This is a genomic window from Candidatus Tectomicrobia bacterium (assembly GCA_016192135.1).
In the GTDB taxonomy this organism is placed as follows: domain Bacteria; phylum UBA8248; class UBA8248; order UBA8248; family UBA8248; genus 2-12-FULL-69-37.
Window position 1 is genome coordinate 168621 of record JACPUR010000017.1, and the last position, 55368, is coordinate 223988.

General features: G+C 68.4%; 55 protein-coding genes and 1 pseudogene (1 of these 56 cut by a window edge). 25 read left to right on the forward strand and 31 right to left on the reverse strand.

Features of this window, described 5'->3' with window-relative positions; genetic code table 11:
* Together HYZ11_07235 and HYZ11_07240 are read left to right on the forward strand one after the other, a co-directional pair.
* Positions 1-850, forward strand: partial view of a hypothetical protein gene (locus HYZ11_07235; GenBank protein ID MBI3127381.1) — the 3' portion only. Its footprint begins 86 nt before the window's first position; 850 of the gene's 936 nt are visible here — the last part of the coding sequence; the start codon falls outside the window, past its left edge; its stop codon occupies positions 848-850.
* 46 nt (positions 851-896) lie between these two features.
* Positions 897-1739, forward strand: a complete 843-nt coding sequence (locus tag HYZ11_07240) for an LLM class F420-dependent oxidoreductase (protein MBI3127382.1) — start codon at positions 897-899, stop codon at positions 1737-1739.
* A gap of 267 nt (positions 1740-2006) precedes the next feature.
* Here the strand turns inward: HYZ11_07240 and HYZ11_07245 are convergent, their stop codons facing one another.
* Positions 2007-2432: a DUF4079 family protein gene (locus HYZ11_07245; GenBank protein MBI3127383.1), complete on the reverse strand. Its 426-nt coding sequence runs from the start codon at positions 2430-2432 to the stop codon at positions 2007-2009.
* Between the two features lie 299 nt (positions 2433-2731).
* On the opposite strand from HYZ11_07245, the gene HYZ11_07250 reads away from it, so the two are divergent.
* Positions 2732-3526 carry a cyclase family protein gene (locus tag HYZ11_07250; protein MBI3127384.1) on the forward strand — a complete coding sequence of 265 codons (795 nt, stop codon included), beginning with the start codon at positions 2732-2734 and terminating at the stop codon, positions 3524-3526.
* A 228-nt stretch (positions 3527-3754) separates the two neighbouring features.
* Complete coding sequence (locus HYZ11_07255) at positions 3755-4192, forward strand: RidA family protein (protein ID MBI3127385.1); 438 nt, start codon at positions 3755-3757, stop codon at positions 4190-4192.
* Positions 4193-4220: 28 nt separating this feature from the next.
* Here the strand turns inward: HYZ11_07255 and HYZ11_07260 are convergent, their stop codons facing one another.
* The 13 genes from HYZ11_07260 to HYZ11_07320 all read right to left on the reverse strand — a co-directional run bounded on the left by HYZ11_07260 (position 4221) and on the right by HYZ11_07320 (position 16767).
* Complete coding sequence (locus HYZ11_07260; protein MBI3127386.1) at positions 4221-5165, reverse strand: hypothetical protein; 945 nt, start codon at positions 5163-5165, stop codon at positions 4221-4223.
* A gap of 14 nt (positions 5166-5179) precedes the next feature.
* Positions 5180-6247, reverse strand: coding sequence for a bifunctional DNA-binding transcriptional regulator/O6-methylguanine-DNA methyltransferase Ada (gene ada / locus HYZ11_07265; GenBank protein ID MBI3127387.1), 1068 nt, complete (start codon positions 6245-6247; stop codon positions 5180-5182).
* Between the two features lie 373 nt (positions 6248-6620).
* The gene (locus tag HYZ11_07270; GenBank protein ID MBI3127388.1) at positions 6621-7769 is read right to left on the reverse strand and encodes a GGDEF domain-containing protein; all 1149 of its coding nucleotides are present in this window, start codon (positions 7767-7769) and stop codon (positions 6621-6623) included.
* A 65-nt stretch (positions 7770-7834) separates the two neighbouring features.
* Complete coding sequence (locus HYZ11_07275; protein MBI3127389.1) at positions 7835-8671, reverse strand: alpha/beta hydrolase; 837 nt, start codon at positions 8669-8671, stop codon at positions 7835-7837.
* 194 nt (positions 8672-8865) lie between these two features.
* Positions 8866-9432: a cyclic nucleotide-binding domain-containing protein gene (locus HYZ11_07280; protein MBI3127390.1), complete on the reverse strand. Its 567-nt coding sequence runs from the start codon at positions 9430-9432 to the stop codon at positions 8866-8868.
* A 178-nt stretch (positions 9433-9610) separates the two neighbouring features.
* On the reverse strand, positions 9611-10993 hold the full coding sequence (locus tag HYZ11_07285) for a sigma-54-dependent Fis family transcriptional regulator (GenBank protein ID MBI3127391.1): 1383 nt from the start codon (positions 10991-10993) through the stop codon (positions 9611-9613).
* Positions 10994-11072: 79 nt separating this feature from the next.
* The gene (locus tag HYZ11_07290; protein MBI3127392.1) at positions 11073-11399 is read right to left on the reverse strand and encodes a monovalent cation/H(+) antiporter subunit G; all 327 of its coding nucleotides are present in this window, start codon (positions 11397-11399) and stop codon (positions 11073-11075) included.
* A 40-nt stretch (positions 11400-11439) separates the two neighbouring features.
* Complete coding sequence (locus tag HYZ11_07295; GenBank protein MBI3127393.1) at positions 11440-11709, reverse strand: K+/H+ antiporter subunit F; 270 nt, start codon at positions 11707-11709, stop codon at positions 11440-11442.
* Entirely contained in the window at positions 11706-12179 is a 474-nt protein-coding gene (locus HYZ11_07300; GenBank protein MBI3127394.1) for a Na+/H+ antiporter subunit E, read from the reverse strand. Before HYZ11_07300 ends, HYZ11_07295 begins: the two co-directional genes overlap by 4 nt.
* Before the next feature lie 10 nt (positions 12180-12189).
* A complete protein-coding gene (locus HYZ11_07305) occupies positions 12190-13665 on the reverse strand; it encodes a hypothetical protein (protein MBI3127395.1) in 1476 nt (491 codons plus the stop codon).
* Positions 13662-14009, reverse strand: coding sequence for a Na+/H+ antiporter subunit C (locus HYZ11_07310; GenBank protein ID MBI3127396.1), 348 nt, complete (start codon positions 14007-14009; stop codon positions 13662-13664). Before HYZ11_07310 ends, HYZ11_07305 begins: the two co-directional genes overlap by 4 nt.
* Positions 14006-14440 (reverse strand): MnhB domain-containing protein, encoded by a 435-nt coding sequence (locus tag HYZ11_07315; GenBank protein MBI3127397.1) that lies wholly within the window; start codon positions 14438-14440, stop codon positions 14006-14008. Before HYZ11_07315 ends, HYZ11_07310 begins: the two co-directional genes overlap by 4 nt.
* A complete protein-coding gene (locus HYZ11_07320; protein MBI3127398.1) occupies positions 14437-16767 on the reverse strand; it encodes a DUF4040 domain-containing protein in 2331 nt (776 codons plus the stop codon). The genes HYZ11_07315 and HYZ11_07320 overlap by 4 nt, the downstream gene beginning before the upstream one ends.
* 127 nt (positions 16768-16894) lie before the next feature.
* Between HYZ11_07320 and HYZ11_07325 the strand changes: the two genes are divergently transcribed.
* The 3 genes from HYZ11_07325 to HYZ11_07335 all read left to right on the forward strand — a co-directional run bounded on the left by HYZ11_07325 (position 16895) and on the right by HYZ11_07335 (position 19494).
* On the forward strand, positions 16895-17671 hold the full coding sequence (locus HYZ11_07325) for an N-acyl homoserine lactonase family protein (GenBank protein ID MBI3127399.1): 777 nt from the start codon (positions 16895-16897) through the stop codon (positions 17669-17671).
* A gap of 231 nt (positions 17672-17902) precedes the next feature.
* On the forward strand, positions 17903-19078 hold the full coding sequence (locus HYZ11_07330) for a cation:proton antiporter (GenBank protein MBI3127400.1): 1176 nt from the start codon (positions 17903-17905) through the stop codon (positions 19076-19078).
* Positions 19079-19080: 2 nt separating this feature from the next.
* Positions 19081-19494 carry a CBS domain-containing protein gene (locus HYZ11_07335; GenBank protein ID MBI3127401.1) on the forward strand — a complete coding sequence of 138 codons (414 nt, stop codon included), beginning with the start codon at positions 19081-19083 and terminating at the stop codon, positions 19492-19494.
* A 485-nt stretch (positions 19495-19979) separates the two neighbouring features.
* Here HYZ11_07335 and HYZ11_07340 read toward each other — a convergent pair whose 3' ends face one another.
* The 4 genes from HYZ11_07340 to HYZ11_07355 form a co-directional block, all read right to left on the reverse strand.
* The gene (locus HYZ11_07340; protein MBI3127402.1) at positions 19980-20513 is read right to left on the reverse strand and encodes a VOC family protein; all 534 of its coding nucleotides are present in this window, start codon (positions 20511-20513) and stop codon (positions 19980-19982) included.
* Positions 20514-20575: 62 nt separating this feature from the next.
* A complete protein-coding gene (locus tag HYZ11_07345; GenBank protein ID MBI3127403.1) occupies positions 20576-21346 on the reverse strand; it encodes an ABC transporter ATP-binding protein in 771 nt (256 codons plus the stop codon).
* Positions 21347-22366: an ABC transporter substrate-binding protein gene (locus HYZ11_07350; protein ID MBI3127404.1), complete on the reverse strand. Its 1020-nt coding sequence runs from the start codon at positions 22364-22366 to the stop codon at positions 21347-21349. It abuts the gene before it with no gap.
* Between the two features lie 68 nt (positions 22367-22434).
* Positions 22435-23286: an ABC transporter permease gene (locus HYZ11_07355; GenBank protein MBI3127405.1), complete on the reverse strand. Its 852-nt coding sequence runs from the start codon at positions 23284-23286 to the stop codon at positions 22435-22437.
* A 387-nt stretch (positions 23287-23673) separates the two neighbouring features.
* On the opposite strand from HYZ11_07355, the gene HYZ11_07360 reads away from it, so the two are divergent.
* From HYZ11_07360 to HYZ11_07380, 5 genes are all read left to right on the forward strand, one after another.
* Positions 23674-24144, forward strand: a complete 471-nt coding sequence (locus HYZ11_07360) for a MarR family transcriptional regulator (protein ID MBI3127406.1) — start codon at positions 23674-23676, stop codon at positions 24142-24144.
* Positions 24145-24229: 85 nt separating this feature from the next.
* A complete protein-coding gene (locus HYZ11_07365; GenBank protein MBI3127407.1) occupies positions 24230-24685 on the forward strand; it encodes a DoxX family protein in 456 nt (151 codons plus the stop codon).
* A gap of 25 nt (positions 24686-24710) precedes the next feature.
* A complete protein-coding gene (locus HYZ11_07370; GenBank protein MBI3127408.1) occupies positions 24711-25058 on the forward strand; it encodes a DUF5519 family protein in 348 nt (115 codons plus the stop codon).
* Between the two features lie 61 nt (positions 25059-25119).
* Entirely contained in the window at positions 25120-25698 is a 579-nt protein-coding gene (locus HYZ11_07375) for an NAD(P)H-dependent oxidoreductase (GenBank protein MBI3127409.1), read from the forward strand.
* A 50-nt stretch (positions 25699-25748) separates the two neighbouring features.
* Positions 25749-26678, forward strand: coding sequence for an adenylate/guanylate cyclase domain-containing protein (locus tag HYZ11_07380; protein MBI3127410.1), 930 nt, complete (start codon positions 25749-25751; stop codon positions 26676-26678).
* A 1-nt stretch (position 26679) separates the two neighbouring features.
* On the opposite strand, the gene HYZ11_07385 is transcribed toward HYZ11_07380, so the two are convergent.
* Both HYZ11_07385 and HYZ11_07390 read right to left on the reverse strand, forming a co-directional pair.
* Entirely contained in the window at positions 26680-27693 is a 1014-nt protein-coding gene (locus HYZ11_07385) for an LLM class flavin-dependent oxidoreductase (GenBank protein MBI3127411.1), read from the reverse strand.
* A 95-nt stretch (positions 27694-27788) separates the two neighbouring features.
* Positions 27789-28370 carry a hypothetical protein gene (locus tag HYZ11_07390; protein MBI3127412.1) on the reverse strand — a complete coding sequence of 194 codons (582 nt, stop codon included), beginning with the start codon at positions 28368-28370 and terminating at the stop codon, positions 27789-27791.
* Positions 28371-28515: 145 nt separating this feature from the next.
* Between HYZ11_07390 and HYZ11_07395 the strand changes: the two genes are divergently transcribed.
* Both HYZ11_07395 and HYZ11_07400 read left to right on the forward strand, forming a co-directional pair.
* Positions 28516-29571, forward strand: coding sequence for a MoxR family ATPase (locus tag HYZ11_07395; GenBank protein MBI3127413.1), 1056 nt, complete (start codon positions 28516-28518; stop codon positions 29569-29571).
* Positions 29572-29574: 3 nt separating this feature from the next.
* Entirely contained in the window at positions 29575-30972 is a 1398-nt protein-coding gene (locus HYZ11_07400) for a VWA domain-containing protein (GenBank protein MBI3127414.1), read from the forward strand.
* A gap of 4 nt (positions 30973-30976) precedes the next feature.
* Here the strand turns inward: HYZ11_07400 and msrB are convergent, their stop codons facing one another.
* Positions 30977-31384, reverse strand: coding sequence for a peptide-methionine (R)-S-oxide reductase MsrB (gene msrB / locus HYZ11_07405; GenBank protein ID MBI3127415.1), 408 nt, complete (start codon positions 31382-31384; stop codon positions 30977-30979).
* A 16-nt stretch (positions 31385-31400) separates the two neighbouring features.
* Complete coding sequence (locus tag HYZ11_07410; GenBank protein MBI3127416.1) at positions 31401-31760, reverse strand: PilZ domain-containing protein; 360 nt, start codon at positions 31758-31760, stop codon at positions 31401-31403.
* A 645-nt stretch (positions 31761-32405) separates the two neighbouring features.
* On the opposite strand from HYZ11_07410, the gene HYZ11_07415 reads away from it, so the two are divergent.
* Both HYZ11_07415 and HYZ11_07420 read left to right on the forward strand, forming a co-directional pair.
* The gene (locus HYZ11_07415; GenBank protein ID MBI3127417.1) at positions 32406-32792 is read left to right on the forward strand and encodes a type II toxin-antitoxin system RelE/ParE family toxin; all 387 of its coding nucleotides are present in this window, start codon (positions 32406-32408) and stop codon (positions 32790-32792) included.
* Entirely contained in the window at positions 32789-33097 is a 309-nt protein-coding gene (locus HYZ11_07420; GenBank protein ID MBI3127418.1) for an XRE family transcriptional regulator, read from the forward strand. The genes HYZ11_07415 and HYZ11_07420 overlap by 4 nt, the downstream gene beginning before the upstream one ends.
* An 18-nt stretch (positions 33098-33115) precedes the next feature.
* Here HYZ11_07420 and HYZ11_07425 read toward each other — a convergent pair.
* Positions 33116-33874, reverse strand: a pseudogene (locus tag HYZ11_07425) (DUF427 domain-containing protein).
* 218 nt (positions 33875-34092) lie between these two features.
* Between HYZ11_07425 and HYZ11_07430 the strand changes: the two are divergent.
* Both HYZ11_07430 and HYZ11_07435 read left to right on the forward strand, forming a co-directional pair.
* Positions 34093-34569: a universal stress protein gene (locus HYZ11_07430; GenBank protein ID MBI3127419.1), complete on the forward strand. Its 477-nt coding sequence runs from the start codon at positions 34093-34095 to the stop codon at positions 34567-34569.
* A gap of 7 nt (positions 34570-34576) precedes the next feature.
* Entirely contained in the window at positions 34577-35131 is a 555-nt protein-coding gene (locus HYZ11_07435; GenBank protein ID MBI3127420.1) for a 4Fe-4S binding protein, read from the forward strand.
* Positions 35132-35138: 7 nt separating this feature from the next.
* Here the strand turns inward: HYZ11_07435 and HYZ11_07440 are convergent, their stop codons facing one another.
* Positions 35139-36284 carry a site-2 protease family protein gene (locus HYZ11_07440; GenBank protein ID MBI3127421.1) on the reverse strand — a complete coding sequence of 382 codons (1146 nt, stop codon included), beginning with the start codon at positions 36282-36284 and terminating at the stop codon, positions 35139-35141.
* Between the two features lie 247 nt (positions 36285-36531).
* On the opposite strand from HYZ11_07440, the gene HYZ11_07445 reads away from it, so the two are divergent.
* The 6 genes from HYZ11_07445 (at position 36532) to HYZ11_07470 (ending at position 44277) form a co-directional block, all read left to right on the forward strand.
* Positions 36532-36966 (forward strand): RidA family protein, encoded by a 435-nt coding sequence (locus HYZ11_07445; GenBank protein ID MBI3127422.1) that lies wholly within the window; start codon positions 36532-36534, stop codon positions 36964-36966.
* Between the two features lie 116 nt (positions 36967-37082).
* Positions 37083-37247, forward strand: a complete 165-nt coding sequence (locus tag HYZ11_07450) for a zinc ribbon domain-containing protein (protein MBI3127423.1) — start codon at positions 37083-37085, stop codon at positions 37245-37247.
* 97 nt (positions 37248-37344) lie between these two features.
* Positions 37345-38697, forward strand: a complete 1353-nt coding sequence (locus tag HYZ11_07455) for a phenylacetate--CoA ligase family protein (protein MBI3127424.1) — start codon at positions 37345-37347, stop codon at positions 38695-38697.
* Positions 38698-38815: 118 nt separating this feature from the next.
* Positions 38816-39457, forward strand: a complete 642-nt coding sequence (locus tag HYZ11_07460) for a flagellar brake protein (protein ID MBI3127425.1) — start codon at positions 38816-38818, stop codon at positions 39455-39457.
* Between the two features lie 92 nt (positions 39458-39549).
* Entirely contained in the window at positions 39550-43026 is a 3477-nt protein-coding gene (locus HYZ11_07465) for an AAA family ATPase (GenBank protein MBI3127426.1), read from the forward strand.
* Positions 43027-43353: 327 nt separating this feature from the next.
* Positions 43354-44277, forward strand: a complete 924-nt coding sequence (locus HYZ11_07470; protein ID MBI3127427.1) for a GGDEF domain-containing protein — start codon at positions 43354-43356, stop codon at positions 44275-44277.
* Here HYZ11_07470 and HYZ11_07475 read toward each other — a convergent pair.
* Both HYZ11_07475 and HYZ11_07480 read right to left on the reverse strand, forming a co-directional pair.
* Complete coding sequence (locus HYZ11_07475) at positions 44274-45545, reverse strand: M20 family metallo-hydrolase (GenBank protein ID MBI3127428.1); 1272 nt, start codon at positions 45543-45545, stop codon at positions 44274-44276. The two genes, HYZ11_07470 and HYZ11_07475, sit on opposite strands and share 4 nt — an antisense overlap.
* A gap of 216 nt (positions 45546-45761) precedes the next feature.
* Complete coding sequence (locus tag HYZ11_07480; protein ID MBI3127429.1) at positions 45762-46427, reverse strand: DinB family protein; 666 nt, start codon at positions 46425-46427, stop codon at positions 45762-45764.
* A 522-nt stretch (positions 46428-46949) separates the two neighbouring features.
* On the opposite strand from HYZ11_07480, the gene HYZ11_07485 reads away from it, so the two are divergent.
* The gene (locus HYZ11_07485; protein ID MBI3127430.1) at positions 46950-48419 is read left to right on the forward strand and encodes an NCS2 family permease; all 1470 of its coding nucleotides are present in this window, start codon (positions 46950-46952) and stop codon (positions 48417-48419) included.
* A gap of 574 nt (positions 48420-48993) precedes the next feature.
* Here HYZ11_07485 and HYZ11_07490 read toward each other — a convergent pair.
* The 5 genes from HYZ11_07490 to HYZ11_07510 form a co-directional block, all read right to left on the reverse strand.
* The gene (locus HYZ11_07490) at positions 48994-49344 is read right to left on the reverse strand and encodes a retropepsin-like domain-containing protein (protein ID MBI3127431.1); all 351 of its coding nucleotides are present in this window, start codon (positions 49342-49344) and stop codon (positions 48994-48996) included.
* 94 nt (positions 49345-49438) lie between these two features.
* Positions 49439-49714, reverse strand: coding sequence for a hypothetical protein (locus HYZ11_07495; protein MBI3127432.1), 276 nt, complete (start codon positions 49712-49714; stop codon positions 49439-49441).
* 175 nt (positions 49715-49889) lie between these two features.
* Positions 49890-51374: a 2-oxo acid dehydrogenase subunit E2 gene (locus tag HYZ11_07500; GenBank protein MBI3127433.1), complete on the reverse strand. Its 1485-nt coding sequence runs from the start codon at positions 51372-51374 to the stop codon at positions 49890-49892.
* Positions 51375-51393: 19 nt separating this feature from the next.
* Complete coding sequence (gene aceE, locus HYZ11_07505; protein ID MBI3127434.1) at positions 51394-54231, reverse strand: pyruvate dehydrogenase (acetyl-transferring), homodimeric type; 2838 nt, start codon at positions 54229-54231, stop codon at positions 51394-51396.
* Between the two features lie 170 nt (positions 54232-54401).
* Positions 54402-55316, reverse strand: coding sequence for an NAD(P)-dependent oxidoreductase (locus HYZ11_07510; protein ID MBI3127435.1), 915 nt, complete (start codon positions 55314-55316; stop codon positions 54402-54404).
* Positions 55317-55368: the final 52 nt, after the last annotated feature.

The following is a 55368-nucleotide window of genomic DNA, read 5'->3' on the forward strand; positions in this document are numbered from 1 at the left end:
GGAGGAATATGCACTTTATGTGAACTCAACTTATCACGGGTATAGAGTGTTCGCGGAGAGTTTTTTTGATTTCTATTTGGAGACATTACAGAAAGTGGGTCAGTATATGCAGGAACATGGTATCCCGCGCGAATTCCCCATGTATCAGTCAATCGCATTACTCTATGCCATTAATTATAGAAGTTTGAGGGCCGCAGAAAATCTCTTGCTATGCGGATATCCACTCGGTGGGTACTCGTTATTTAGAGACATCAAGGACCGCGCTATTTTTCTAGCAGCAATTGTGAATGGCTATACATCTTTGTGGTCTCTTTTTGGTTTTCTTGATATTGCAGCGGCGGCTGACCGCTCTCCTTTGTCACTCGAAGAATATCGGAGGATCCGGAATAGAAGAAAAAAGGAGGAGCGAAAAGTTTTTGAACTAATGACAGGAGAAAAATCTGGACTTGCAGAACCGGATGTGAACGAATTGAAATCTTGGGAAGAGTTATTCCATGAGGAGGTGCATTCGTCTCGATTGACGTTTTTTGGGGAGGGTGGCCGTTGGCTTATGGGCAAGGGGCCATTTCCGATCGGACCGGTTCCAGACGATTCATCAATAGCTATGTATATGAATAGGTCGTACGAAATTAGATGGATGCTTTTGCGGATGCTTCCTTACCTTCAGGTTGCCGAAGATGAATTTGGAGGAGAATGGACTAAGAAATGGCAGATTTTGGATGAATCCTTTCGCTTTGTACATTCTAATTCTAAGGAACCCGGCAAAGCGTTAGCCGATGCAATTGTGGCGTTGATTGAACATAAGTTCTCCTTTTCACCATCTTTGAAATATACGGAATGCGATGGCTGAGCAGAAAAAGCAAGAGATGGTCTCTCGGTGACATAGGAGCCCCCCAATGCAATACGGCCTGTGCATCTTCCCGACGGACTACGCGATGATGCCCGCGGACCTCGCGCGGGCGGCGGAGGAGCGGGGCTTCGAGTCGCTGCTCTTCCCGGAGCACACCCACATCCCCTCCTCGCGCAAGACCCCCTGGCCGGGGGGAGCCGAGATTCCGAAGGAGTACCTCCACAGCCTGGACCCCTTCGTGTCCATGGGGGCCGCGGCGGCGGTGACCCGGACGCTCAAGGTGGGGACGGGCATCTGCCTCGTCATCCAGCGCGACCCGATCGTCACGGCCAAGGAGGTGGCGAGCGTGGACTTCATGTCGGGGGGGCGCGTCCTCTTCGGGGTGGGCGGGGGCTGGAACCGGGAGGAGATGGAGAACCACGGCACCCGCTTCGAGAGCCGCTGGGCGGTGATGCGCGAGCGCATCGAGGCCATGAAGGAGATCTGGACGAAGGACGCGGCCACCTACCACGGCCAGCACGTGAACTTCGAGGCCATCTGGTCCTGGCCCAAGCCGGCCAAGAAGCCCCACCCGCCCGTCCTGGTGGGCGGGGACGGCCCCCGGACGCTGGAGCGCGTCGTCCGCTACGGGGACGAGTGGATGCCCATCCCCCGCGGGAAGGACGTCTCCTTCAAGGAGAAGATGGACCGGCTGAACGAGATGGCGGCCAAGGCGGGGCGGGGGAAAATCCCCGTCTCGCTCTTCTTCGCGCCCCCCGAGGCGGGAGCGCTCGAGCGCCACAAGAAGGACGGCGTCCACCGCTGCCTCTTCTACCTCCCCTCGGCCGGGAAGGACATTCTTCTCCCCAAGCTGGACGAGCTGGCGGCGCTGGCGCGGAAGGTGGGGTAGGCCTTGTTGTCATTCCGAGCGCAGCGAGGAATCTAGGAGGATGGCCGCTGACGAAGATTCCTCGCTCCCGTTGGTCGCTCGGAATGACATCTTTTGGTTGGTTGGCTTTTTTCTGTAGGGGCGGGTTTCAAACCCGCCCCTACGGGTAGCCGGATGATGGATGTCGTAGGTGCAGGCACAGGGATCTGCCCCTAGGATGCGCGGATACGGATTTGTAGGGGCGGCCTCTGTGTCCCCTCTGCGAAGGGCCTGACAATCCTTGGTGTTTCAGGGCAGAAGGTGCATCCCCAGGAAGGCCACGGCCAGGGCGAGGAAGATCGTCACGAAGGCGGCGTAGGCGTGGACCTGGCGCAGGTCCTCCCGCCCGATGGCTAGGCGCAGGCGGCGGCCCAGCCAGGCTGTCAGGAAGAGGAGGGCGAGCGCCAGGGTGGCGAAGAAGGCGTGGGCGGTCTGGAGGACGGTTTCCCGCAGGGCGAGGCCCATCCCCGCCACCCCCAGGAGATAGCCCACCGGGAGGAGGGCGGCGAACCAGCGGCCCAGGCGCATGTGCCGGGCCGCGAGGTGGGCCCGCGCCGGCCCCGCCCCCGCGCGGCGCGCCCGGCGCAGCCTGAGCCCATAGGTCAGGACCGCCAGCCCTAGCCCCAGGACCAGCACCTGGAAGGCAGGGTGGAGGTAGGGGGAGAGGCCGGTCACGGGGGGATTCCTCTCTGGCGCATAAAAGAAGATGTCATTCTGAACGGAGCGAAGCGGAGTGAAGAATCTTCGCGTATCGCCGCCCGCGAAGATTCCTCGCTGCGCTCGGAATGACACCCTCTTTGGCCGGGTCGACCCTACAAAATCCCATACGACGTCCACCCGTAGCGGCCTATTGCAATATGCCCCTACGGGACCAACGAAATTCCGCCCCCCATTGTCGCCCCTTGGGCGCGGGGCTACAATGCCCGCGTCCCAAGAAGCGCGGCGCGCACTCTCTCTCATCCGGCGAGGTCCGCATGAACATCGAGGAGATCCGCGCCATCGCGCGCGGCAGCAAGGTGTACGACCTGGGCGTGGAGCTCTTCCCGGGGATGCCCCACATCCCCCTGCACGGCCCCTTCGGCTACTCCATGATCCGCGAGCACGGGGACCTCATGTACCCCGAGGGCGCCTGCGCGGCGGTGGACATGTTCTTCTGCACCGGCCACACCGGCACCCACGTGGACGCCTTCGGCCACGTCTCGAAGGACATGAAGCTCCACGGCGGCGTGGACGCGGCCTCCCACCAGACCAAGACCGGGGGCATCGTGGGGCTCGGCATCGAGACCGTGGCCCCCATCGTGCGGCGGGGGGTGCTCCTCGACGCGGCCGCCCACTTGAAGAAGGACGTGCTCGAGCCCGCCCGGCCCGTCACCCGGGAGGAGCTCCAGGCCGTGGCCTCCGCCCAGGGCACCCGGATCGAGGCGGGGGACGTGGTGCTCGTCCGCACCGGGCACATCCGCCACTGGCCCAAGAAGGACTTCTACCACCAGAAGGGAGGGGTCCCCGGCGTCCACATCGAGGCCGCCCGCTGGCTCGCGGACCAGGGCATCTTCATGCTCGGGGGGGACAACTTCGCCGTCGAGGTCGTCCCCGCCCCGAGCCTCCCCGTCCACTGCCACATGCTGGTCGAGAAGGGCATCCACCTGCTGGAGGTGGGCTTCTTCGAGGAGCTGAGCCGCGACCGCGCCTACGAGTTCCTCCTCGTCGCGCTCCCCCTCAAGATCCGGGGCGGCACCGGCTCCCCGACAAGGCCGGTGGCGATCGTGTGAAATCGAGAATCCAAAGAAAGATGGACGAGGGTGATGAAGGTGTAGGGACGTATTGCGATGCGCCCCTACGTGTCCGATAGGAGCAAGGTTTAGCCCCCTCTCCCCTTGGGAGAGGGTTGGGGTGAGGGGGATTCACCTCATGGGTTTTCCCTCACCCTGCCCTCTCCCGGAGGGAGAGGGAAACCCTGCAAAGCCGTCAGTGCGGAAAGCTCTCCTGGAGACTCACCCATGATCCAGCGCTTCAACGTCTTCCCCTCGGACATGTACCGCGTGGCGGGGAACAACCAGGTGCTCTACACCCCGGTCGTGGCGGTTCGGACGGGGGACCACGTGCACATCTACGTCTCCGGGCGCACCTCGCGCCTCCTGGACGGCTCCCTGGCCGGGGAGGGGGACATGCGCGCCCAGATACGGCTCACCTGCGAGAACGTGGGCAAGGCCCTCGCGGGGGTGGGGGCGGGCTTCGCGGACGTGGTGCGCACCAACACCTACGCCACCGACCTCGAGGCCTACTACCGCTGCGTGGACGAGCGGGCCCGGTTCTTCACCGCGCCGCTGCCCACGAGCACTGTGGTGGGGGTCACCCGCCTCGCCATGCCCGGGATGCTCGTCGAGATCGAGGTGGAGGCCATCATCGAGCCGGAGCGGCTGAGGGTGGAGGGGTAGGAGGGCGGCTTGGCCTTTTCGCCCTTTCTCAGGATGCGGGGAGGCTTGTCGCTTCCCGCCAGCTCCGGCTCAGGTTGCTGAGCACGACGAACGCCGAATACAGAGCGATGCAGACCAGGGTGTATCCCGAATACAAGACGCGGCCCTCGAACATCTGGATGATGAAAACGAGCATCGGCCCGGCGGCCCGGATGACGTTGGTGGTGATGGACGGCGTATGGGAGATGCCGATCTGGAACAGGTAGTTGGGCGCGATGATCAGGAGCACCAGGGCCACGGAGACGGACGCGAGGGCGCCATAGGAATGTTGGCCCGCCGCTCCCGCGCCTCCGGCCAGAATCGCGGCGAATGAGACGAGGGCGATCGCGACGAAGCGGACGGACACGATCGCCTCCGGGGACACGCCGTTCTCGTTCATGCGCTTGCTGATGAGATTGTAAAGAGCCAGCGATACGCCCCCCAGGAAGGCCAGCGCGAGGCTGTGGATGCTCGCCGCCGCGCCGGGGGTCCTCAGCCCTGACAGCCCCGCAATCTCCACCCCCGCCAGCAGGAGCAGCGAAGCCAGGATTCCGCCGTTGAGCCATTTCTCAATGGTGCGGATGGGGGTGGGAAGCGCGATATGGACCCCCAGGATTCGCAGGAAAACAACGGTGAACGGGCCGATCCCGACATAGAGGGTGTTGGCGATGGAGGGCTCGATGTTCTTCAGCGCGTGGAAATATGAAAGCCACGCCGCCGCCGTGACGAGGTTGACCCAGACGGCGTCGCGCCAGTGGCGGCGGAGCCTCGCCCACTGGTCCGGCTGCCTGAGGCCGACCGCGGCGGCGAAATAGAGCGTACAGAGAATGGAAACCAGGGCGACAACTTCGAAATAGCTGAACGTCTGGAACACGCCGCCCAGATAGACGTCCCTGACCGCCGAGAAGAGGACGAACAGCACGATGGTGAGGGGCCACCAATTGATTCTGCCCATTGGCGCGCCTCCCTTCACCTTTTCGCGGCGGTTTTTTTCTTCCTCCCCTTGTGTTCCGCGGCCAGCAGCCTCTCCTTCCGATCCAGCCCCCAGCGGTAGCCGGCGAGGGCGCCGTCCGAGCGCACGGCCCGGTGGCAGGGGACGAGGAGGCAGACGGGGTTCCGGGCGCAGGCGCTCCCCACGGCGCGGGCGCCGTTCTTCATCCCCAGCGCCCGGGCGATCCCGGCATAGCTCCGGGTTTCACCGGGCGGAATTTCCTGCAGGTGCTCCCACACCCGCCGCTGGAAGGCCGTCGCCCGCACGTCGAGGGGCAGCGCCGCAGCGGGCGCCTTCCCGTCCATGAGGCCCAGGACGGCCCGGAGCGCCCCGCCCAGGCCCCGGTCGTCGCGCGAGAGCCCGGCGCGGGGGAACTCCCGGCGGATCTCCTCTTCGAGAAAAGCCTCGGTGTCCCCGAGCTGGACGGCGCAAACGCCCCGCTCCGTCGCCGCCACCAGGACGCGCCCCAGGGGGCAGGGCGCCGTGGCGTAGCGGATGGCGAGCCCCGTCCCGCCCCGGCGGTAGCGGCCCGGCGTCATGCCGAGGAGCGCCCCCGCCTTCTCATAGAGGCGGCTCGCGGAGCCGTAGCCGGCCTCGTAGAGGGAGGGGGCGATGGCGGCGCCCGCGCGGAGCGAGCCCTTCAGGCGGCCGAGGCGCAGGGCGTCGGCGTACTGGCGGGGGGTGACGCCCACCGCCCGCTTGAACTCGCGCTGGAGGTGGAAGGGGCTCGCGCCCGCCCGGGCGGCCAGGGCGGCCAGCGGAAGAGCCTCCCCGTCATTCTCCTCGATGAGCCGGACCGCTCGCCGCACCCGGTCGAGCCCAGGGGCCCAGCCGGCCTCGCGGGGCCGGCAGCGGCGGCAGGGCCGGAAGCCCTCGGCCTCGGCCAGCTCGGGGAGGGGGAAGAAGCGCACCTGCTCCCGGCCCGGCCTTCGGCTCGGGCAGGAGGGGCGGCAGTAGACGCCGGTCGAGCGCACGGCGTACACGAAGCGGCCGTCGAAGCGGGCGTCCCGCCCCGCGACGGCTTTCCACAGCTCCTTATCGTTCATGACATTCCCCTCCGAGGCCGTCTTCATCATGTGTCCACCCTGGGGGGAAGGCTAGCGGAGGGGAGGCGGGGGAATCTATCCGATCCTTGCGGCCAAAGTGGGGGACAATGGAGCCCCGGCCAATCTCGCGGGATCACCGTAGGGGCGAACCTCGTGTTCGCCCCTCGTTCCGCTTCGCGAAGGGCGATGACGGACATCGCCCCTACGGGCAGGAACGCGGCGGTTTCGTAGGGGCGGCCCCCCGTGGCCGCCCTTGCCGGGGCAGGCACTGGGGCCTGCCCCTACGGGTGGGCATGGGCGGATGGGTTTGCCGAGGGGGCGAACACAAGGTTTGCCCCTACAAATGCGGTCGTCAGCGGCCTCCCCCCATGCCCTACTCGAACTTCCCCGGCACCACCCGGTTCCGGCCGCCCTGCTTGGCCTGGTAGAGCAGCTCGTCGCACATCTTGTACATCTCGGCCATGCTCGCCCGGCGGTTCGCGTAGATGCAGAGCGCCCCCATGCTGATGGTGACGGCCCCGGCCCCGGGCATGGCCTCGAAATGGGTCTTCTCCACCTCGGCCCGGATGCGCTCGGCCACGAGGAGCATCTCGGGGAAGTCGGTGTGGGGGAGGAGGAGGCCGAACTCCTCCCCCCCGAAGCGGATGGCGTGGTCGAGGGCCCGGATCTCGCGGCGGAGGACGCGCGCCAGCTCGCGCAGCACGCTGTCCCCGGCGGGGTGGCCGTGGGTGTCGTTGATCTTCTTGAAGTGGTCGATGTCCAGGATGACGAGCCCCAAGGAGCCCTTGGTGCGGCTGACGCGGCTCAGCTCCCGGGCGGACATCTCGTTGAAGCCCGCGCGGTTGGTGAGGCCGGTCAGGGGGTCGGTGAAGGTGACGCGGTGGAGCTGCTCGCGGCCCACGCGGTGGGCGAGGAAGATCATCTCCAGGTCGCGCCGGGCGAGGGAGAGCCGGAGCAGGGGCTCGAGGCCGCGCGAGAGGGCGGCGTCCGGCAGGGAGAGCGGGAGCACGGCATGGGCCCACGCGGGGGGCGCCGCCAGGAGGGGCGAGCGCTCGTCCGGCACCAGGAGGACGGTCATCGGCCGGGGGACATCCCCCTTCTCGAACGCCATCTGGAGGAAGACCTCGGCGATGGCGGGGTTGTCCCTCACGTGGACCAGGAGGAGCTGGGGCGGGCTCTCGCGCAGGGCGCGGACGGTGTCGTGCGCGGGCTCGGGGTGGTTGCGGAGCTGGGCGGCATCGAGCAGGGCGGCCGCGCGCCGCGCCGCCTCCGGCGGGAGCCACAGGGCCGTCACCCAGGGCTTGGCCGGGCCCCCCGAGAGGAAGGCCTGGATCAGGGCGTCCCCCTCGAGCTCGGCGAGCGGGGAGAGGGCCTCCCGCGAGGGCGCCGAGAGGAGGTTCATCAGGAAGGCGCTCTCCCCATAGCTCGGGGCGGTCCTGGCCTCCTCCGGGCCGGGGGGGATAGCCTCCTCCTCGGGTTCCGGGACCGGCCATCCTTCTTCGTCGAGCGGATCGGGCGCCATCTTCGCCATCCCAGGGGCAGTCTCGGGGGAGCCGGTTGGCCCCACACTGCCACAGACGGCCGGAGTCAGGAAACCCGCTCCAGGAAGCCCCGGAGGGCGCGCAGGAAGGCCTCGGGCTCGTCCATGAAGACGTGGTGATGGGCCCCCGGCACGACCTCCACCTTCACGTGGGCGAGGTCCCGCCGGAACCACTCCTTGTCCTCGGGGGTGAGGCGGTCGGAGAGCTCCCCGGCGAGGTACATGGCCGGGGCCTTCACCCGCAGCCAGGAGCCCCGGTTGTCAAACCCCTTGCGGTCGCGGTGGAAGCCGCGGTCGGCCTTGAGGAGCCAGGTGCCGTCCTCCAGTTGGCGCACGCTGTGGCGGGCGATGTAGGCGATGCGCTCCGGGTCGGCCTTGCCCGCGGTGGGGATCATGCGGAACTTGGCCACGAACTCCTCCAGCGAGGCCCAGGGGCGGCTCGGCCGGCTGCCGACCTGGCGCACCTCCTGGAGGATCTCCTCCCGAAGGCGGAGGGCGGTGTCCACCACCACGAGGGCCGAGATCTCGGGCTCGCGGAAATCGTGCAGGTGAAGGGCGATCATCCCGCCCATGGAGTGGCCCACGACGGCGGGGGGGCGGCCCGTCTCGCGCCGCGCCCAGTCGATCCAGGCCTGGAGGTCGCCGGTGAAGGCCTCGGCGCCGTAGTCGTCGGCCCAATCGCTGTCGCCGTGCCCGCGCACGTCCAGCGCCACGGGCCGGAAGAGGTCGCACAGCGCGGGGGCGGTCCAGTCCCACCAATGCGCGTGGGCCGCCGTGCCGTGCAGGAGGAGGAGGATGGGCTTGCTCTTTTCGCCGGGGGCGTGGTCGAGGGCGTGGAGGCGCACGCCCCCGCGCTCCAGGAAGACGCTGGCCGGATCACTCATGTGCATGGGGTCTCCCCTCGGGCTCGGATGAGGCGGGGAGGATCGCCCATCGGCCGCGCGGGTGCAAGCCGCAGGGGCGTATGGCAATGCGCCCCCATAACGGACGATGGGCCTCTTCCGTAGGGGCGAGGCATGCCTCGCCCCTACGGAATCAATCCATGGGAATTGCTTGGAAGCCGCTTTGCGGCGGGCCGTCAGGCCGAGGGGTCCCCGCCGAGCTTCTCGATGAAGCGCTCCTCGCGTTCCTGCCAGCTCTCGCTCCGGGGCCGGAGAGCGTGGAGCTCCTCGTAGAGGTGGTCGATGACCTTGTTCGCCATCTTGAGCTTCTCGCTGCCCGTCATGGCGATGTTGCGGATGAGCTTGAGGGAGAGGCCGGTGGGCAGCAGGTGGAGGAGCGAGGGCTGCATCGTGAGGAGGAGGGTCGGCCGCCGGGCCCGCGCGGTGGCCGTCCGCGCGCTCTCCCCGAGGAGGCCGATCTCGCCGAAGCAGGAGCCCTTCCCGAGGAGGCCCAGGAACTCCTCCTCCTCGCCGATCAGGCGGGTAAGGTACACCTCGCCATCGAGGATGTAGTAGAGGGCCTCGCCCGGCTCGTTCTCGGCGCAGATGATATCGAAGGTGCCGGCCTGCATCCGGCCGCACCGGCGGAGGAGGAGCTTCACCTCCTCGCCCGCCAGGCCGCGGAACAGGGTGGTGGACTGGAGCCAGCGCACCAGTTGGGCGACGGGCCCGTCGGAAGAGTGCGAGACCGAAGGCGGCTTCATCGTGCGGCATCCGACCGGTTTGGGATTGGTTCCAGTGCGGTAACTTACTTCACCTGCGGCCCCGGGCGCAATATCGCCTCTCCGGGTGCCGCGGGGCGCCGCGAGATCGCCCCTCCCCGGGGGGAGAAGGGAGGCGCGCCCGCGCCGTCCCGCCCCGGGGGCGGAATCCCGGCCCGGGCTAGAGGTTCTCGCGGGAGATCTGGAGGGCCTTCAGCCGCCGGTAGAGGGTGGCCCGGCTGATGCCGAGGAGAGAGGCCGAGCGGTTCACGTCCCAGCCGGTCTGGGCCAGGGACTGCCGGATGAGCCGCTCCTCCACCTCCTTGATGGGACTGATGGGCTCGGCCTCGGGGGCCGGCTCGGCCTCGGCCCGCTTGGCCGCGGCCTCGCGGATGGAGGGAGGCAGATCCTCCGCCCGGAGGACGGGCGCGCTGGACAGGCTGCACACTTGCCGCAGGACGTTCTTCAGCTCCCGGATGTTTCCCGGCCAGGGGTAGTTCTCCAGGGTCTCCATCGCCTCGGGCGAGAGCACGCGCTCGGGGCGGTGCTCCTGGAGCGCGATCTCGTTGAGGATCCGCTGGGCGAGCAGGGGGATGTCCTCCAGGCGCTCCCGCAGGGGCGGCATCACCACCCGGAAGGGGGCCAGGCGGTTGACCAGCTCGGGGCTGAAACGGCCCGCCTCGACCTCCTGGGCGAGATCCTTGCGGGCGGCGCAGATGATGCGGATGTCCATGGCCGTGGCGCCCGGCTCCTTCTCCCGCTCGAGCTGGCGCAGCAGGGCATCCTGGAGGGGGGCGGGCAGCTCGCTCACGTCGTCGAGGAAAAGGGTGCCGCCGTTGGCGCGGTCCCACTTGCCGGGGCGCCGCACGCCCGAGGGGGAGCTGCCGCCGAAGAGCTCCGCCGAGACGAGGTCGGGCCGCAGGTCGCCGCAGTTGAGGTAGACGAAGGGTCCCTCGCCCCGGCGGCTGTTGTAGTGGATGGTGCGCCCGACGAGCTCCTTGCCCGTCCCCGCCTCGCCCTGGATGAGGACGGGCAGATCGCTCCCGGCGAGGCGCTCGATGCTGGCCAGCACCCGGGTGATGGCCGGGCTCACGCCGATGAGGTTGCGGAAGTCGAACTGGATGCGCAACTCGTCCTGGAGCTTGCGGACCTCGCGCGTGAGGTCCTTGGTCCGCAGGGCGTTGTGGATGGAGACGCTCAGGCGCCCGGCCTCGAAGGGCTTGGGGATGAAATCGTAGGCGCCGAGCCGCATGGCCTGGAAGGCGTTCTCGGCCGTCCCCTGACCGGTGAGGAGGATGACTGGCGCCTCGAGCTGGAGCTGGTTGAGGCGGGAGAGGGTCTCCAGGCCGCCGATGCCGGGCAGCAGCAGGTCCAGGAGGATCACGTCCGGGGACTGCTTGGCGGCGTGGGCCAGGAAGGATTCGGCGTCCGAGAAGCCGAGGACGGTGAATCCCTCCCGCCGCAGGAGGAGCTCGACGAGGGACAGGTCGCGGGGGTCGTCCTCCACCACGTGGATGACGGCGGGCCGGGCCTTCCCCGCCGGGGCCGTCTCGGGCGTGTTCATGGCGTCTTCCCCCGGGCCGGAAGCCCGATGGCTTCCGGAAGCAGCGCGCATCGATTCGAGACTCCCGGTTTCCCAGGCTTCAAATATGCTCACTTATATCATTTTTCGGCTGTGATGTTGATCTCTCTCGCTGTAAATACGGCCCATATTCGTCCAGGCGGGTGACCTCGGCCAGCGCCGGGCCCCGCCGGTAGGCCGCCCGGGCGATGAGGTGGGCGGCCACCGGAACCGTCAGGAAAATGAAGAAAATGGCCAGGATGGCGTGAGTGGACACGGCCGCCTCCTGGAAATAGAGGATGACGGCCAGGAGGATGCCGAGCATCCCGAAGGTCGCCGCCTTGGTGGCGGCGTGCATCCGGGAGTAGACGTCGGGAAGCCGGATGAGGCCGATGCTCGCCACCAGCATGAAGAAGGCGCCGATGAGGAGCGCCGCGGCGGCCAGGAAGTCACTCAATGATGGCGCCCCTTTCCAGGAACTTGGCGTACACCACCGTCCCCACGAAGCTGAGGATTGCCAGGGCCAGCAGGGCGAGGATGAAGTAGGGCTCTTCCGACCGGATGGCGAAGAGGGCGATGAGGCCGAGGATGTTGATGGAGAGGGTGTCGGCGGCCACCACGCGGTCGGCGGTGGTGGGGCCCACCACCAGGCGCAGGAAGCACAGGAGCAGCGAGAGGCCCGTCATCCCCATCCCGATCTCGACCGCGATCTGGATCATTCCACGGCCCCCAGCACCGGCTCCTCCAGCCCCCGCCGGATGCTCTCGCGCACCTCGTCGGGGTGCGAGATGTCCAGCGTGTGGACGAAGATGGTCCGGTTGTCCTCCGAGATGTCCACGCTCAGGGTGCCCGGCGTGAGCGTGATGGAGTTCGCGAGCATGGTGACGCCGAAGGGCGACCGGCAGCGGGTCTGGTAGGCGAGGATGCCCGGCTGGATCCGGATGCGCGGGGAGAGCACGATCCGCAGCACCTGGAGATTGGCGACGACGAGTTCCCGGCTGAAGCTCAGGAGGTAGCGCCCGATGTTGCGGACGCGGATGAAGGATGTCTCCTGGCGGTAGCTCTTCCGGAGGAAGCGGACGATCAGCACCGCCAGGATGATGCCCACGAAGAAGTCGCCCGCGGAGCCCGTCCCCTTCATCAGGATCCAAATGGCCGCCAGGAGAAAGGCGATATCGGCCAGGTTCACGGCGCTCCTCCTAACCGGCGAGCCGCATCGCCGCGATATAGGGCGCGGGCGAGGCGAGCTGAGAGGCCACGAGCTGCGACCAGCCGTACAGCCACGGCACCCCCAGCCCGAAGATGACGGCGAAGGAGGCCAGGAAGGCCACCGCCGCGTACATCGCCGCGGGGGCCGAGCCCGTCTCCCCCTTGGGCGCCCCCCAGGCCAGCCGCTGGTAAGTCGAGAAATTGTAATACAAAGAGAATATCCCCGCCGCCAGGGCGATTCCGGTCGAGAGGTACGCCCCCTGCGCGAAGCCCGCCTGGATCACGAAAAGCTTGGAGAAAAAGCCGGCGAGCGGGGGGATCCCCGCCAGGGAGAGGAGCCCCGTCAGCAGGAGCAGGGTGGAGAAGGGAGCCCGCTCCATGAGCCCCCCCATGTCGTCGAGGTCCACCGTGCCCGTGAGTTTCTGGCTGAGGCCCGCTCCCAGGAGGAGGGAGCTCTTCAGGAAGGCGTGCCCCACCGCGTAGAAGACGGCCGCCGCCCAGCCCGCCGGGGTGAGCAGCGCGATGGCGAAGACGATGTAGCCGAGCTGGTTGATGGTGCTGTAGGCCAGGATGCGCTTGAGGTTCCGCTGGGGGAGCGTCCCCAGCGCCCCGTAGAGGATGGTGGCCACCGCCAGCCCGATGAGGATGGCCTGGATGCGCTGGAAGGGCTCGGGGAAGATGAGGGTGGAGCACCGCAGGATGGCGTAGACGCCCACCTTCACCAGCACCCCGGCCAGGATGGCGCTCACCGGGGTGGGCGATATGGAGTGCGCCGAGGGGAGCCAGAGCTGCATGGGGAAGATCGCGGCCTTCACGCTGAAGACGAAGACGAAGGTGAGGGCCGTCAGCACCATCAGGGGGGTGGGGCCCACCTCGCGGACCTTCACGGAGAGGTCGGCCATGTTCACCGTCCCCACCTGGGCGTAGAGCATGGCCACGCCCAGCAGGAAGAAGGCCGAGGCGATGAGGTTGAGGCAGGTGTACTTCAGGGCCATCTCGAGCTGGTCGAGGCCGTAGTAGAAGCCCAGCAGGGCGTAGGTCGAGATGAGCATGACCTCGAAGAAGACGAAGAGATTGAAGATGTCGCCCGTGGCGAAGGCGCCCTGCATCCCCATCAGCAGGAAGTGGAGGAGGGGGTGGAAGACCTCGCGCCGCTGCTCCTCCGAGAGGTACTGGCAGGCGAACGCGCCCGAGGCCCCCACCACCGCGGCCGAGAGGCAGAGCATGGTGGCCGTCAGGCGGTCGGCCACGAGCAGGATGCCGTAGGGGAAGGGCCAGAAGCCCATCCGGTGGACGAAGATGTCGCCCCCGGCCGTCTCCCGCAGGAGCCACAGCGCGAGCGCCAGGTTGGCCGCCAGGGCGGCGAGGCTCAGGCTTTCCTGGAGCCTCGCGTTGCGCCTCACGAAGAAGAGCACCACCCCCGCCAGGAGAGGCCCCGCGGCGAAGAGGGGGAGCAGATCGCTCATCCCATGAGCCTCCGCAGCCGGTCGATGTCGTCCGTCTTGAAGCGCTGGTAGATGTTCATGGCGAGGACGAGGAGGAAGGCGGTCACCGCGAAGCTGATCACGATGGCCGTCAGGATCATGGCCTGGGGAAGGGGGTCCACGTATCCCGCCGGATCCACGGGGCCGTTCTCCGGCACGATGGGCACCTTCCCGTCCCCCACCCAACCCGAGGCGATGAGCATGAGGTTGGTGGCGTGGCTCAGCAGCGAGAGGCCCAGCACGAGCTGGATGAGCCGCCGCTGCATGATGAGATAGGCCGCCGCGGCGACCGTGGCCCCGATCGTGAAGCAGATGAGCCAGGTCATCCCCGCCTCCGGCCGGACGCCCGGCGGTCGCTCAGGTTGGTGAGGATCATCATCATCACGCCCACGACCACCATGTAGACGCCCACGTCGAAGAGGAAGGCCGAGAAGAGCTCCACCTGGCCCACGAAGGGGAGGCCGAACTCGTAGACCGAGCTCTTCAGGAAGGCCCCCTTGAGCATGCCGAAGAAGCCCACCCCCGTCGCGAGGGCGAGGCCGCTCGCGAGAATCTTGTCCCAAGGCCATTGGAAGCGGCGCCATCCCTCGGTCGCGCCGAAGGCCACCCACTGGAGCACCAGCCCCACCCCCGTCATCAGCCCCGCGATGAAGCCGCCGCCCGGCTGGTTGTGCCCGTAGAGCAGGAGGAAGATCGAGAAGATGAGCGTCAGGTGGAGCACGATCGGGGCGACCGTCCACAGGATCAGCGATCTCATTTCATCTCCCCCGCCAGCCGGATCATGGCGTAGATGGCGATGCCGGCGATGGCCAGCACGGTGATCTCCCCCAGGGTGTCGTAGCCGCGGTAGTCCACGATGATGGCGTTGACGACGTTCTTGAAGCCCGCGACGGGCTTGCTGGTCCGCATGAAGTAGTCGGCGATGGTCCGCACCTGATGGCCGTTCATGGCGAGCGCCATGACGGCCGCGGCCGCCGTCCCCAGGCCCAGCGCGATGGCCCAGTCGCGGGCCTTCCGCCCCGCCCCGCGGGCGCCGGGCGCAAGCTCGGGGAGCGACCGGAAGACGATGAGGAAGAGGATGACCGAGGCCGACTCGATCATGATCTGGGTCAGGGCGAGGTCGGGGGCCTTGAGGAGCAGGTAGAGGGCCGAGATGGCGTAGCCCGCCCCCCCCAGCGCCAGGATGGCCGGGATGCGCTGCGTGAAGAGCGCCGTCGCGAAGGCGAGCGCCGCGATGAGCGGGCAGAGCAGCCAGGGGAGGAACCCCGCCGGCTCGTAGGCCGGAAAGAGGCCCTCCCCCCAAGGAAGCTGGGGGGCGAGGAGCAGGAGGATGGCGGCGGGCGCCACCATCGTCCAGCGGAGGTAGCGGCGCAGGTTGCCGTCCTGGAGGAGGGTGAGGAGGCCCCAGGTGCGCTCCCGCGCCCACCGGAGAGAGCCGTCGTAGGCCTTGTCCGGCCCGGGCCCCCGGCGCCACAGGGCCGCGGCGGCGTCGAGGGCGGGCGCCACCTTCGCGAACCCCGCGTAGAGTCCCGCCCCCGCGATCAAGGTCACCATGGACATGAGGAGCGGCAGGTTCACCCCGTGCCAGAGGGCGAGGCGGAGCGGGAGGGGCTCCGTCCCGCCCAGGGTGGCCGCGGCGGCCGGGGCGGCGATCGGCTCCACCAGGCCCGGGGCCACTCCCAGGAGGAACGCCCCGGCCGCCAGCAGGGCCGGGGCGAGGAGCATCCCTCTCGGGGGGTCGTGCGGGTGCTTGGGCGGGCGGCCCCCCCCTTGCTGCCAGAAGGTCCCTCCCAGGAAGCGAAGGTGGTAGAGCGCCGTCACGATCCCCGCCCCGAGCGTGAGCCAGGGCCAGAAGGTCCCCCACGCCCCCGGCCCGCCCGGGTGGAGGCTCGCCTCGTAGAGCATCTCCTTGGTGAGGAAGCCTCCGAGGGGAGGGACGCCGATCAGGCTCAGGGCCGCAAGGAGCGTGAGGATGTGGGTGAGGGGCATGGCCCTGGCCAGCCCGCTCAGCAGGCGGATGTCGCGCGTGCCGGATTCATGGTCGATGATCCCCACCGCCATGAACATGGCCGCCTTGGCGGCCGCGTGGTTGTAGAGGTGAAGGGTCGCGCCGATGACGCCCGTCTCCCCGCCGTAGCCCAGGAAGGTCACGATGAGGCCCAGCTGGCTGATGGTGCCGTAGGCGAGGATGGCCTTGAGGTCGTTGGCCCGGAGCGAGAGGAGGCCCCCCGCGATCATGGTCGTCATGCCCAGGGCCGTCACCGCGTAGCCCCAGAGGGGGTGGCCTCCCAGCAGGGGGTAGAGCCGCATGAGGAGGAAGATGCCCGCCTTCACCATGGTGGCCGAGTGCAGGAAGGCGCTGATGGGGGTGGGCGCCTCCATGGCGTTGGGGAGCCAGACGTGGAAGGGCCACTGGGCGCTCTTCGAGGCCGCCCCGATCAGGATGAGGACGAAGGCCGCCGACGAGACGGCCCCGGCCGCCCCCGGGCCGGCCAGCAGCGCCGAGATGCGCCACTCCCCCGTGGCCTGGCCGACGAGGAGGAAGCCGCCCAGCATGGCGAGCCCCCCGCCCCCGGTGATGAGCATGGCCTTCTGCGCCCCGTAGACCGAGGCTTCCCGGTCGTGCCAGTAGCCGATGAGGAAGTAGGAGGTGATGCTGGTCAGCTCCCAGAAGACGAAGAGCCCGATCAGGTGGTCCGAGAAGACCACCCCCAGCATGGAACCCATGAAGGCGATGAGGAAGGCGTAGTAGCGGCCCAGGGCCTCATCGTGGCGCATGTACCAGTGGGAATAGAGGACGATGAGGGCCCCCATCCCCGCCACGAGGAAGCCCCACATCAGGCTCAGCCCGTCCACCCGGAAGGCCAGCTCCACGTTCGCGTCCCGAAGCCAGGGGAGGACGAAGTGCAGGGGCTTCATCCCCCCCGCCCGCCAGGCGGCGTGGAGGCCGAAGACGGCGTAGAGGCTCGCCAGGGGGGCGGCCATGGCGATCCAGGCCGCCCCGCGGCGGAGGCGCCTCACGAAGAGGGGCACGGCCAGGGCCGCGAGGAAGGGAAAGAAGACGGCGATCAGGATGGCAGTCAAAAGCTCGCCTCTTGGGCCGGGCCAAGGTCCAGTCGTGCGCGGGACATTTGCAGAATTTTTACATATAAAGGGCGCTCCGGCAAGGTTTTGGCCCGGCGCAGGCCCGGAATGACATCGGGAGGTTGCGATGGCCGACACGACCTACGCCATCCACGCCCTCTGCCAGGGCTGGCGGGAGTGCGACGCCTCGCTCCTCCTCTACCTGGCCGACGCGGGCCGCAAGGCCCGGCTCCCCTACTTCTTCTGGCTCCTCGTGCCCGAAGGCCCGGCTCAAAGGCCCATCCTCGTGGACGCGGGCTTCACCGAGGGCCAGGCCCATGCCCGCTACCAGAACTTCCGGGACTACCGCCGCCACCGCGACCTCCTCGCCCCCTTCGGCCTCGAGCCGCGGGACGTCGAGACCGTCCTCCTGACCCACCTCCACTGGGACCACTTCGGCGCGGCCCGCCTCTTCCCCGCGGCCGCGTTCCATCTCCAGCGCCGGGAGCTCGGCTTCTGGCGCGGCCCGGCCGGGGAGCACGCCTTCCTCCGCCACTACGCGGCCGATTTGGAGGACACCGCCTGGCTCGAAGCCGAGGGCCGGCTCCATCTCCTGGACGGCGACGCCGACGTCGCCCCCGGCCTGAGCCTCCACCTCGTGGGGGGCCACACCCCCGGCCTCCAGGCCGTGCGCGTCCGCACCCGGGAGGGGTGGGCCGTCCTCGCCGGGGACGCCGCCTACGTCCGCCGCAGCCTCGAATCCATGATCCCGCCGGGCATCCACGTGAGGGTGGACGAGTGCCTCGACGCCCTCGACCGCGTCAAGGCCCTGGCCGGCGAGCCCTCCCTCATCTTCCCCGGCCACGATTGGGAGATGGTGGAGCGGTACGAGGAAACCGCGCCGGGGGTGAGGCGGCTGGCCTAGCTCCGATTTCGGCGTCAAAAGGCGAAAGATTTAAGATAGAATGGTGAAACGTTCCCGCTGGGGCCGCCCTGGAGGTGCAAGATGATTCCGCGGGGGAGGGTGCGCGGCCGTTCGCCAGCGGGGCACTATGCGCCCGCGTCCCGCCCGCCCCCCCCGCGCGGGGCCCCTACCTGAGGCGGCGCTCCGCAAGGACCGTCCCTCGATTTCCCGCCAGCCCATGGGAGGCCGCAGATGCACGCAAGCGGGGGTATCCTCGAGAACTGGATCTTCCAGCTCACCTTGATCCTGATCGCCTCGCGCGTCGGGGCCGTCGCGGTCGAGCGGGTCAAGATGAGCGCCGTCATCGGGGAGATCGGGGTGGGCATCATCCTGGGGGCGAGCATCCTGGGGGTGCTCCACCCGAACGAGTTCCTCCAGCGGATCTCCACGATGGGGGTCATCTTCATGATCTTCCTCGTGGGGCTGGAGACCAAGCTCGACCACATCCTCCGCGTCGGCAAGATGGCCCTGGTCGTCGCGCTGGCGGGCGTGGCGGTGCCCTTCGCCCTGGGCTACGGCTTCGGCGCGCTGGCGGGCTACGACTGGAAGACCTCGATGTTCTTCGGCGCCATCATGACGGCCACCAGCGTGGCCATCACGGCGCGGGTGTTCATGGACATGGGCGTGGTCCGCTCGGGGGTGAGCCAGACCATCCTCGCGGCGGCCGTCATCGACGACGTGGTGGGGCTCATCGTGCTCACCCTGGTGCTCGCCCTGACGGGGACGAGTGGGCGCCCCCTATGGGTGGACTTCGGCCTCATCCTGGGCTTCCTCGCGCTCGTGGTGCCCGCCTTCTGGTGGGGCGTCCTGCGGGCCCACGCCTGGCTCAAGAGCCACACGGGCGAGCGCATGCTCCTCCCCTTCGCCTTCAGCGCCCTGTTCCTCCTCAGCTTCCTGGCCGAGGAGGTGGGGCTCGCCGCCATCGTGGGCGCCTTCCTCATCGGGATGATGCTGGCCTCGACCCCCGACCACATGTTCTTCCTGACCGGGGTGAACCCGGTGAACGTCCTGCTGGCCCCGGCCTTCTTCGTGGTGGCCGGGATCCAGGTGAACATGGGCGCCATGATGACCGCCTTCGGCTTCACCCTGGTCTTCTTCGCCCTGGCGGTGCTGGGCAAGATCGGGGGCTGCGGCCTGAGCGCCCTGTGCCTGGGGGCCAACTGGCGGAAGAGCCTCCTCATCGGCGCGGGCATGATCCCCCGCGGGGAGGTGGGGCTCATCGTCGCCCTCATCGGCAAGCAGGCGAAGCTCCTCGATGACGCCGCCTTCACGGCCGCCGCCATGATGGCGGTCCTCACCACCCTCATCGCCCCCCTGCTCCTCAAGCCCATGGCCGGCGCCTGGCCCGACGAGATGAAGGAGGCATGACCATGCTGGTCGGAGACGCCTGCAAGACCTTCACCCCGCAGACGGAGACCGCCTCCGCCGACTCCTCCATCGAGGACCTCATCCGGGCCGTCGCCCGCGACCGGGGCACCCGCTACCTCCACATCGTGGACGGCGAGGGCAAGCTCCTCGGCATCGTCGGCGTGCGCGAGCTCATGCGGGTGGTGGGGAGCCAGCACATCAACCGGGACATCCGCGTGGCCCTCGCCTTCGCCCGCGCCCAGACCGCGCGCGACATCATGCGCGAGGCCATCTCCGTGCGGACGGACGACACCGTCGAGAAGGCTCTCGAGGTGGCCGTCAAGAACTGGCTCGACGACCTCCCCGTCACCGACGAGGCGGGCCGCGTCGTCGGCTACCTCGACTGCTTCGAGATTTTGACGAATTTGGAGAAGTAGGGGGGGAGCTGCCGGGATGCGGCGGGGCTGAGCGAATCCCGGGGGTCTTCACCCCCTGGAGGCCAGCTTTTCCCTTGCCGCTTCCTCGATGAGGCCCGGGCGGCTGGTGCCGGCGGCTGCCCGCACATGGTCCAGTCCCTCCGATTTCTCGAAAAAATCCCCCCTCAACCACGAACGTGCGCGAAATTGGCGCAAATTGCGGTAAAGGGCTTTCCCTCTCCGCGCCCTACATTGGCACGGGGCCGGGCATCCGGCCGGGTGCGCCGGGCCCCTGCGCGGGTGGCCCGGCGAGGATGCCCGGTAGTGGAAATAACGGTTAGTAACGCTTATTGAGGGATAAAGCCTATGTAAAGAGGCTTGCGCGTGGTCCGATCAGTACCGGCGGCGCCGAAAAAATCCCCCGGCTGCGAGGACCGGGGGAGGGTTTTCCGGTGGTTTCCGGGAAATTACGGGGAATTCCGGCTTTTTTCCCGCCGGAGGGCGGCTCAGGCCTTGGGGGCGGCGGCCTCCATGGCCTTGCCGGAGGCGTACCACTCGGGGCCGGGGCGCTCGGGGGGGTCGTCGTAGCGCTTGATCTCGAGCTCGATGTTGTCGGGGTCGTAGAAGTAGGTGGCGTAGCCGACCCCGAAGGCCCCCAGGTTCTTCTCCTCGCCGCGGTGGATGTGGACGCCGTGCTGGCGGCAGCGCTCGAGGACGGCGCGGTACTCGGCCTCCTCCATGCAGAAGGCGACGTGGTCCATGCCGCCGCGCCACTTGCGCTCGCTGACGCGCGCCTTGCCGGAGACGATGTCGGAGATCTGGCGGGAGTCGAAATCCAAGTCCTCGTCGGCCTTCTGGAAGTGGGGGCTGTGGAAGAGGACGAAGATGTCCTCGCCGACGCGGAAGGCGATCTGTTCGATCTCTCCCCCGGCGATGTGGCGCCGGCCGACGGGCTTGAAGCCCATGATGTCGCGGTAGAAGGCGATGGACTTGTCGATGTCGGTGACGCGGATGGCGACGTGCTCGATCATGCGTTTCATGGCCGATCCCTCCCGGGTTTCCCTCAAGGATGCCGCAGAGCGCGGGGCGGCGCAACGGCCGCTCAGTCGAGCCCCCCGTGGGCCTGGAGCTCGCGGCGGAGCTCACCGACCAGGCGGACGAATTCGGGGGACTCCATGGTCTCGAGGCCGCGGGGCCGGGGGAGCCCGACCTCGTGGACGGCGCGGATCCGGCCGGGCCGCTTGGAGAGGACGACGACGCGGTCCGCCAGGAAGACGGCCTCGGAGATGCTGTGGGTGATGAAGAGGACGGTCTTCCTCCGGTCGAGCCAGATGCGCTGGAGCTCGAGGTTCATGCTCTCGCGGGTCAGGGCGTCGAGGGCGCCGAAGGGCTCGTCCATCAGGAGGAGCGGGGGATCGTGGATCAGGGCGCGGCAGAGCGAGACGCGCTGCTGCATCCCCCCCGAGAGCTGGAAGGGGTAGTGCTGCTCGAAGCCCTCGATGCCGACCAGCCGGATGAGCCCCCGGGCGCGCTCGAGGTGGAGGCGGCGATCGAGCCCCCGCACCTCGGCCTGGAGCATGATGTTGTCGAGGACGCTGCGCCAGCTCATGAGGACGGCGTTCTGGAAGACGATGCCCACCCCGGGCGAGGGGCCGCTCACGGGCCGGCCGTTGACGCGGATGCTCCCCCGCCGGGGCGGGAGCAGCCCGGCCAGGGCCTTCATCAGGGTGCTCTTGCCGCACCCGCTCGGGCCCAGGACTGAGATGAACTCCCCGTCCTGGGCCTCGAGCGAGACCCCCTCCAGCGCGTGGACCGGGCCCAGCCTGGAGGGGTAGACGATCCTGAGCCCGCTGATCTCGAAGGCGGCGGGCATCTACTTGGCCATTCCCGCCTGCTGGACGCCGGGGACATAGTCGTTCGTGAAGAACTCGCCCGCGGGCAGCGCCTTGCCCTTCATGCCGGGGGTGTAGTCGACCAGCACCCTCTGGGAGGAGGCCCAGTCCTTCTCGCTCATCCAGCCGAGGGGCTTCCCCTTGGTGTTCTCGGTGCCGATCATCTTGAGGCTGAGCTTCATGACCTCCATGAACATGGGCTTGTCCTTCGCCTGCTTGGGGAAGGACTTGAGGAAGGAGTCCACGGCGGCCTCGGGATTCTTCTGGGCCTCCATCCAGGCGCGCTGGGTGGCCCGGTTGAAGCGCCGCACGGTGTCCCCGTTCTTGGCGAGGTAGTCGGTGTTCACGAAGACGCCCTTGTGGAGGATGTTCACGCCCAGGTCGGCGAAGGAGAAGTAGCCCACCTTCTTGCCCGACTTGACCTCCATGAGGGGGACCATCTTGTTCCAGAGGGTGCCGGTCGCGTGGGCGGTGCCGCCCAGCACGGCGAACACCTTGCCCATGCCGGGCATGTAGGTCCACTTCACGTCCTCCATCGAGAGGCCGTTCTTGGCCATCACGGCGCGGATGGAGGCGTCCTCGGAGCCCCCCGGCGACATGGCGATGGTCTTGCCCTTCAGATCCTTGAACGTCTGAATGCCGGAGTCCTTCATGTAGAGGAAGGCGCCCCCGCCCTGCTGCAGCAGCCCCATCACGGCCTTGACCTTGGCGCCCTGGATGCGGCCGGCGAGGAGGGAGCCGAAATCGGCGAAGCCGAACTCGTAGGAGCCGGCCGACATCACCCGCACGGCGTCGCCCGAGCCCGTGCCGTCCAGGATCTCGACGTCCAGGCCCTCGGCCTTGTAATAGCCCTTCTCCACCCCGAGGAAGAAGGGCGGGATGTCGCCCGAGACTTCCATCTTCCAGTCCGTGTGGAGGCGCACCTTCTGGGCTGCGTCCGCGGCGGCGCCCAGCGCGAGCGCCAGGCTGAGAGAGATGGCGAGAATCCGTATGGCCCGCATGTCTATCCCTCCGGCGGCATGGATCACCCGGCCGGGGCGGGGCCGCCTGGCCGCACCCCGGCCGCAAGCTACATGGACATCATCCGCTCCTCGCCCCGCACGGCGACATCCCAGGGGATGAGGACCTTCTCGAGTTTGACGACGGCGGCGTAGAGCACGATCCCGATGAGCGAGAGGGGCACCAGGGTGGCGAACAGGCGCGGGGTCTCCAGCATGGAGTTCGAGACGATGAGCACGTAGCCCAGGCCCTTGTCCGCGCCCACGAACTCGCCCACCACCGCCCCCACCGTCGCGAAGGCGGTGGCGATCTTGAGCCCGCTGAAGATGAACGGGAGCGAGTTGGGGATCCGCACCTTCTGGAACACCTGCCACTTCGAGGCGTTCATGGACTGGATGAGGTCGATCATGTCCTTGTCCACCGCCTTGAGGCCGACCGAGGTCGAGATGACGATGGGGAAGAAGGCGATCATCAGGCTGACCAGCACCTTGGGGAAGAGCCCGATGCCGAACCAGATGACGAACAGGGGCGCGATGGCGATCTTGGGGATGGTCTGGGAGGTCACGAAGATGGGCATGAGGGTGCGCTCGAGCGTCTTGGACCAGACGATCAGGACGCCGGCCGGGACGCCGAGCAGCGCGCTCGCCAGGAAGCCCAGGACCACCTCCGCCCCCGTGATCCAGGTGTGCCAGAGGAGGTACCACCAGTCGTCGGAGAGGGCGCGCACCACGGCGGAGGGCGGGGGGAGGATGATCGGCTGCACGCGGAACCAGACGACGGCCGCCTCCCACGCCGCGATGATCAAGACGATGAAGGCGATGGGGTACAGAAGATCCAGGCCGCGCCGGCCGGGGCCCTGCGCCGGGGCGTCCGTCTCTAGGTCTTCCATCGGCAGAGGCGCGGCCTCTTCGTCCTGGTACATGACAGGCCTCCTCCGGCGCATGAAACCGGATGATTCACTCGTTTTTTCTTCAAGGATGCCGCCGATTTTAACGTGCATCCCGCCGCCGGGCAATCAATTGTTGCGGAGAGGTCCGCGCGCGGACAAGCAAACCGCCTCATGATTGCGGCGGCGTTACCGGCGGATGTCCCGTGCGTTTCGGGGCGAAAAAGGCCCGACCCCATTATCCCGGAAAGGGCTCGCAGGAAATGGCCGCTCCAAAGGGACTGGCCCGCCGCCATATGGCCTCTCTCCCGGCCGGACGGGGCGCGGATGCTTTTCGCTTGACAGGTCGGCGGTGGACTGTTAAATACTTAACCATCGGGGGCGGAGCGGCCGCCCGGAGGCGGGAAAAAGGAGGAAAAGGAAATGGCCCATCCGGCGGCGAAGAAGAGGGAGGCGGGCGCCTCCCGCCTCAGGGCCAGCCAGGCCGAGGTCGCCCAGGTGGCCGTGATGCGCGCGGGGGCCCGGCTCATCAAGGAGGCCGATTCCTTCTACCGCTCCCTGGGGCTGACGGGCGGCCAGTACAACATCCTCCGCATCCTGGAGGGGGCGGGCGAGCCGCTCTCCCAGCAGCAGATCGCCCGGCGGCTGCTCGTCTCCCGGGCCAACGTGACCGGCCTGATCGACCGGCTGGAGGAGAAGGGCCTCCTCGAGCGGTGCGCGTGCCCGGACCGGCGGGTGAACCTGATCTGCCTCACGGCCAAAGGACGAGATCTCCTGGAAAAATCCTTCGCGGACGTGACGGAGCGCTGCGCCCGGTCGATGCGGCGCCTGGCGGCCCCGGAGCAGCGCGAGCTCGTCCGCCTGCTCCGCAAGCTGGAGGAGCAGCAGGGGTAGTTTTTTTTCGCCATGTTGTTAATCAGATAACAGTTAGTAAACGAATGTTTTTCGGCCTTCGGGCCTCAAGCAAAGGGAGAGAGAAATGCGGAACGCAACGGATCGGATCGCGCAGTCGCTTCATCCCTACGCCCTGGCGGCCTCCCGGATCGTGCTGGGGTCGGTGTTCCTCTATCATGGATGGGGGAAGGTCATGAACTTCGCCGCCACCATCGGATTCTTCAGCCAGGTGGGCATCCTCCTTCCGGGGCCTTCGGCTGCGGCGGCCGCTCTCGCCGAGGTGGCGGGCGGGCTGGCGCTGATCCTCGGAATCGGGGTGAGCTTCGCCGCTCTGCCGCTGGCCTTCACCGTGGCGATGGCGATCCTGTTCGTCCACCTCGGGGCGGGCTTCGCCGCTCCCAACGGGTACGAGTTCCCTCTGGTCCTCCTCGCGGCGGTGCTGGCCCAGGGGACGGCGGGGGCGGGAGCGTACGCCCTCGGCGGCCTCCTCGAGGCGAGAGGGCGCGGCGGGGCGGGGGCGCTTCGCCGGCAGGCGGCCTAGCGGCCGGCGCATGGAGGGGACTCTCATGGCTGTTTTGGATGTCAGGGAGCGGATTGAGAATTCGGTGCTTGCCTGGCCGGGCGTCACGGCGGCTCCCCATCCCGCCGGGGGCACGGAGTTCCGCCTGGAGCGGCGCGAGATCGGCCACCTGCACGGGGACCGCCTGATCGACCTTCCCCTCCCCCGGAAGATCCGGGACGACCTGATCGCCGGGGGCTGGGCGGAGCCGCATGCCGCTTGCCCGGACTCCGGATGGGCGAGCTTCTATGTCCGGGCCGAGCCGGACATCCACCGCGCACTGGGGCTTCTGGAAATCTCGTACCGGCTGGCCCGGCAGGGGCGGCCGGCGGCGCGGGGCGAGAGGAACTGCTGAGGGGGATTCCAGGCCGGGGGAATGGGGGCCGCCGCCGCAGCGTTCGAAAGGGGGAGGACACATGCCATACACACCGCAGATCCTGGCCTTCGCGGGGAGCACGCGAAGGGAATCGTTCAACAAGAATGTGCTCCGCATCGCCGCCGAGGGCGCGCGGGAGGCCGGGGCGGAGGTGACCTTCCTCGACTTCAAGGAGCTTCCGCTCCCTCTCTACGACGGCGACCTGGAGGCGGAGGGGGGCATCCCCCCGAACGCCCTCAGGCTCAAGGCGCTCATGAAGGGCCACCAGGGCTTCCTGATCGCCTCGCCCGAGTACAACAGCTCCATCACCGCCGTGCTCAAGAACGCCATCGACTGGGCCTCCCGCCCCATGGAGGGGGAGAAGCCGCTGGAGTGCTTCGCCGGGAAGGCCGCCGTCCTGATGAGCGCCTCGCCGGGCGCGCTCGGGGGCTTAAGGAGCCTGAGCCACGTGCGCTCGATCCTGATGAACATCCAGACCATGGTGCTCCCGCAGCAGGTGGCCGTCCCGCGGGCGCACGAGGCGCTCACGGAGGAAGGGAGGCTCAAGGACGCAAAGCAGGAGGCGTCCATCAAGGGCCTGGGGAAGACCCTGGCGGATATGCTCGCGAAGCTGGCGTGATAGGCTAGCGGCGCGGGAAGCCAGTTCCCCAGTAGTTGAAGGAAGATGGGATGGACCACGGATCTGGAATCGAGATCGAGCTGATCAACGAAAAGAGCATCCGGGTCCAGGCGGGCCAGAGTCTCCTCGAAGCGGCGCTCGAGCATGGAATCCCCCACCTGCACGCCTGCGGCGGGAACGCGCGCTGTTCCACCTGCCGGGTGCTCGTGGAAGAGGGGGAGGAGTACCTGAGCCCGCCCACGGAGGGCGAACGGGCGCTGGCCGGGCGGATGGGTTTCCCACCCGGCGTGCGCCTGGCCTGCCAAGCGCAGGTGAGGGGGGCTCCCATGCGCCTGCACCGGCTCATCCGGGACAAGGGCGACATGGAACTCTTCCTCAAGGTCCAGCGCGGGACCCGCGGCCTGGGCGAGGAGAAGGATCTCGCCTTCCTCTTTCTCGATGTCCGCGATTTCACCCCCTTCGCGGAAACTCATCTCCCCTTCGATGTCATCCACGTCCTTTCGCGCTTCCATTCTCTGGTGCGGGAGGCCATCGTGGCGGGCGGGGGACGGATCCTTAGCTTAGCCGGGGACGGCGTCTACGCCGTCTTCGGGCTGGAGGCCCCACTGGCCGAGGCCACCTCTTCGGCCGTCCGCGCGGGACTGCGCATCCTGGAGGAGGTGGAAGCGTTCAACGGCTGCTATCTGGAGACTTACTTCGGCCACCGCCTCGCGGTCGGCATCGGCCTGCACGCGGGCGCCGCCATCTGCGGCGAGGTGGGAGCGGGTGAGGGAGGATCGTTCACCGCCATCGGTTTCTCCGTGAACGTGGCCTCCCGGCTGGAAAGCGCCACCAAGGAAGTGAACAACAGCTTCCTCGTCTCCGAGGCGGCCTTCAGCTTGCTGGCCGACGCGCCCCCGGCGGCCGGGACATGCGAGGTGGCTCTGCGGGGCGTCACGGCGCCCTGCCGCGTCTTCCTGCTCGGCCGGCCCTACCGGTGATTCACACCTTCCGGAGGGCGGGGAGGAGCTCCTTCGAGATCAGCTCCATGCTCTGGAGAGCCATCCCGGCGGGCATGCCGGCCCAGTGGGTGCGAATGACGAGGTGGTTCACGCCGAGCTCCTCCCAGTAGGGGCGGAGCTGCGCGAAGCACTCCTCCGGCGAACCCAGGATGAAGCGGTCCTCGAGGAGCTCGTCGAGGCCCTTGTCGAAGGATTCCCCCGCGGGCATGGCCTTGTCCTGCCCCCACGTCGCGTAGTCCTTGTATTTCCCGAGGAGGTAGGGGCCGGCCAGCTCCAGGGCGCTTCGGCGGTCGCGGCCGCAGAAGACCTCCTTGATGCAGGGGACCTCCTTGGGGAAGGGCTTGCCCGATCGCGCGCGCTCGGCGCGGAAGAGGGCCATCTGCCGCTTGTTGGTGGCAGTGGTGGCATGCGGATTGATGAACCAGGTGTCGCCCAGCCGGGCGGCCCGCTCCACGGCCTTGTCGTTGTTCGCAGCCACCCAGACGGGGGGATGAGGCTTCTGCACGGGGCGGATGTTCATCCGCACCCGGTCGAGCTTGCAGACCTCGCTCTCCCAGGTAATCTCCTCACCGGTCCAGAGCTTCTTCACCAGCGCCAGGCACTCCTCGAAACGGCGCACCCGCTGGCCCTTGGGCACCCGGAAGGCGTCGAACTCCACCTCGCGGTAGCCGAGCCCCACGCCGAAGACGAAGTTCCCCCGGCAGATCACGTCGAGGGAGGCCACCGTCTCCGCCACGTAAACGGGGTTGTGGAGATTGATGAGGAGGATGCCCAGCCCCAGGGTCATCGCTCCGGCCTCGGCCTGGAGGCGGGCGAGGAAGGGGACGAGCTGCAGCTGCTGGTTGTTTCCCTCGTTGAGGTAGTGCTGTCCGGTGAAGAGGGAATCCCATCCGTTTTCCCGGGCGTGGCGCACCATCGCATACTGCTCGTCGAGCGCGGCCACCATGTCCCGATCCAGGCGCTGCTGATTGGTGATGAAGAGGCCGACCTTCATGCGCGTCCCCCCCAATGTGCGATCTCGATCTGCCATGACGAGAACCGCCAAGCTAAACGCCCGGCGGAGGGATGACAAGGGGGGTGCATGAGGTGTCAGGGGGCGGGTTTCCCGGCGGGGTCCTTCGGGCGGGCGTCCCGCCGGGCGGCGTCGAGCTGGAGCCTCATCTCCTCCAGCACGCGCGCCTGCTTGGCGTTATCCTGCCGGAGGAGGGCGATCTCCCGGGCCCGGTCCTCGGCCTTCGCCCGGGTTTCATCGAGGGCCTTCAGTTCCTCGTCGAGCTTTCTCTTGCCGCTCTCGAGGATGATCAAGTTCTTCTCCGCGTCGCGCAGCTTATCCCGGACGATGCGCAGCTCCTCCTCGGCCTGCGCGGACCGCTGCTCCACCCCCTGCGTCTCGACTCCACGGCGCTGCTTCTCCTCCTCGAGCAGGCGCACCTGCTTTTCCTTCTCCCGGAGGCGGAAGCGCAGGGTGATGAGGCTGTCCTCCTGGCCGTCGAGCGCTCCGGCCAAGGGAGCCACGATGGTCGAGAGGCGCTGGACCTCCGTGGCGAGAAGGCGGATGGAACGGTCCTTTTCGCCGAGCTGCGCGTAGAGGAAATAAATTTGGAGGCCGAGAGCGAGGCTGAGCGCGGCGATGAGGCCGCCCACGAAGATTCGCGCGCGAGAATGTGGCATTCGCGTCTCCCGGGCGGCTGCGGAAGAAGCATATCACAGCGCCTGCTCCTCCTGGTCGTTTCTTTTTGGCTTGGGAGGCGGGCGGGCCTTGTGCTAGAGTGAGTCCGCCGCCTTCAATCCTGACATAGACGACCTCGAGGTGGCCATGTTCCCATCCACCGATAAAGTCCGGACTTCCCTCGCGGGACAGAGCTACATCGCCTCGCGCGAGATCTGTACCGCCCTTTATCTCGCGGAAGGGATGGGGAAGCCCGTGCTGGTCGAAGGGCCGGCCGGGGTGGGCAAGACCGAGCTGGCGAAAGTGTGGGCCGCGGCGACGGGGCGCAACCTCATCCGCCTCCAATGCTATGAAGGGCTGGACGAGGCCAAGGCCCTCTATGAATGGGAGTACAGCAAGCAGATGCTCTACACCCAGCTCCTGCGGGACAAGCTCCAGCAGGTGCTGTCGGACGCAAGGACGCTCGGCGAGGCCGCGGACCGCGTCGCGAAGGAGGAGGACATCTTCTTCTCCGAGCGCTTCCTCCTCTCCCGCCCCCTGCTGCGGGCCATCAAGGCCGAGGAGCCGACCCTCCTGCTGGTGGACGAGGTCGACCGCTCCGACGCGGAGTTCGAGGCCTTCCTGCTCGAGGTGCTGAGCGACTTCCAGGTGTCCATTCCCGAGGTCGGCACCATCCGCGCGCCCAAGCCGCCCGCGGTCGTCCTCACCTCGAACAACACGCGCGAGCTCTCGGAGGCCCTCAAGCGGCGCTGCCTCTATCTGTTCATCGGCTATCCTTCCTCCGAGGCCGAGCTCGAGGTGGTGCGCCTCAAGGTGCCGGGCCTGGCCGCCGAGCTGGCCAAGGAGGTGGTGGCGCTCGTGCAGAGCCTGCGCGAGATGGACCTCAAGAAGCATCCCAGCGTCAGCGAGACCATCGACTGGGCCAAGGCCCTGGTGATGCTGAACGTCAAGCACCTCGACGAGGCCACGCTCGACTCCACCCTCACCGTTCTCCTCAAGCACGAGCAGGACGTCCTCCGCGCCCGCCGCGTCCTCGAGTCCAGGCAAGCGAAGGGCATGGCCGCTGAGGCCATGCGCCGCCAGGGCGCCGGGCGTCCCGACGCGGGGGAAAACGGCGAGCAGGAATGGCCTCCCTCGTCCCGCCGCCGCCGGCGGGACCACCGCTTCGAGAATCCCTACCAGCGCGGCCTGCCGGAGGATTAGGCCATGGACCGGCGGATGGTGGACTTCGTCCACGCGCTCCGGGCCTCGGGCGTGCGGGTTTCCCTCGCCGAGAGCGAGGACGCCTTTAAGGCCGCCGCGCAGATCGGCGTCAAGGACCGCCAGGAGTTCCGCAACGCGCTCCGGCTCACCCTCGTCAAGGAAGAGCACCACATCCCCCCCTTCGATCGCCTCTTCCCCCTCTTCTTCGGCGCGGATGAGCCTCCCGCCATGGATGACGCCATGGACGGGATGGGCGGCGAGGACGCCGATATGCTGAAGGAGGCCCTGGAGAGGCTGGCCGAGATGCTCGGCCCCGAGGCCCTCAAGAAGCTTCTCGAGCATCTCCTGAAGGGCCGTCCCCTCTCGCGGGGGGAGATGGACGCCCTGGGGCGCGAGGCGGGCCTCCCGATGGCGGGGCGCCCCAGCCAGGCGCCCTGGATGGAGGGCCGCATGAAGCGGGCCCTCGGCCTCGAGGAGATGATGCAGGCCCTCATGGAGCTCCTGGCCGAACTGGCCGCCCAGGGAATGGGCCAGGAGGCGCTCGAGCGGCTGGCCGAGGCGGCGGGGATCAACCGCGAGGCGCTGGAGGAGCAGATCCGGCGCGAGGTGGGCTCCTCCATCGCCAGGCGCATGCGCGAGGAATACGAGAAGCAGCCCCCGATGGACGACGTGATGGACCTGCCCTTCAAGGGGTTGGGGGAGCGCGAGATCGAGCGCCTCCGGGAGGAGGTGCGGCGGCTCGCCGCGCACCTGCGCAGCCGCGCCGCCCTGCGGCACCGGCGGTCGAAGAAGGGCCGGATCGACATGCGCGGCACCATGCGGGCGAACCTCCGCTACGGCGGCGTGCCGCTCGAGCTGCGCCGCAAGCGGCGGGTGCTCAAGCCCAAGCTGGTGCTCCTGTGCGACGTCTCGACCTCGGTGCGCCACTGCGCGGAGTTCATGCTCACCCTCATCTACGAGCTGCAGGACCAGGTGGCGAGGGCCCGGAGCTACGCCTTCATCGACCGCCTCATTGACATCTCGCACTGGTTCGAGGAGAGCCGCCCCCAGCGGGCGGTGGCGCGGGTGCTCAAGGAGCTGCCGCCCGGCTCCTACAACACGGACCTGGGCGCCTCGCTCTCCACCCTCTGCCGCGACCACATGGGGGACATCGACCGCCGGACGACGGTCATCTTCCTGGGGGACGGGCGGAACAACTTCAACGACCCTCGCCTCGACTGCGTCGAGGCCCTGAAGGGCCGGGCGCGCCGGATCGTCTGGATGAACCCGGAGGCGCCCTACCTGTGGGGGACCGGCGACTCCGACATGCCGGCCTACGTCCCCTACTGCGACGCCCTGCACGAGGTGGGGAACCTCGGCCAGCTCGCCCGCGCGGTGGAGCGGCTCTTCGACGGCCGCTGATCCGCTACTTCTCCTCCTCCTTCTCCAGGCTCAGCGACGCGGAGTTGATGCAGAAGCGGAGCCCCGTCGGCGGGGGCCCGTCCGGGAAGACGTGCCCCAGGTGGGCGTCGCACCGGGCGCAGCGCACCTCGATGCGGCGCATGCCGTAGGTCGCGTCCTCGTGCGCGGCGATGCTCCCTTCCTGGGCCGGAGTCCAGAAGCTCGGCCAGCCGGTGCCCGAGTCGAACTTCTCGGCAGAGCGGAAGAGCTCCGCCCCGCAGCAGACGCAGCGGTAGAGCCCCGGCTCGTGGCAGTCCCAGTAGGCGCCGCTGAAGGCGCGCTCGGTGCCCCCCCGGCGGGTCACCTCGTACTGCTCGGGGGTGAGCCGGGAGCGCCATTCGGCGTCGGTCCTGGCGATTTTTTCCGTCGGCATGATCGAAACCGAATCCTCAGGCGGGCGCCTTCCCGACCTCGGTGAGCACCTGGTTGAGGCGGCCTTGGAACTCCTCCCCCGGGCCGGGAAGCAGGAGGGCCAGCCCGGTGGACCAGGAAGGCGGCTGGGTGTTGTTCTTGTGCGTCCAGGCCACCCGCACCTTGCACTCCGGGTAGGTCTTCCCCCGCAGCTCAATGCTGGAGGTGAAGGTCGAGCCCACCTCGGGCTCCTCCGGAAGGAGCACCTTGAACCCGCCCATGCTGATGTCGTGCGGGTCGAGGGTGAGGTCGGTCAGGCCCGGGGCGCTGATCAGGACGGGAAACAGGACGAAATTGATCGGGAAACGCGGGAAACGCCGCTGGTCGGAATCTGGCATCTGGGCCCCCTTTGCCGAGGCAATTTGCCGGCTGGACGCACCCGAGGATAGTCCCTCCACCTTACCCCCTGCCCGGAAGGGGTGCAAACCCCGATTTTCGCCGCCCGCCCCTGCCATCCCCCTCGCGCGCGCGTAAAAAAATGCCGGAATAAGCCTGAATATCCCTGAAAACCCCTGAATATCCCTGAAAAGCCCTGAACCCCCGCGCCGCCCCGCCAGCCTTTCGGGCCTTGGCCGCGATCCCCCGCGCCGTCCCGCCCCCCAGGGGCAAAAAGGGTGAATCGCGTTTTTTATCGTTGAATATCGTTGAACGGCCCACCGCCATGCCTTCCCGAAATAGGAGGTATTATGCGGAACGAACGGCAACTCCCCGGTACGCCCCCCTTCCCACGTCCCCAACGCAAGAAAGACCGGGCGCAAGCCGCCCCAAAGACGGTCCGCCGGGTGCCAATATAGGGCATGGAGGGGAAAAGCCACTTACAGCAATTTCGTCCATTTTCGTGCACGTGCGTGGCAGGAGGAAGAATTTTGGGGGGCAGTGTCGCCCGGCGGCCTTTGCCCTTGGGTTGTCTTTGGTTTTTCGCATTTCGCTTTTGCTTGGCATTTGGTGTTGCCTTCGTGCATCAAAAAAGATACACTCTCTGAGTGGACGCGGAGCCGCCCAAATTGCAGGCGAGGTTCTACAGGACTGCCCGGGGCAATGAACCCGTCCGGGAATGGCTGAAGTCTTTTCCGAAAAAGGACAAAAAACGAATCGGGGAAGACATTTCCACCATTCAATTCGGCTGGCCGGTCGGCTATCCCACCTGCCGGCCCCTGGCGCATGGGATCTGGGAGGCCAGGACGCATTTAGATGATGTGATTGCGCAGGTCTACTTCTTTGTGGCCGGGGACACGATGTATCTCCTGCATGGAATCATTAAGAAGACCCAGGAGACGCCAAAGGCCGCCATCGATCTCGCCCGGAGCCGGAAACAAGAAATAGAAAGCGAATTGGCGAAGCTGCGAAAGCGGCTGGGAGACAAGGCATGAGCAAGAAAACCCACATTGGCTCCTCCTTCGAGGGCTTCCTCGCGGAGGAGGGAATCCTCGAAGAGACCGAGACCATCGCCATCAAGCGGGTGATTGCCTGGCAGATAAAGCAGGCAATGGAAAAGAAGCGAATCTCGAAGGCCGAGATGGCACAGCGGATGAGGACGAGCCGCCCCGTCGTGGACCGGCTCCTGGACCCCACGCACAAGTCCCTGACCCTTTCCACCCTCGTCAAGGCGGCCATCGCCCTGGACGGAAAGGCCCAAGTGTCCATCGACGTGAAGAGCAAGCGGGCCTCGGCCTAATTCCGGCCGCTGGGCCCCTCACCTCCCCCCCGTCTCCTCCCCGTCCACCGTCAGGCTGTCCACCCGCTTGGGATAGAAGCAGAGGAGGCCGCGGATCTTGGGGCACTCGGGCAGGGGCTCCTCGTAGCTCCAGGCGATGTCCTCGGCGCGCCGGCCGCCGATGTCAGCGCTCCAGTAGGAGGCGAGCCCCTTGTAGGGGCAGCGGGTGCGGGCGGGGCTGGGGGTGAGGAGCTCCATCCGCACGTCCTCGCGGGGGATGTAGCAGCGCGGGGGGAGGCCCGTCTCGAAGAGAAGGCGCGGCCGGGCGGTCTCGGCCAGCACGGTGCCGCCGAGCGCGACCTTCACCCGGCGCGTGCTCGGAAGGACGTCCACCCGGACGTAGGGGTTGCGGGGATGGACGAAGATTTCCTCCTCTTCCTCGAGCCAGGCGTCCACCCGGTCCCAGTAGAAGGCGAGGTGGCTGCCCACGGGCAGAGCCTCCTCCCGCGGCTGCTCATAGCTCCAGACGGCGTTCTCGGCGGTCCGTCCCGCGGCCGCGAGCGTCCAGTAGGACGCGTCTCCCTTATGGGGTCAGTGGGTGGAGTGAGCGGTGCGGACGAGGCGCTCCATGCGCACGTCGGCGCGGGGGAAGTAGTAGACCGGGCTCAGGCCGCGCTCGAGCATGAGCTTGACGCGCCGGCTGTCGGCGACGGTTTCGCCCGCGAACATGACGCGGACGCGGCGGGGGCTGTCCTCGATGTGGAGGCTGGCGCCGGGGGCGAAGGGTCCGACGGACATGGGCTGGTCCTCCTGGTGAATGGGGAGGGCATTTTCGCCGAAACCGCGGCGCCGTCCAAGGGCGCCCGCGATGGCGGTTTTACTCCCCCCGCGCGCGGTGGTATCTTTTCCTCGGCCGTTGGCTTTAACCCGCCGCTTTCCCCGAAAATTCCCGCTCCCCGGAAATTCCCGCCCGCCGCTCCGGTTCGCCGCTGCCTTTCTCGCTGGAGGCAATCATCATGGCCAAGACCACCGGCCCCAAGAAGATCCTCGTCCCCGTGGATTTCTCCGATTACAGCCGCGAGGCCCTGTCGCTGGCGCTGACCGAGGCGAAAGCGCACGGCGGGGAAGTCTCGATCCTGCACGTCATGGAGGACCCCCTCACGGCCGCGGCCTACGCGGGCGCGGGGATGGAGGGCGTCCCCGCCGCCGGGGTGGACTGGCTCAAGGTGAAGGAGGAGATCGCCGAGGGGGCCACGAGGACCATGGAGGAGCTGAAGGAGAGCGTGCCGGAGGCGAAGGGAGCGCGCACCGAGCTGGCCTGGGGCGAGCCCCCCGACACCATCCTCGAGGTGGCCCGGAAGGGGAACTACGATCTGATCGTGATGTCCACCCACGGGCGGCAGGGGATGTCCCGGCTGTTCATGGGGAGCGTGGCCGAGCGCGTGATCCGCACCACCGACCGCCCCACCCTGGTCGTGCCGCGCAGGAAGTGAGGAGGACATGGCCAATCCATTGGAGACGAAACTGATCGCGCGCGACGTCTTCATGCAGGTCCCGGGGACCCGGATGTGGCGGAAGCTCTACGGCCCGGAGGAGCTCAAGCCGGTCGAGGAGGCCGCCCTGGAGTGGCACGCGAAATACCTGGGGGGCGAATGGCTGCCGGACTCCCCGGCGAGGACGGCCAAGAAGCGCCGCCCCCGCCTCATGGCCTGGGTCAACGAGTCCTGCACCGGGTGCGAGAACTGCATCCCGTTCTGCCCGGTGGACTGCATCGAGCACACGCCCGCCCCGATCTACCCCGACGACCATTCCCCGACGCGGACGATCATGATCCGGTACGAGGAGTGCATCGGCTGCGAGCTCTGCGCGAAGGCGTGCGACTCCGCGAACGCGGGCTACAACGCGATCTACATGGTGCCGACGGATTCCTTCGAGGAGGAGTTCGGAGTCCGGGTCTCGGATGATCTGCGGCGCCACCCGGCCGGATGGTATTTTCCCGCCTACAAGGAAGTCGCGGAGCGCATGCTGCGCGAGAGGTCCGCGCCGGCGGACTGAGGCTCCGCTATGTCAGGAGCTGCTTGAGCTCCAGGAAGCGGACGAGGCCGGTCTTCGTGATCATCCCTTCCATCGTCCCGTTCCGGATGACGATCAGCCGGCCGGCCTCCGCCTCGTTCATCCGGGGCACGGCGTCCAGCAGCGGCGCGCCGGGCTCGATCACCATCCGCTCGCTCAACGGCACCATGGCGTCCACCGCCCTTCGGCGGGACCGCTCCTCGCGCGGCACCTGGATCACCTGCTGGATGGAGATCACGCCCAGCACCCTGCCGTCGTCCGCGACGGGGAAGCCCCGGAAGCCGTGATGCAGGAAATATTCCTCGGCCACCTCCTCCAGGGACGCCTGCGGCGGCACCGTGACGGGCTCCCGGATCATCACCTCCTCGACCCGCACCCCCTCCAGGGACCGCCGCAGGAGGATCTGCAGGTAGCCCTGCGCGGCCATGTTCTGCAGGAACATGCCGATGAAGAGGAGCCACAGCCCGCCCAGGAAGTTCCCGAGGGCGAATTCGAACACGCCCAGGATCATGAGGGCGGCCGCGAAGCCCTTGCCCATGTCCGACGCCCATTTCGTGGCGCGGACGACGTCGCCGGTCCTCCACCAGAGGACGGCGCGGAGGACGCGCCCGCCGTCCAGCGGAAACCCGGGGAACAGGTTGAAGGCGGCCAGGACCACGTTGATCCAGGCGAGGTAGCCGAAGATGGCCGCCCCGGGGGCGAAGCCTGCGCCGGCGGAGAATCCTCGCAGGAGCCAGAAGCCGGCGGCCAGGAGGAAGCTGGCGATGGGGCCCGCAATCGCCACGCGGATCTCCGTCTTCGGGTCGGCCACGTCCTCGGACAGCCGGGCCATCCCGCCGAAGACGAAGAGGGTGATGGAGGAGATGCGGATTCCCGCCCGCATGGCCACGAGGGAGTGGGCGAGCTCGTGGGCGAGGAGGGAGGCGAAGAAAAGAAGCGCGGCCAGGGTGCCGGCCGCGAGGTAGGTCCACCCGCTCTCGCCAGGCAGGTAGGCGGGGAAGTACCCCGCCGAGAGGCTCCAGATGAGAAGCGCGAGGATGATGAACCAGGAGTAGTCGAGCCGGATATCGATCCCGGCGATGCGTGCCAGGGAAAAGCCTTGCGCGGTCTGCCGATCCGCCGCCGTCGCGTGCATCGCGGACCCCCCGAGGCGGCGAGCGATGTCCACTTCCAATTTAGGCCCGTTTGCCGCGGAAATCCAGGATGGCCGCGAGGTACACCTTCGCCGCCGCCAGGCTCCGCTCGCCCGCCCTTTTTCTTCGCCTCGGGCCCATTCCTCTCCTTGGGGACGCAGGCGCCCGCCGCGCCCGGGCAAATGGATTGTGCTAAGGTAGGGAAAAGCCAAGCCCCTCGAATCCGCCATCCCGAGAGGAGGGCCTCCCGTGCCCGAGATCGTCCACGTTTCCCCCCCGGGCGTTTTCCGCCGGATGATCGACGGCCGTCCCCTGTACTCCACCCTGACGGTGATCAAGTCGGCGGAGGGCGCCAGGCTCATCCTGGCCGGGCAGGTGTCGGCCCGGGAGGACGGCCAAGTGGTCGGCAAGGGCGACATGACGGCCCAGATCCGCCAGGTGTGCGAGAACATCGGCAGGGCCTTGCGGCACGCCGGGGCCGACTTCAAGGACCTGGTGCGCACGGTTACCTACACCGTGGACGTTCCGGAATACTTCCGCTGCGCCGGCGTGCGCGCCGAATATTTCGGCTCTCCGCCGCCGCCCAGCACCCTCCTGGGCGTCACGCGCCTGGCGGACCCGGATTTCCTGGTCGAGATCGAGGGGGAGGCGGTCATCCCGCTGGGGCGGCTGCGGAACGCGTGAGGGCCGCCGGATGCGGCGATTGACGCTCCCGGCGATTTGTTCCACCTTAAATGACCGTCGGCCCCTTTCTCGGCGATGACGCCAGTGGTCGTTCGGTAAGGGGGAGGAACCCGAGGATGCCAGCCTACGACTTCAGATGCGGAAAATGCAGCAAGAACGTCACCCTGATGCTCAACGTCTCGGACTACGAGCGGAAGGCCTTCAAGTGCCCGAAGTGCGGGTCCAAGAAGCTCGACCGCCGCATCTCTTCCGTCCAGGTCCAGACCTCGAAAAAGAGCTGAGCGTCCGGGCCGGGGAGAAGAACGCCGGATTGGATCATCCGATGGCCGAAACCCTTCCGGCGGAAAATCCGGCCTTATGAGACAGGTGGCGGTCCGAATGCAGATTCAATCCGCCGAGGAGCTCCAGCGGGCGCGGGAGGATCGCCTGCGCCGCACCGCCTCCCTCTGCGCCCGGGCCCATCCCTTCTACCGCCGGCGCTTCGCCGAGGCCGGAATACCTCCGGACGGCATCCGGACGCTCGATGACCTCGCGCGGCTCCCCCTCACGCACAAATCCGACTACATGGCGGCCCCGGGGGATTTCATGCTCGACCCGGCGGCGGCGCCGGAGCTCTCCCTCGAGGAGCGCACCCTCTGGAACGTGGCCTATACCACCGGCACCACGAGCGGCCGGCCCTCCCCCTTCTACAACACGACCCACGACCAGTACCACATCATGCTCCAGGCCCGGGCCTGCAGCGAAACCGAGGGCGTGCGCCGGGGGGACATCTTCGCCAACCTCTACCCGCTCTCCCCCATGCCGCTCGGCGCGTTCCTGTGCTGCGTCCGCACGGCGGAGATCATGGGCCTTCCCATCGTGAGCACCCTGACGGGGACGCCCCACCCCGAGTACCCGGTCCGGCGGGGGCTGGACGAGGCGGTGGACGTGATCGGCGCCGCCCGGGCCACCATCCTATGGGGCATCCCCAGCTTCGTGCGGCGCGTCCTTCAGCGGGCCCGGGAGAAGGAGGTGCCCTTGCCGGGGGCGCGGATGGTGGTGGCGGCGGGGGAGGCGGTGAGCCCCAGCCTCCGGGAGGAGTACATGGACCACCTCCGGCACTTCGGGGCCGGGGACCCCCAGGTGAGGTCCCGCTACTCCGCCACCGAGATGCAGGGAGGGCTGGTGCAGTGCCGGAACGAGGCCGCCCCCCACAACGTGGTGCCGGAGCTCTACTACCTCGAGGTGGTGGACCCCGAAACCGGGAAGCAGGTGCCCGAGGGGGAGGAGGGCTGCCTGGCCGTCACGCATCTCCACCGGCGGGGGACGGTTTTCCTCCGCTACCTCATCGGGGATCTCATCGCCCTCAAGATGGAGCCCTGCCCCCACTGCGGGCGGCTGGGGGAGCGCATCGTCCGGGCGCCCCGGCGGACGGGGGACCTGGTGAAGGTCCGCGGAGTGCTCATCAACCCCGGCATCGTTTTTGACGTGGTTTCGGCGGACCGGGCGGTCCGGGAGTATCAGCTCCTCATCCGGAAGGAACGGCCGGGGGACTCCGACTCGCTGGACGAGATGGTCCTCCGCCTGGAGGCCCAGGAAGCGGACCACCCCCGTCTCGCCGCCGAGATGCCCGTCCGGATCCAGCGGGCGGTGATGGTGAGGCCGCGGGTGGAATTCGCGGCCCCCGGGGAAGTCCACGACCCGCTCAAGAGCGTGAAGGTCCGCCGCCTGGTGGACGAGCGGGACCAATAGGGAGTCAATATCGGCTCGGCGCGAAAAGAAGGGATTGTCCTTTTTTCGCCTCGCTGGATATAATTATACGGGTTTATTGCGGTTTATGGAGGGCGGCTGCCGGCCTGTGAGGGTTCACGTGTTTCCCGTCGGATCTCCCATCCAGATCATCGGCTATCTCGATAAGCGGAAGCTCAACTCCCGCGTGATCGGCTGGAGCGAGGGGATGTTCGTCATCATCGAGCACCCGTTCGTCCAGGGGGAGCTGGCCCTGCTTCCCAAGGACGCGGCGGTCGTCTGCCGGGGGACGGTGGAGGGCAGGACTTACGCTTTCAAGTCCCACGTCCTGCACGTGATGACCCAGCCTTTCAATTACCTCTTTCTCAGGTACCCGCGGGACATCCAGGAGGTGACGGCGCGGCAGGGCCTGTGGGTGGACATCGAGGCGAAGGCGGCCATGGCGCTGTCGCCGGCCGACGCGCCGGTCCCGCCCGCCGGAGCCAGGCAGGTGGAAGGAATCGTCCACAACATCAGCACCGGCGGCTGCATCGTCTCCCTCCCCAAGGAAGAGGATGTGAAGGGGACCGCCTGCGTCTTCCTCAGCTTCGAGCTGCCGAACGGCGTCCCGGTGAAGGACCTCAAGGGAACGGTGCCTTCCGATTCCCCTCTCGACGGGGAGGGCGCGGTCGAGCTGCATTTCGACGAGGGCGATCCGAATGCGGCGTCCGTGTTCGACTTCCTTCTCCTGGCCAGCAAGATCCTGCAGCCCAACACGGAATAGGCGAAGAAGATTCCTCTTCCATCCCGCGGGACGTGCCCTTCCCGCCTTCCTGCGCCGAGCCGATCCGCCATTTGGCCCTTATGGATAACGCCATGCTGACGTGTTCCCGGTGCGGCGGGGAGAACCGCCCGGAGGCGCTCTACTGCCGCCATTGCGGGGCGGCGCTGGGGGCGGCGTGCCCGGCCTGCGGTTCGCCCAGCCTGCGCGATGCCGCCTTCTGCGACCGCTGTGGCGCGGCCCTGCCGGGGCCCAATGCCGGGGCCGGCCCGGCCCCGGCGGCCAAGCCGGGGAAACTCCAGGCCCCGCCCAAGGGAGAGATTGAGGGGATACGGCTCGCCTACACGCCCCGGCACCTTCGGGCCGTGGTGGGCCCCGGCGGGGACATCCGGGGGGAGCGAAAGGAGGTCGTCGTCCTGTTCGCGGACGTCAGCGGCTTCACCCGGCTCTCGGAGGAAATCGATCCCGAAGAGGTCCACCGCATCATGAACGGGGGCTTCGAGATCCTGACCGCCGAGGTGCACCGGTTCGGGGGGACGGTCAACCAGTACACCGGCGACGGCGTGATGGCCCTCTTCGGCGCTCCCCGCGCCCTGGAGGGCGCCCCCCGGGACAGCATCCGCGCGGCGGTCCACATCCAGGAGCGCTTCAAGGAGTTCGCGTCCCAGCTGGAGGCGGAGCGCGGCATCCGTTTCCAGGTGCGCATCGGCCTCAACGCCGGGGAAGTGGTGGTCGGATCGATCGGCGACGATCTCCGGATGGACTACACCGCCATGGGGGACACCACCAACGTGGCCGCCCGGCTCCAGGCCGACGCGGCGCCGGGGGAGATCCACGTCAGCGAGAGCCTGTTCCGGCTCACGCGCGAGTGGTTCCGCTTCGAGGACCGGGGAGAGCGGCTCTTCAAGGGCAAGTCCAAGCCCATCCGGGTGTACCGCGTCCTGGGCCGGGGGAAGGTGAGCACGCGCATCGAGGCCGCCGCGCTGCGGGGCCTCACCCGCCTGCGCGAGCGAGAGGAGGCCCTGGACGCCCTGCTCCACCTCTACGGGGAGGTGCGCGAGGGCCGGGGCCAGATCGTCGCGATCACCGGCGAGGCGGGCATCGGAAAGAGCCGGATCGTGTACGAGCTGAAGGAGGCGCTCAAGCGGGGGGAGGCCGAGCCGCCGCTCTGCCTGGCCGCCAGCGCCACCCACTACGACCGCTATGCGCCGCTCTCGCTCCTTCGCCGGATCCTCAAGGCCTACGCCCAGGCCGTGGCGGTGTACTGCCCCATCAACCCGGGCGGGGAGGACGGCTTCTGGCAGGACGTGATCCTGACGCGCGCCTCCCAGCTCCTGCCCGGCGCCGGCGACATCCCCCCCATCCAGCTGATCCTCCGGCGGGACGGCGGCGAGGGGGCCGGAGCGGCGGACGTGCACCGGGGGCTCGAGGCCGTCCTCGGCCTGTTCATCCGGGAGGCCCGGGAGCGGCCCGTCGTCCTCGCGGTGGACAACATGCGCGACGCGGAGTCCTCCTCCGTCGAGTTCCTCGATCTGCTGGCGTCCCGGCTCTCGGCCGAGCGCATCCTGTTCATCCCGATCCACCGCCCCGGCTTCGAGAACCCCTGGGCCTCCCGGCGGAACTTTCATCAGATCGCGCTCGGGCCCCTATCCCCCCAGGCGGGGGAGGACATGTGCCGGGAGATCCTCGGGCAGCCCGCCTCGCCCGAGCTGCTGGAGGTGGTGCTCTCCCGGGCGCAGGGGAACCCCTTCTTCATCGAGGAACTGGTGCGGGGCATGCGGGACTCGGGCGCCATCGTGAGCGGGAACGGCCAGATGCGCCTGGCGGCGGCCGGGGACGCCATATCCTTCCCCCGCACCATCCAGGACGTGCTGCTGGCCCGGCTCGACGCCCTGCCCCGCCACCTGCGGGAACTCCTCCAGGCGGCTGCCGTCATCGGCCCGCGGTTCGACAGCGAGCTGCTGGCCAGGGTCCTGGAGGACGCGCCGGACCTGGAGGCGCGCCTCGCCGATCTCCAGGAAATGGAGATCATCTACGCGAGCGAAGGCGGCACGCGGGGGGAATGGCGCTTCTCGAACCGCATGTTCCAGGAGATGGCTTACCGGGAGATGCTCTGGGGCCAGCGCGCGCTCCTGCACGAAAAGGCGGGAATCGCCATTGAGGCGCAGGGGCCCGCGGCCGTGGAGGAGAACCTCGACCGGCTCGCCTCCCACTTCCAGCGCAGCGAGAACCTGGGGAAGGCGGCGCACTACCTCATCCGCGCGGGCCGGCGCGCGTACGCCTTCCTCGCCTTCCCCCTGGCCGCCTCCCGGCTGGAGCAGGGGCTCATCTTCATGGAGACGCTGGAGGAGAAGGAGACGGAGCCCATCCTCGCCGAGCGCATCCGGGTCCGGGGCGCGCTCGCGCTGGCCCTGCTCGCCCTGGGGACGGGCGAGGAGCGGGTCGAGACGCTCCTCTCCGAGATGCGGGAGATGGCCGGGTGGGCGGGGGACCTGACCCAGCTCGCGATGGCCGACATCCACCTGTGCACCCTCCGGTTCCGCCAGGGGAACCAGCCCGCCGTGGTCGAGGCGGCGTCCCGGGCCATCGCGACGGCGGAGCGGGCCGGGGCCTGGGAGCCCAAGTTCAGGGGCCGCGCCGCCCTGGCGTCGGCCTACCGCCTCATGGCCCGGAACCGGCAGTCGGTCGAGGAGAGCGAGGAGGCCATCCGGATATACGAGGAGCGCCTCGGGGACCGGGAGAGGCAGAGCCTGGAGCTCATCCACGTCTATGTCGAGGCGCTGGCGACGCTGGGTGCGACGCACGCTCTGATGGGAGAGGCGGGGCGGGCCGGGGAATGCTTCGCGCGCGCGCGGGGGGCCGCTTCCACGATTCACCTGATGGGGCTCGTGCGCTTTTTCGAGAATTCTCTCCTGGCGGCCCAGGGAAGATGGCGCGAGTCCGAGGCCTCGATGTCGGCCCTCCTGGACGAGTTCGCGAAGTTCAAGTTCCCCTTCGCCCGGGCGGCCATCGCCGTGTGGCTGGGCCGGGCGAAGATCCATCTCGGGCAGGTGGAGGAGGGGCTCCGGCTGGTGGAGGAGGCCACCCGGGAGCGGCAGCGGATCGGCCAGCATCTTCTGATCAGCATGAACCACATCGTCCGGGCCGAGGGCCTATGGCGGCTCGGGCGGCGGGAGGATGCGTTCGCCGCCCTGCATGAGGCCCGGGAGGCGGCGCGGAGCGCGGGAGAGGAATCGGCCCGGCTTCTGGCCCGGGAGCTGGAGGCGCGCATCCGGTGCGAGGCGGCCCCGCCCGGGGAGCTCCGGGCCCGGGCGGAGGAATACGCGGGGGCGCTCGAGGAGCTCGATCGGTCGGGTTTCAGGCCCGCCGCGATGCGGGGAAGGCTCCGGCTGGCGGCCGCGCTGGAGGAAATGGGCGAAGCCGGGCGCGCCCGGCGGATGGAACGGGAGGCCCGGGCTTTCCTGAGGTCGGCGGGAGCCCAGGATGCGGAGGCCGCGCCCGGGGGCCCGGCCGGGGAGGGGCAGGGCGCCGCCTCATTGGGGTCCGATGACGCCCCGCACCGGGTTCCTTGACGCCCCCGCCGGCCGGAAGATGGGGATTTTCGCCTCCCGGAGTTCGATTCCCATTGATAGGGGGGCTATTTCAGGCTATAAATCTATCTCAATATGAGACATTCGTTGCTTCTTGGCCCTTTTTGCCAATTCTTATGGAATTGGTGGCCATGGACACAGGATGCCCAGCCGGTGGCATTTCAATTGCTGGAAATTTCCAGCAGGCGGGGGGAACCCGCGCGGGGCGGAAGGTTTTTTTCCATTGCGCGTGAAGCGCGGGCGCCCGGCGGCTGAAAAGCTCTGCTATTATCGGTCCGAATCCAACGGTGAAGGGACGGTTCCGCATCCGTGAAGACGCCTCTGCAAAGGCCCAACCCAAAGAAGATCAAGCCCCGCAAGAAGCCGGGGCGGGGGAGCGTGCCGGCCAAGGCGCGGCGCCTCGCGTCCTTGGCCGAGGCCCCGCCGGGCGAGCTGTTCTCCATCCTCGTCGGCTGCTGCCCCGACGCCCTCATGGCCGTCGATCAGCGCGGGTTCGTCCGCTACATGAATCCCGCCGCCGAGCGGCTCCTCCAGAGATCCGCGGCGGACCTGATTGGCCAGCCCTTCTCCTTCCCGGTGGACAGCCTGCGCTCCCAGGAGGTGACGATCTCGAGCTCCGGCTCCGACTTCAAGGTGGCCGAGATCCTGACGGAGGAGGCCGCCTGGGGCGGCGAGAAGTTCTATGTGGTGAGCCTCCGCGACGTCACCGGCAGCGTGCGCATGCGGGAGCAGCTCCGCGCCCTGTCGGACGTCGATCCCCTCACCGGCCTGCTCAACCGCCGCGGCTTCTTCGACGCCGCCCAGCGCCAGCTCAGCCTCGCCCAGCGCACCAAGCGGGACATGACCTTCCTCTTCGTCGACCTGGACGGCCTCAAGAGCATCAATGACACCCACGGCCACATCGAGGGCGATCAGTGCCTCATCGAGGTCGCGAACGTCCTGCGGAAGACCTTCCGCCAGCCCGACATCCTCAGCCGCTACGGCGGGGACGAGTTCGCCGTCCTCGCCATCGAGGCCAAGCAGCGCAGCTCGCAGAAGATCATCGAGCGTCTCGACAAGAACCTCCAGGCCCACAACGCCCGCAAGCGGCCCGACCGGCGCATCTCCTTCAGCCTCGGCCTCGCCCACTTCAATCCGGCCTCGCCCGCCTCGGTGGAGCAGCTCATCGAGAACGCCGACGAGCGGATGTACCAGAACAAGTACGCCAAGAAGCGCGCCCGCAGCCGCGCCTAGGCCTTCGCCCGCCGGTCCGCCAGCCTCAGCATCGCCGCCGCCAGCACCTCCGCCCCCCGGACGAGGTGCCGGAAGTGCGTGAACTCCTCCGGCGTGTGCGAGAGCCCCTTCACCGAGGGGATGAAGATCATCCCCATGGGGCACACCCGGGCCATGCGGCAGGCGTCGTGGACGCCCCCGCTGGCCAGGCTGATCCAGCGGCTCCCCGTCTCCTCCGCCGCGCGGGCGATGGCGCGGCGCACGGCGGGCGAGGTGGGGCAGGGCGGGAGGATGGACACCTCGGCGAGCCGCCCCGGCACCTTGCGCTCCCGCCGGATGCGCGCGAGTTCCCGGCGCATCCGCCCGATCATCCGCTTGAGGGCGGGCATCCCGCGGGCGCGGAGGTCGAAGGTGAGCGCCGCCTCCCCCGGGACGATGGAGATCCACCCCGGCCGCACGTCCACCTCGCCGAAGGTGAGGGTCACCCGCTGGCTCTCCGGCATCCGGCGCACCGCGCGCTCCATCTCCACCATGAAGTCCGCCGCCGCCATCGCGGCGTCCCGGCGGTAGGGCATGGGCTGGCCCCCCGAGTGGGCCGTCACGCCCTCGAAAATCGCCTTCCCGCGCGTGTAGCCCACCACCCGGTCCACCACCCCGATGGGCGCCCTCTCCGCCTCGAGGACGGGCCCCTGCTCGATGTGGAGCTCGATGAAGGCCTTGAGCGCCTTCTTGGGCAGCACGCACGAGGCGGCGCGCGCCGGGTTCCCGCCCGAGGCCGCCACCGCCTCGTACATGGATTTGCCCGTGGGAGGGTGCACGGCCCGCCTCATCTCCCTGGGCCCCACCACCCCCGTCATCACGCTGCTCCCGAAGACCGTCATCCCGCCGGCCGACTCCTCCCCCACGAAGGCCACCACCTCGAGCGGGTGATCGTGGGGCGCGCCCGTCTCCGCGATGCGCCGCACCGCCTCGAGCGCGGCCAGCACGCCCGCCGGGCCGTCGAAGCGCCCGCCCGGGTTCTGGCTGTCGAGATGCGAGCCCGCCATGACGGCCGGGAGGCCTTTCGCCCGGCCCTCCCTGCGGCCGATGAGGTTGCCCACCGCGTCCACCCGCGTCCTGAGCCCCGCCTCCTCCATCCAGCGGCGCACCAGGTCCCGCGCGCGGTTGTACTCGGGGGTGAGGGCGATGCGGACGAGGCCCGTCTCGCCGAAGCGCCCGATCCGGGCCTGGGCGTCGAACTCGCGCTGCATCCGGGCGCGGTTCGCCCGGAGGGGGGATGAGGCGGCCATGGGGTCTCCTGGGGAGGGTAGGAATGAAGTCTGAACGGGCGTTCGGGGCGCGGGCCGAACATCGTGCGCCCATTCCGGCCGGACGATTCTCCCTCCCCCTCCGGGGGAGGGTTGGGGTGGGGGAAGACCACCGGCGGGATTCCCTCCCCCTGCCCCCTCCCGGAGGGAGGGGGGAAAGCGAATCCTCCTCGGAAGCACTCCGCGGCCGGATCCCCCTTAGAACAAATCCTCCGGCACCGAGACCTCGGCGTAGTCCCCGGGGCGGAGCGGGCGGTCGGGCGCGATCCCCAAGAGGCCAAAGTAGTGGTAGGTCTGGCGCAGGTGCTGCACCGCGTGGCCCAGGGCCATCTCCATCAGGAGATGCACCGTGATCGGGCCCATGTAGCTCTCGACCCGCCGGGCGAGCCTCTCAGGGGTGCGGCCCAGGTAGTCCTCCAGCCTGGCCTCCATCATGTCCCCGTAGGCGCAGATCTCCTCCGCCGTCCGGTAGCCCTCCGCCACGGTCTCGTAGCGGCGCACCATCTCCTCGGTGTAGCGGCCCGTCTCCTCCGCCTCGATGCACAGCGCGGGGCGCTCGAAGATGTGCCAGGTGAGCTGGCGCAGGGTGCGCTTGCGCCCGGGCGACACCCAGTCGAGCTTCTCCTGGGGGATCTGGCGCACCGCCCGCCGCACCGCCTCGAACACGAGCCGGTAGAGGGCGAGCATCCGCTCCGCCGGGAGGGGGCCCCGCTTGGACTCCCCGATCCCGAAGGCGGCCTTCAGCTCCTCGATGTTGAAGCCCACCACCACCTTGTCCCCCCGCACCGAGACGGGCAGGGCCTTGATGCCTATCGCCCTAAGCTCCGCCTGGGCCTCGGGGTCGTTCGAGCAGTCGCGGTTCACGACCGGCACCCCGTTCGACGAGAGGAACTCCCTCGTGCACGCGCAGGTGTATCAGCCGTGGCGGGTGTAGACCTTGACGGGCTCCATGGCGGGCCTCCCGTGGCGGCGGTGGGATGAGCGTCTGTCCCTTCGGTTTAGCCGATCCTCTCCGCGTTGTCACCCGGGCGCCGGGTGGGTTTGCCTCCAGTGGATGGGTGGACTTTCGAGCAATCGCGCCCTTCATTCCCTCACCCCCATCCCCTCTCCCAAGGGGAGAGGGGCGCCGTGGCGACAAGGATTCGGCTCCAGATGAGCGGGGACCGCACCTCCCTCTCCCTATGGGAGAGGGCCGGGGTGAGGGAGGTGCCAACGGGGAGCCATGAGAGCCGCTTGGCTCATGCACCTGACTCATCTTCCCGCTTCCCCGCCGGCGGGTTCTCGCCTATATTCGGGGAACTCCCCCGCCCGCGGAGCCCAGGCCCCGTGCCCGCGCGCCCGCCCTGGATCGCCAAGGGCGACATCGACGGCTTCTTCGGCCTGTGGATGGACAACCTCGTCCAGCTCCTCCTGATCGCCTCGCTCTTGAAGGGCGTCTTGGGCTTCCCGGACGCCCTCGTCTTCGGCCGGGTGCTGCCCGGCGCGGCGCTCAGCATCCTCCTCGGCAACCTCTTCTACGCCTGGCAGGCCCGGCGGCTGGCGCTGCGCGAGAGGAGAGAGGACGCCTGCGCGCTCCCCTACGGCATCAACACGGTGAGCCTCTTCGCCTTCGTCTTCTTCATCATGCTCCCGGTGAAGCTCCAGACCGGGGACCCCGAGGCCGCCTGGCGCGCCGGGCTCGCCGCCTGCTTCATCAGCGGGGTCATCGAGACGGCGGGCTCCCTGGCCGGGGGCTGGGTGCGGCGGGTGACCCCGCGCGCGGCGCTGCTCTCGGCCCTGGCCGGGATCGCCCTGACCTTCATCTCGATGGACTTCGCCTTCCGCATCTGGGAGAAGCCCCTCGTGGCCATGCTGCCGCTCGGGGTCATCCTCCTCCACTACTTCGGGGGCGCCCGCTTCCCGGGAGGGCTCCCCGGGGGGCTGGTGGCCGTGGCGGCGGGGACCCTCCTCTCCGCCCTCGTGTACGGCCTCCCGGAGGTCCCGGCCCCGGCCGGGCTCGCGATGCCCGGGCTCTGGCTGGGGCCCCTCTTCTCGGCCCTGACCGGCCCCCTGGCCTGGGGCCACCTCGCCGTCTCCCTCCCCATGGGGCTGATGACCCTCGTCGGGAGCCTGATGAACCTCGAGAGCGCCGAGGCGGCCGGGGACCGCTACCCGACGCGGAGCTCCCTCGCCGTGAACGGGGCGGGCTCCCTCGCGGCGGCCCTCCTGGGGAGCTGCTTCCCGACCACCCTCTACATCGGCCACCCGGGCTGGAAGGCCCTGGGCGCGCGCTCGGCCTACAGCGCGCTGAACGGCCTGGCCATCACCTTGCTCGTCCTGACCGGCTCCCTGGCCGCCCTGGCCCGGCTCGTGCCCGAGGAGGCCGTGATCGCCATCCTCCTCTGGATCGGTCTCGTCATGGTGGCCCAGGCCTTCGAGGCGGTCCCAAGCCGCCACGCCCCCGCCGTGGCGCTGGGCTTCGTGCCCTCGGTGGCCGCCTGGGGGCTCCTGATGGTGCAGGGGGCGCTCCGCGCCACCGGGAGCGATCTCCAGAAGGCGGGGGAGGCCGCCTTCGCCGCTGCGGGGATGCACCTCCCGGGCATGATCGCCCTCGAGCGCGGCTTCCTCTTCTCCTCCATGATCCTGGCCGCCCTGGCCGCCGCCTTGATCGACGGGGAGCGCCGCCGGGCCGCGGGCTGGGCCCTGGCCGGGGCGGTCCTGAGCTGGTTCGGGGTCATCCACGCCTACGCCCTCACCCCCGGCGGGCCCGTGAGCCCCTTCGGCTGGGGCCGGGCCCCGGGCCCGGCGCTCGGCTACCTCGCCATGGCGGCGGTTTTTCTCCTGGCGGGGAGGGGCAGGGAAAGGAAGCCGTCGTAATTCCCCGTAATTCCCTGGAAAACGCCGGAAATGCCGGAAGGCGGATCGGCTGCGCTTCTTTTTGTAGGGGCGGGTCTCAGGCCCGCCCCTACAGACGCAGGCCGCGCCGGGGGGCGGGGGAGGAGGGTGGTCGGACCGCGCCGGGGGGGCTTTATCCATCCTTTATCCCTCAATATCCCTCAATATCCGCGACGGCAGCCCGGCAGCCACCCGATGCCTCCGGGCTACGGTGGGGCGACCGGCCGGTCGCCCCTACAGATCTGGCTCGCCAATCCCCGGGACGCGCCAGATCGCGCCCGGAAGGCAATCTAATCCCCGGCGGGAGAAAGGCCGCAGCCGCAATTTCCGCCATTTTCGCGCAGGTTCATGCTCGGGAAGAAATGTGGAGAGAGGGGGCCGCCCAGGGGCGGGAGCTTCAGAGTCGCGTGTGGGGGCGGATGGCGAACCTCGTGGACCCCTTCGGCAACCCCTTCGACCTCATCGAGCTGGCCCCGGGGGGTACGACCGGATCAAGTATCCGAGAGGTGGGTGAATTACTTGCCTCGATGAAAAAATGGGGCGGAGCGTAGCGCTATTATATGGACAGTGTGAACTGTCCCAGAGGGCCATTGTAAAAGAGATTGCACGCTTGGAGAACGTCTCGTCCCAAGAGAACAAGAAGTCCTTGTGCTGCCAGTCCCGCGCCCATTGCACGTGGAGCATTGATGGTAAGGTTGGGCGGCATATTAATCTGGACCGGATAGATGTTGCACTGCTGATTTGCATGCGTTGCAGAGGTCATCCGCGCAACGTCAATTACCGGAAGACCCAAACTCTGAGCGGCCTGATCATCAATGCAAGTATTGGTAGCCCCCGTATCTATCAGGGCTACGCCCGACACGGGCGTGGGAACAGGTTTCCCTTGGGCCAGCAGCCCCTTCCCCACGTTTTCTTCTATGGTTATGGTTACCTGAAGAATGGGTCCCCGCAACATGAGAGCGACTTGGGGAGGTAAGTTTGTGATCTTACCCGTCGCATCCTTAGCCTACGCCCCCAGCTGCATGTTCAGGATCGGCATGAAGAATCCCCAGGGTTAGGGCGGGCGCTGAAAATTCAATCTGCGCCTCCGATGGCCGTCTGATAAGGACATTATCCAATCCGTGAACAGAGAATGTACCCCTCAGAGCATCTTCGATGGTGTCGAATGCCCCAAGGACTTCCTCTCCCCGGATCGCCAGAAACTTCCCGCCGTATTGTTTCAGAAGTTCCTCGCGATGGGATTCTAGAAATGCACGCTCTCTTTCGAGTGCAGGCATACTTTGCCCTCCCAGTGGGATGGCCCAATGGCTAGGCGCAACCACAGCAAGAGCCATGCCATCCCAGTCGCAATATAGGCCGGAAAGGCTGGCTTTGTCTATTAATGCTTATCGGCCAAAATGGGAACTACCTTTATGCGCTGTGAGGGTATAGCACCAAATTGTTTCCACTCCCCTACCCCTCCAGCGACAGCAGGAACGGTTCTTCCAAGGCCTCGCAGATCCAGCGGAGGAAGCGGGCGCCGTCGGCGCCGTCGATGAGGCGGTGGTCGTAGGAGAGGGCGAGGGGGAGGGTGAGGCGGGGCTTGAAGCCCCCGTCGATCCAGACGGCCTCGGTCGCGGAGCGCGCCACCCCCAGGATGGCCACCTCGGGCCAGTTCACGATGGGGCTGAACTTGGTGCCCCCGATGCCGCCCAGGTTGGTGATGGTGAAGCAGCCGCCCTGCATCTCGTCGAGGGTGAGCTTGCGGTCGCGCGCCTTCTGGGCGGCGCTGGCGAGCTCGCGGGAGAGCTGGAGGATGTTCTTCTTGTCCACGTCGCGGATGACGGGGACGAGGAGGCCGCGCTCGGTGTCCACGGCGACGCCGATGTGGACGTACTTCTTGTAGACGATCTCGCCCGAGGCGGCGTCGATGCTGGCGTTGAACTTGGGGAAGGCCTTGAGGGCGGCCGCGGCCACCTTGAGCAGCACGGCGGTGACGGTGAGCTTGCCGCCCACGGCCTCGGTCTTGGGGGCGTACTTCTTGCGCAGGTCCTCGAGCTCGGTCACGTCGGCCTTGTCGTACTGGGTGACGTGGGGCACCACGCTCCAGGAGCGGCTCACGTTGCGCGAGGTGGCCTGGCGGATGCCGTCCATCTGGGCGATGTCGACCGGGCCCCACTTGGAGAAGTCCGGGAGAGGGGGCTGGACGGCGGCGGCGGGCGGGCCGGCCGGGGCGCTGACGGGGCGCACCTGGCGGGCGTAGCGCTTCACGTCCTCGGCCGAGATGCGGCCGCCGGGGCCGGTGCCGGGCACCTCCTCGAGGTCCACGCCCACCTCGCGGGCGAGGCGGCGCACCGAGGGGGCGGCGGGCACGGGCCCCGCCTGGATGCGGGGGCGGGCCGAGGGCGGGGTTTCCTCGCGCCGCTCCTCCTCCATCGCGGGCACCGCGGGGCGGGCCGGGGCGCCGTTGTCCTTGCGCCCGGGCTTTTGGATGGCCCTCTCGGCCGCGGGGGGTTCCTTGGCCTCCTTCGGGGGGGGCTCCTGGGCCGCCTCGGCCTTGCGCTCGGGCTCCTTCTCTTTCTCCTTGGGGAGGGCCTTGGCTTCCTCGGGTTTCTTCTCGGCTTTCCCTGCCTGGGGGGGCTCGGCTTCCTTCTTCTCCGCCCGGGGAGGCTCCTTCTTCTCTTCCTTGGCCTCCTCCTTCTTGGCCTCTGGGGCGCCGTCCCCGGCCTCGACGGTGAGGATGGGCTGGCCCACCCCGGCCTCGTCGCCCGGCTTGATGTGGATGGCCTTCACCTTGCCCTTCACGGTGGAGGGCACCTCGATGAGGGCCTTGTCGGTCTCCACCTCGATGACGGGCTGCTCCTCCTCGATGGTGTCGCCCACCGAGACGAGGACGCTGACGACCTTGCCGGCTTTGACGTTTTCCCCTAGCTCGGGGAGCTTGAACTGGTTTTCCATGGAGCGGGCCTTCCCCGGGTCATGAGGTCATGGGATTGCGCTTCTGGAGGTCGATGTCGAGGTCCTTGGCGGCGCGCTTCACGAGGTCCGCGTGGACCTGCTTGTCGCGGGCGAGGCTGTGCAGGGCGGCCATGGCGATGTAGCGGCGGTCGATCTCGAAGAAGTCGCGCAGCGACCCGCGCGACTCGCTGCGGCCGAAGCCCTCGGTCCCCAGCGAGACGAGGGGCCGGGGGATCCACTTGGCGACGGAGTCGGGCAGCGCCTTCATGAAGTCCGAGGCGGCCACCACGGCGCCGGGGGACCTGGAGAGGCACTGGGTGACGTAGGGCACCCTGGGGGCCTTGCCGGGGTTCATGAGGTTCCAGCGCTCGGCCTCGAGGGCGTCGCGGCGGAGCTCCTTGTAGCTCGTGACGCTCCACACGTCGGCCGCCACCGCGTACTTCTCCTCGAGGAGCGCCTGGGCCTTGAGGGCCTCGTTCAGGATGGTGCCGCTCCCCAGGAGCTGCACCCGCAGGGCCGAGCCCTTCATGCCCGAGGGCTTGAACAGGTACATGCCCTTCAGGATGCCCTCCCGGGCGCCCTCGGGCATGGCGGGCATCGAATAGCTCTCGTTGTAGGCGGTGAGGTAGTAGAAGACGTTGTCGCCCGCCTCGTACATCCGCCGGATGCCGTCCTCGATGATGACCGCCAGCTCGAAGGCGAAGGCGGGGTCGTAGGCCGCGAGGGTGGGCACCGGGTAGGCGAGGAGGTGGCTGTTGCCGTCCTGGTGCTGGAGGCCCTCGCCCGCGAGCGTGGTGCGGCCCGCCGTGCCCCCCACGAGGAAGCCGCGCGCCCGCATGTCGGCCGCCGCCCACATGAGGTCGCCGATGCGCTGGAAGCCGAACATCGAGTAGTAGATGAAGAAGGGGATGGTGTTCACCCCGTGGGTGGCGTAGGCCGTGCCCGCGGCGATGAAGGAGGCCATGGAGCCCGCCTCCGTGATGCCCTCCTCGAGGATCTGCCCGTCCTTCGCCTCCTTGTAGTAGAGGAGGCTGTCGCGGTCCACGGGCTCGTAGTTCTGCCCCTGGTGGGAGTAGATGCCGATCTGGCGGAAGAGGGCCTCCATCCCGAAGGTGCGGGCCTCGTCCGGCACGATGGGCACGACGAGCCTGCCCAGCTCCTTGTCGCGCAGCAGCTTCGAGAGGATGCGCACGAAGACCATGGTGGTGGAGACCTCTCGGTCCTCGGTGCCGCGCCGGAACTCCTCGAAGATCTCTCCCGTGGGGGCCTTGAGGGGGGAGGCGGTGATGCGGCGGCAGGGCACGAAGCCGCCCAGCGCCTTGCGGCGCTCGAGCATGTAGCGGATCTCGGGGCTCGTGTCCGGGGGCCGGTAGAGGGGCGCCTGGGACACCTCCTGGTCCGAGATGGGGATGCCGAAGCGCGTGCGGAAGAGGGCGAGCTCCTCCTCGTTCATCTTCTTCTGCTGGTGGGTGATGTTCTTGCCCTCGCCCACCTCGCCCAGGCCGTAGCCCTTGACCGTCTTGGCGAGGATGACGGTGGGCGCGCCCTTGTGCTCGACCGCCGCCTTGTAGGCCGCGTAGACCTTCTCGGGGTCGTGGCCGCCGCGCCGCATGCGGTTGAGCTTGTAGTCCGGGATGGATTTCGCCATCTCCTCGAGCCTGGGGTCGCCCGCGAAGAAGTGGTCGCGCAGGTAGGAGCCCTCCCGCACCTTCTCGACGCTGTACTTCTGGTACTGGCCGTCGATGGTCTCGTCCATGCGCTTGATGAGCACCCCGTCCACGTCCATCTCGAGGAGGGGATCCCAGTCGTCGCCCCAGATGACCTTGACGACGTTCCAGCCGGCCCCCCGGAAGGCGGCCTCGAGCTCCTGGATGATCTTGCCGTTGCCGCGCACTGGGCCGTCGAGCCGCTGGAGGTTGCAGTTGATGACGAAGACGAGGTTGTCGAGCTTCTCCCGCGCCGGGAGGGTGATGGCGCCGAGCGACTCGGGCTCGTCCATCTCGCCGTCCCCGAGGAAGGCCCAGACCTTCTGGTCCGAGGTGTCCTTGAGGCCCCGGTCCTCCAGGTAGCGGTTGAAGCGCGCCTGGTAGATCGCCATGAGGGGCGCGAGGCCCATCGAGACGGTGGGGAACTCCCAGAAGTCCGGCATGAGCCAGGGGTGGGGGTAGGAGGAGAGGCCGCCCTCGGGCCTGAGCTCGCGGCGGAAGTTGTTCATCTGCGTCTCGGTGAGCCGCCCCTCCAGGAAGGCGCGGGCGTAGATGCCCGGGGTGGAGTGCCCCTGGAAGTACACGTGGTCGCCCCCGCCGGGATGGTCCTTGCCCCGGAGGAAGTGGTTGAACGCGACCTCGTACAGCGTGGCCGCCGAGGCGTAGGTGGAGATGTGGCCGCCGATGGAGCTGTCCTGGCGGTTGGCCCGCACCACCATGGCCATGGCGTTCCACCGCACCAGGCTCTTGATGCGGCGTTCGAGCTGGCGGTCGCCCGGGAAGGGCGGCTGCTTCTCCCGCGGGATGGTGTTGATGTAGGGCGTGTTGGCCGAGAAGGGCAGCACCACGCCGTGGCGGTGGGCGTAGATCTGGAGCTCCCGGAGGATCTCCTTCACCCGCTCGGGGCCGCGCGTCTTGAGGACGTAGTCGAGCGACTCCATCCACTCCTGGGACTCGACCTGGTCGACGTACTCGTCCTCGTCCTCCGGGGAGGCCGCGGGCGCGGCCTGCCCGGCCTGCAGGGCGCCGCCGTTGCGCCCGTCGCTCCCGGTGCGGAAGGCCGGGCCGTCCGGGGCGCCGGGGGACTCCTGCCCTTTCTCCTCCCGGGCTTTCTCCGTCCGCTCTTCGGCCTTGGTCCGGTCGTCGTTCATGGCGTATCTCCTACGCTGCCGGCGGGGCCGGCCCCTGGGGCCGGGGCGGGCAGAAAAGGCCTTGCCGGGCGTCTCTCCACCCTTTCAGTCTCTTGCTCTCATTGTAAACCTTCCAGGCGAAATAATCCTCCCCCCGCGCGCGGGAAGTTTCCGAATTGGCGCTCCGGTTTTCACTTGCGGGCGCGCCGCGCCGCCTTCCGCCGCTTCTCGCGGTCCAGGTACACCCGGAAGACCGCGCCGCTGTCGAGGGGCCCGTAGCCCGAGCGCTCCGCCTCCTCGAAAAGCGGCAGGCTCGCCTTGCCGACCGGCGCCTCGGAGCGGGTGCGGGCGGCCAGGAGCAGGCCCAGGCGGATGTCCTTGGTGATGACGGCCATCGTGCTCGCCGGGCGGGTGAAGCGGCGGGCCAGCATCCGGGGGCCCCGGTTCCGCACCTGGCGGCTGTCCGAGGCGCTGCGCGTGATGGCGTCGAGGAGGAGATGGCCGCCGATGCCGCAGCGCTCCCCCAGCCGGAGCGACTCCGCGATGGCGCAGCGCTCCATGCTCGCCAGGTAGTTGATGATGATCTTGATGACCGAAGCCGTGCCCACCGCTCCGGTGTGCACCTGGTCCGAGAGCAGGCGCCCGAGCAGGGGCTTGGCCAGGCGGTAGGTCTTGGCGTCCCCCCCCGCGACGAAGAGGCCCTGCCGCTGCGCCACCATGGCGCTGCTCCCGCTCACCCGGGCCTCGAGGAAGGGCACGCCCTTCCTCTTGCAGAGGGCCTCCATGCGCTTGGCATCCTCGGGGTCGGCCGTCGTGGTGTCGAGGATGAGCCGGGGGAGCCTCCGCGCCGCGAGGAGGCCGTCCTTCCCCTCCAGGCAGGCGAGGGCGATCTTGGAGTTCGGCACCGAGATGAAGACGGTCGAGGCCGCCTCGGCCACTTCCCTCGGGGAATCGGTGGCGATGCCCCCCATCTTCTTGAACTTGGCGCGCGCGGCGGGGGAAGGGTCCGTCCCCACCACCGCGTGGCCGTCCGCCAGGAGGCTCCCCGAGAAGGCCCGGCCCATCAGGCCCAGGCCGACCATGCCGATTGTCTCGCGCTTCGCCATGACGCCCCCCGGATGATGAAGGATGAAAGGATCGCTTGAACCCTCACTGCAG

Coding starts and splice junctions, on each gene's coding strand:
- HYZ11_07240 (MBI3127382.1), top strand. CDS start 897: ATGCAATACGGCCTGTGCATCTTCCCGACGGACTACGCGATGATGCCC.
- HYZ11_07250 (MBI3127384.1), top strand. CDS start 2,732: ATGAACATCGAGGAGATCCGCGCCATCGCGCGCGGCAGCAAGGTGTAC.
- HYZ11_07255 (MBI3127385.1), top strand. CDS start 3,755: ATGATCCAGCGCTTCAACGTCTTCCCCTCGGACATGTACCGCGTGGCG.
- HYZ11_07260 (MBI3127386.1), bottom strand. CDS start 5,165: ATGGGCAGAATCAATTGGTGGCCCCTCACCATCGTGCTGTTCGTCCTC.
- ada (MBI3127387.1), bottom strand. CDS start 6,247: ATGAACGATAAGGAGCTGTGGAAAGCCGTCGCGGGGCGGGACGCCCGC.
- HYZ11_07270 (MBI3127388.1), bottom strand. CDS start 7,769: ATGGCGCCCGATCCGCTCGACGAAGAAGGATGGCCGGTCCCGGAACCC.
- HYZ11_07275 (MBI3127389.1), bottom strand. CDS start 8,671: ATGAGTGATCCGGCCAGCGTCTTCCTGGAGCGCGGGGGCGTGCGCCTC.
- HYZ11_07280 (MBI3127390.1), bottom strand. CDS start 9,432: ATGAAGCCGCCTTCGGTCTCGCACTCTTCCGACGGGCCCGTCGCCCAA.
- HYZ11_07285 (MBI3127391.1), bottom strand. CDS start 10,993: ATGAACACGCCCGAGACGGCCCCGGCGGGGAAGGCCCGGCCCGCCGTC.
- HYZ11_07290 (MBI3127392.1), bottom strand. CDS start 11,399: ATGCTGGTGGCGAGCATCGGCCTCATCCGGCTTCCCGACGTCTACTCC.
- HYZ11_07295 (MBI3127393.1), bottom strand. CDS start 11,709: ATGATCCAGATCGCGGTCGAGATCGGGATGGGGATGACGGGCCTCTCG.
- HYZ11_07305 (MBI3127395.1), bottom strand. CDS start 13,665: ATGAGCGATCTGCTCCCCCTCTTCGCCGCGGGGCCTCTCCTGGCGGGG.
- HYZ11_07310 (MBI3127396.1), bottom strand. CDS start 14,009: ATGACCTGGCTCATCTGCTTCACGATCGGGGCCACGGTCGCCGCGGCG.
- HYZ11_07315 (MBI3127397.1), bottom strand. CDS start 14,440: ATGAGATCGCTGATCCTGTGGACGGTCGCCCCGATCGTGCTCCACCTG.
- HYZ11_07325 (MBI3127399.1), top strand. CDS start 16,895: ATGGCCGACACGACCTACGCCATCCACGCCCTCTGCCAGGGCTGGCGG.
- HYZ11_07330 (MBI3127400.1), top strand. CDS start 17,903: ATGCACGCAAGCGGGGGTATCCTCGAGAACTGGATCTTCCAGCTCACC.
- HYZ11_07335 (MBI3127401.1), top strand. CDS start 19,081: ATGCTGGTCGGAGACGCCTGCAAGACCTTCACCCCGCAGACGGAGACC.
- HYZ11_07340 (MBI3127402.1), bottom strand. CDS start 20,513: ATGAAACGCATGATCGAGCACGTCGCCATCCGCGTCACCGACATCGAC.
- HYZ11_07345 (MBI3127403.1), bottom strand. CDS start 21,346: ATGCCCGCCGCCTTCGAGATCAGCGGGCTCAGGATCGTCTACCCCTCC.
- HYZ11_07350 (MBI3127404.1), bottom strand. CDS start 22,366: ATGCGGGCCATACGGATTCTCGCCATCTCTCTCAGCCTGGCGCTCGCG.
- HYZ11_07355 (MBI3127405.1), bottom strand. CDS start 23,286: ATGTACCAGGACGAAGAGGCCGCGCCTCTGCCGATGGAAGACCTAGAG.
- HYZ11_07360 (MBI3127406.1), top strand. CDS start 23,674: ATGGCCCATCCGGCGGCGAAGAAGAGGGAGGCGGGCGCCTCCCGCCTC.
- HYZ11_07365 (MBI3127407.1), top strand. CDS start 24,230: ATGCGGAACGCAACGGATCGGATCGCGCAGTCGCTTCATCCCTACGCC.
- HYZ11_07370 (MBI3127408.1), top strand. CDS start 24,711: ATGGCTGTTTTGGATGTCAGGGAGCGGATTGAGAATTCGGTGCTTGCC.
- HYZ11_07375 (MBI3127409.1), top strand. CDS start 25,120: ATGCCATACACACCGCAGATCCTGGCCTTCGCGGGGAGCACGCGAAGG.
- HYZ11_07380 (MBI3127410.1), top strand. CDS start 25,749: ATGGACCACGGATCTGGAATCGAGATCGAGCTGATCAACGAAAAGAGC.
- HYZ11_07385 (MBI3127411.1), bottom strand. CDS start 27,693: ATGAAGGTCGGCCTCTTCATCACCAATCAGCAGCGCCTGGATCGGGAC.
- HYZ11_07390 (MBI3127412.1), bottom strand. CDS start 28,370: ATGCCACATTCTCGCGCGCGAATCTTCGTGGGCGGCCTCATCGCCGCG.
- HYZ11_07395 (MBI3127413.1), top strand. CDS start 28,516: ATGTTCCCATCCACCGATAAAGTCCGGACTTCCCTCGCGGGACAGAGC.
- HYZ11_07400 (MBI3127414.1), top strand. CDS start 29,575: ATGGACCGGCGGATGGTGGACTTCGTCCACGCGCTCCGGGCCTCGGGC.
- msrB (MBI3127415.1), bottom strand. CDS start 31,384: ATGCCGACGGAAAAAATCGCCAGGACCGACGCCGAATGGCGCTCCCGG.
- HYZ11_07410 (MBI3127416.1), bottom strand. CDS start 31,760: ATGCCAGATTCCGACCAGCGGCGTTTCCCGCGTTTCCCGATCAATTTC.
- HYZ11_07420 (MBI3127418.1), top strand. CDS start 32,789: ATGAGCAAGAAAACCCACATTGGCTCCTCCTTCGAGGGCTTCCTCGCG.
- HYZ11_07430 (MBI3127419.1), top strand. CDS start 34,093: ATGGCCAAGACCACCGGCCCCAAGAAGATCCTCGTCCCCGTGGATTTC.
- HYZ11_07435 (MBI3127420.1), top strand. CDS start 34,577: ATGGCCAATCCATTGGAGACGAAACTGATCGCGCGCGACGTCTTCATG.
- HYZ11_07440 (MBI3127421.1), bottom strand. CDS start 36,284: ATGCACGCGACGGCGGCGGATCGGCAGACCGCGCAAGGCTTTTCCCTG.
- HYZ11_07450 (MBI3127423.1), top strand. CDS start 37,083: ATGCCAGCCTACGACTTCAGATGCGGAAAATGCAGCAAGAACGTCACC.
- HYZ11_07455 (MBI3127424.1), top strand. CDS start 37,345: ATGCAGATTCAATCCGCCGAGGAGCTCCAGCGGGCGCGGGAGGATCGC.
- HYZ11_07465 (MBI3127426.1), top strand. CDS start 39,550: ATGCTGACGTGTTCCCGGTGCGGCGGGGAGAACCGCCCGGAGGCGCTC.
- HYZ11_07475 (MBI3127428.1), bottom strand. CDS start 45,545: ATGGCCGCCTCATCCCCCCTCCGGGCGAACCGCGCCCGGATGCAGCGC.
- HYZ11_07485 (MBI3127430.1), top strand. CDS start 46,950: ATGGACAACCTCGTCCAGCTCCTCCTGATCGCCTCGCTCTTGAAGGGC.
- HYZ11_07495 (MBI3127432.1), bottom strand. CDS start 49,714: ATGCCTGCACTCGAAAGAGAGCGTGCATTTCTAGAATCCCATCGCGAG.
- HYZ11_07500 (MBI3127433.1), bottom strand. CDS start 51,374: ATGGAAAACCAGTTCAAGCTCCCCGAGCTAGGGGAAAACGTCAAAGCC.
- aceE (MBI3127434.1), bottom strand. CDS start 54,231: ATGAACGACGACCGGACCAAGGCCGAAGAGCGGACGGAGAAAGCCCGG.
- HYZ11_07510 (MBI3127435.1), bottom strand. CDS start 55,316: ATGGCGAAGCGCGAGACAATCGGCATGGTCGGCCTGGGCCTGATGGGC.